This is a genomic window from Psychroserpens citreus (assembly GCF_055686305.1).
In genome coordinates this window covers 1161373-1219043 of sequence record NZ_CM145999.1, presented here as the reverse complement: position 1 = coordinate 1219043, position 57671 = coordinate 1161373, and the positions used below count along the sequence as shown (strand labels likewise).

39 protein-coding genes (2 of these 39 only partly in view) are annotated in these 57671 nt (G+C 34.2%); 24 read left to right on the top strand and 15 right to left on the bottom strand.

Annotated elements, in window-relative coordinates; all coding sequences use genetic code 11:
* From ACTU6T_RS05385 to ACTU6T_RS05370, 4 genes are all read left to right on the top strand, one after another.
* Positions 1 to 4395: the 3' portion of a T9SS type B sorting domain-containing protein gene (locus tag ACTU6T_RS05385; RefSeq protein ID WP_460220235.1), read on the top strand. 213 nt of this gene lie to the left of the window's left edge; the window shows 4395 of its 4608 coding nt (coding positions 214–4608); the start codon falls outside the window, past its left edge; its stop codon occupies positions 4393 to 4395.
* A gap of 68 nt (positions 4396 to 4463) precedes the next feature.
* On the top strand, positions 4464 to 5366 hold the full coding sequence (locus tag ACTU6T_RS05380; RefSeq protein WP_460220234.1) for a PorP/SprF family type IX secretion system membrane protein: 903 nt from the start codon (positions 4464 to 4466) through the stop codon (positions 5364 to 5366).
* A gap of 19 nt (positions 5367 to 5385) precedes the next feature.
* On the top strand, positions 5386 to 7299 hold the full coding sequence (locus ACTU6T_RS05375; RefSeq protein ID WP_460220233.1) for an OmpA family protein: 1914 nt from the start codon (positions 5386 to 5388) through the stop codon (positions 7297 to 7299).
* 124 nt (positions 7300 to 7423) lie between these two features.
* A complete protein-coding gene (locus tag ACTU6T_RS05370) occupies positions 7424 to 12664 on the top strand; it encodes a choice-of-anchor L domain-containing protein (protein ID WP_460220232.1) in 5241 nt (1746 codons plus the stop codon).
* Positions 12665 to 12742: 78 nt separating this feature from the next.
* Here the strand turns inward: ACTU6T_RS05370 and ACTU6T_RS05365 are convergent, their stop codons facing one another.
* The 3 genes from ACTU6T_RS05365 to ACTU6T_RS05355 all read right to left on the bottom strand — a co-directional run bounded on the left by ACTU6T_RS05365 (position 12743) and on the right by ACTU6T_RS05355 (position 17553).
* Positions 12743 to 13123, bottom strand: coding sequence for a hypothetical protein (locus tag ACTU6T_RS05365; protein ID WP_460220231.1), 381 nt, complete (start codon positions 13121 to 13123; stop codon positions 12743 to 12745).
* 70 nt (positions 13124 to 13193) lie between these two features.
* Positions 13194 to 14615: a DUF5689 domain-containing protein gene (locus tag ACTU6T_RS05360; protein ID WP_460220230.1), complete on the bottom strand. Its 1422-nt coding sequence runs from the start codon at positions 14613 to 14615 to the stop codon at positions 13194 to 13196.
* 34 nt (positions 14616 to 14649) lie between these two features.
* Complete coding sequence (locus tag ACTU6T_RS05355; RefSeq protein WP_460220229.1) at positions 14650 to 17553, bottom strand: carboxypeptidase regulatory-like domain-containing protein; 2904 nt, start codon at positions 17551 to 17553, stop codon at positions 14650 to 14652.
* A 136-nt stretch (positions 17554 to 17689) separates the two neighbouring features.
* On the opposite strand from ACTU6T_RS05355, the gene ACTU6T_RS05350 reads away from it, so the two are divergent.
* Positions 17690 to 18757, top strand: coding sequence for an endonuclease/exonuclease/phosphatase family protein (locus ACTU6T_RS05350; protein ID WP_460220228.1), 1068 nt, complete (start codon positions 17690 to 17692; stop codon positions 18755 to 18757).
* Between the two features lie 72 nt (positions 18758 to 18829).
* Here the strand turns inward: ACTU6T_RS05350 and ACTU6T_RS05345 are convergent, their stop codons facing one another.
* The 5 genes from ACTU6T_RS05345 to ACTU6T_RS05325 all read right to left on the bottom strand — a co-directional run bounded on the left by ACTU6T_RS05345 (position 18830) and on the right by ACTU6T_RS05325 (position 28883).
* Positions 18830 to 19264, bottom strand: coding sequence for a hypothetical protein (locus ACTU6T_RS05345; RefSeq protein ID WP_460220744.1), 435 nt, complete (start codon positions 19262 to 19264; stop codon positions 18830 to 18832).
* A 51-nt stretch (positions 19265 to 19315) separates the two neighbouring features.
* On the bottom strand, positions 19316 to 21664 hold the full coding sequence (gene pbpC, locus ACTU6T_RS05340) for a penicillin-binding protein 1C (protein ID WP_460220227.1): 2349 nt from the start codon (positions 21662 to 21664) through the stop codon (positions 19316 to 19318).
* Between the two features lie 32 nt (positions 21665 to 21696).
* Positions 21697 to 22014 (bottom strand): antibiotic biosynthesis monooxygenase family protein, encoded by a 318-nt coding sequence (locus ACTU6T_RS05335; protein ID WP_460220226.1) that lies wholly within the window; start codon positions 22012 to 22014, stop codon positions 21697 to 21699.
* Positions 22015 to 22066: 52 nt separating this feature from the next.
* Complete coding sequence (locus ACTU6T_RS05330) at positions 22067 to 27649, bottom strand: alpha-2-macroglobulin family protein (protein WP_460220225.1); 5583 nt, start codon at positions 27647 to 27649, stop codon at positions 22067 to 22069.
* Positions 27650 to 27809: 160 nt separating this feature from the next.
* Positions 27810 to 28883 (bottom strand): isoaspartyl peptidase/L-asparaginase family protein, encoded by a 1074-nt coding sequence (locus ACTU6T_RS05325; RefSeq protein ID WP_460220224.1) that lies wholly within the window; start codon positions 28881 to 28883, stop codon positions 27810 to 27812.
* A 121-nt stretch (positions 28884 to 29004) separates the two neighbouring features.
* On the opposite strand from ACTU6T_RS05325, the gene amaB reads away from it, so the two are divergent.
* The 3 genes from amaB to ACTU6T_RS05310 all read left to right on the top strand — a co-directional run bounded on the left by amaB (position 29005) and on the right by ACTU6T_RS05310 (position 32236).
* Entirely contained in the window at positions 29005 to 30558 is a 1554-nt protein-coding gene (amaB, locus tag ACTU6T_RS05320) for an L-piperidine-6-carboxylate dehydrogenase (RefSeq protein WP_460220223.1), read from the top strand.
* Positions 30559 to 30764: 206 nt separating this feature from the next.
* Positions 30765 to 31694: an OmpA family protein gene (locus ACTU6T_RS05315; protein ID WP_460220222.1), complete on the top strand. Its 930-nt coding sequence runs from the start codon at positions 30765 to 30767 to the stop codon at positions 31692 to 31694.
* Positions 31695 to 31717: 23 nt separating this feature from the next.
* Positions 31718 to 32236, top strand: coding sequence for a hypothetical protein (locus ACTU6T_RS05310; RefSeq protein ID WP_460220221.1), 519 nt, complete (start codon positions 31718 to 31720; stop codon positions 32234 to 32236).
* Between the two features lie 88 nt (positions 32237 to 32324).
* Here the strand turns inward: ACTU6T_RS05310 and ACTU6T_RS05305 are convergent, their stop codons facing one another.
* The 3 genes from ACTU6T_RS05305 to ACTU6T_RS05295 are packed head-to-tail and all read right to left on the bottom strand — an operon-like array spanning position 32325 to position 36835.
* Positions 32325 to 33092 carry a T9SS type A sorting domain-containing protein gene (locus tag ACTU6T_RS05305; protein ID WP_460220220.1) on the bottom strand — a complete coding sequence of 256 codons (768 nt, stop codon included), beginning with the start codon at positions 33090 to 33092 and terminating at the stop codon, positions 32325 to 32327.
* A gap of 12 nt (positions 33093 to 33104) precedes the next feature.
* The gene (locus ACTU6T_RS05300) at positions 33105 to 34142 is read right to left on the bottom strand and encodes a hemagglutinin protein (protein WP_460220219.1); all 1038 of its coding nucleotides are present in this window, start codon (positions 34140 to 34142) and stop codon (positions 33105 to 33107) included.
* Entirely contained in the window at positions 34139 to 36835 is a 2697-nt protein-coding gene (locus ACTU6T_RS05295; RefSeq protein WP_460220218.1) for a tail fiber domain-containing protein, read from the bottom strand. The genes ACTU6T_RS05300 and ACTU6T_RS05295 overlap by 4 nt, the downstream gene beginning before the upstream one ends.
* A 474-nt stretch (positions 36836 to 37309) precedes the next feature.
* On the opposite strand from ACTU6T_RS05295, the gene ACTU6T_RS05290 reads away from it, so the two are divergent.
* From ACTU6T_RS05290 to ACTU6T_RS05270, 5 genes are all read left to right on the top strand, one after another.
* A complete protein-coding gene (locus ACTU6T_RS05290; protein ID WP_460220217.1) occupies positions 37310 to 39208 on the top strand; it encodes a histidine kinase in 1899 nt (632 codons plus the stop codon).
* The gene (locus ACTU6T_RS05285; RefSeq protein ID WP_460220216.1) at positions 39205 to 39957 is read left to right on the top strand and encodes a LytR/AlgR family response regulator transcription factor; all 753 of its coding nucleotides are present in this window, start codon (positions 39205 to 39207) and stop codon (positions 39955 to 39957) included. Before ACTU6T_RS05290 ends, ACTU6T_RS05285 begins: the two co-directional genes overlap by 4 nt.
* An 83-nt stretch (positions 39958 to 40040) precedes the next feature.
* Positions 40041 to 41414, top strand: coding sequence for a DUF1800 domain-containing protein (locus ACTU6T_RS05280; protein WP_460220215.1), 1374 nt, complete (start codon positions 40041 to 40043; stop codon positions 41412 to 41414).
* A 2-nt stretch (positions 41415 to 41416) separates the two neighbouring features.
* Positions 41417 to 42607 carry a DUF1501 domain-containing protein gene (locus tag ACTU6T_RS05275; RefSeq protein ID WP_460220214.1) on the top strand — a complete coding sequence of 397 codons (1191 nt, stop codon included), beginning with the start codon at positions 41417 to 41419 and terminating at the stop codon, positions 42605 to 42607.
* Positions 42608 to 43188: 581 nt separating this feature from the next.
* Positions 43189 to 43761 (top strand): hypothetical protein, encoded by a 573-nt coding sequence (locus ACTU6T_RS05270; RefSeq protein WP_460220213.1) that lies wholly within the window; start codon positions 43189 to 43191, stop codon positions 43759 to 43761.
* Positions 43762 to 43813: 52 nt separating this feature from the next.
* On the opposite strand, the gene ACTU6T_RS05265 is transcribed toward ACTU6T_RS05270, so the two are convergent.
* Genes ACTU6T_RS05265 through ACTU6T_RS05250 form a run of 4 tightly spaced genes read right to left on the bottom strand, consistent with a single transcriptional unit; the run spans position 43814 to position 47371 of the window.
* The gene (locus tag ACTU6T_RS05265) at positions 43814 to 44947 is read right to left on the bottom strand and encodes an ATP-binding protein (RefSeq protein WP_460220212.1); all 1134 of its coding nucleotides are present in this window, start codon (positions 44945 to 44947) and stop codon (positions 43814 to 43816) included.
* A 29-nt stretch (positions 44948 to 44976) separates the two neighbouring features.
* On the bottom strand, positions 44977 to 45708 hold the full coding sequence (locus ACTU6T_RS05260; RefSeq protein ID WP_460220211.1) for a phosphodiester glycosidase family protein: 732 nt from the start codon (positions 45706 to 45708) through the stop codon (positions 44977 to 44979).
* 35 nt (positions 45709 to 45743) lie between these two features.
* Entirely contained in the window at positions 45744 to 46496 is a 753-nt protein-coding gene (locus ACTU6T_RS05255) for an SDR family NAD(P)-dependent oxidoreductase (protein WP_460220210.1), read from the bottom strand.
* Between the two features lie 11 nt (positions 46497 to 46507).
* Positions 46508 to 47371: an aldo/keto reductase gene (locus ACTU6T_RS05250; RefSeq protein WP_460220209.1), complete on the bottom strand. Its 864-nt coding sequence runs from the start codon at positions 47369 to 47371 to the stop codon at positions 46508 to 46510.
* A gap of 103 nt (positions 47372 to 47474) precedes the next feature.
* On the opposite strand from ACTU6T_RS05250, the gene ACTU6T_RS05245 reads away from it, so the two are divergent.
* The 11 genes from ACTU6T_RS05245 to ACTU6T_RS05195 form a co-directional block, all read left to right on the top strand.
* Positions 47475 to 48047, top strand: a complete 573-nt coding sequence (locus ACTU6T_RS05245) for a DUF4382 domain-containing protein (protein WP_460220208.1) — start codon at positions 47475 to 47477, stop codon at positions 48045 to 48047.
* A 64-nt stretch (positions 48048 to 48111) separates the two neighbouring features.
* Entirely contained in the window at positions 48112 to 48924 is an 813-nt protein-coding gene (locus ACTU6T_RS05240; RefSeq protein ID WP_460220207.1) for a DUF4382 domain-containing protein, read from the top strand.
* A gap of 148 nt (positions 48925 to 49072) precedes the next feature.
* The gene (locus ACTU6T_RS05235) at positions 49073 to 50074 is read left to right on the top strand and encodes an AAA family ATPase (protein WP_460220206.1); all 1002 of its coding nucleotides are present in this window, start codon (positions 49073 to 49075) and stop codon (positions 50072 to 50074) included.
* Positions 50075 to 50194: 120 nt separating this feature from the next.
* Positions 50195 to 51061 (top strand): DUF58 domain-containing protein, encoded by an 867-nt coding sequence (locus ACTU6T_RS05230; RefSeq protein WP_460220205.1) that lies wholly within the window; start codon positions 50195 to 50197, stop codon positions 51059 to 51061.
* 38 nt (positions 51062 to 51099) lie between these two features.
* On the top strand, positions 51100 to 52764 hold the full coding sequence (locus ACTU6T_RS05225) for a hypothetical protein (RefSeq protein ID WP_460220204.1): 1665 nt from the start codon (positions 51100 to 51102) through the stop codon (positions 52762 to 52764).
* On the top strand, positions 52764 to 53768 hold the full coding sequence (locus ACTU6T_RS05220) for a vWA domain-containing protein (protein WP_460220203.1): 1005 nt from the start codon (positions 52764 to 52766) through the stop codon (positions 53766 to 53768). The genes ACTU6T_RS05225 and ACTU6T_RS05220 overlap by 1 nt, the downstream gene beginning before the upstream one ends.
* A gap of 5 nt (positions 53769 to 53773) precedes the next feature.
* Positions 53774 to 54817, top strand: coding sequence for a vWA domain-containing protein (locus ACTU6T_RS05215; protein ID WP_460220202.1), 1044 nt, complete (start codon positions 53774 to 53776; stop codon positions 54815 to 54817).
* Between the two features lie 76 nt (positions 54818 to 54893).
* Entirely contained in the window at positions 54894 to 55400 is a 507-nt protein-coding gene (locus ACTU6T_RS05210) for a hypothetical protein (RefSeq protein WP_460220201.1), read from the top strand.
* A 1-nt stretch (position 55401) separates the two neighbouring features.
* Positions 55402 to 56241 carry a tetratricopeptide repeat protein gene (locus ACTU6T_RS05205; protein ID WP_460220200.1) on the top strand — a complete coding sequence of 280 codons (840 nt, stop codon included), beginning with the start codon at positions 55402 to 55404 and terminating at the stop codon, positions 56239 to 56241.
* A 1-nt stretch (position 56242) separates the two neighbouring features.
* Entirely contained in the window at positions 56243 to 56710 is a 468-nt protein-coding gene (locus ACTU6T_RS05200) for a hypothetical protein (RefSeq protein WP_460220199.1), read from the top strand.
* A gap of 16 nt (positions 56711 to 56726) precedes the next feature.
* On the top strand, positions 56727 to 57671 hold the 5' portion of the coding sequence (locus tag ACTU6T_RS05195; protein WP_460220198.1) for a BatD family protein. It continues 831 nt past the right edge of the window; the window shows 945 of its 1776 coding nt (coding positions 1–945); it begins with the start codon at positions 56727 to 56729; its stop codon lies off the right edge, out of view.

The window sequence follows — 57671 nt, the reverse complement described above, 5'->3', positions numbered from 1 at the left end:
AACCTTACAGGGAATTATGGAACTAATGAAAATGGGATTGTTGTAAGTCCCGTTTTTGATTTATCTTCACTTGTTTCACCATCGATCGAATTAAGCGTTTGGTGGAATTCAGAATTTAGTTGGGATGGGATGGTGTTACAATCTTCTATCGATGGAGGAACGTCATGGCAAAATGTAGGAGCTAATGGAGATCCTAATAATTGGTATAATGATGGAACCATTGCTGGTAATCCTGGTGGACAACAAGAAGGTTGGACTGGCCGAGGAACTTCGGGTTCTGGAGGATGGGTCATAGCTAGACATGCATTAAATGGTCTAGGTGGCCAAGCCAATGTGATTTTAAGAGTTGCATTTGGATCTGATGGATCTGTTCAAGATGAAGGGGTCGCTTTTGATACGGTTTCAATTTTTGAAGTGTCTTGTCCTGAGCCTTCAGGAATCAATATAGCCGCTGTAACAGAAAATTCTGCTGAAGTAAGTTGGATAGCTGGGGGCGCAGAGACCACATGGGAAATCGCAATACAAGATGCAGGAACTGGTTTGCCATCAGGACCTGGTGTATCTACAACGAATAATAATCCATATAATGCTACAGCATTAACACCAAGTACAGCTTATGAAGTATATGTGAGAAGTGATTGTGATGCAGATGGATTCAGCAATTGGGTTGGGCCTTTTAATTTTACAACATTAAATACACCGCCTCCACCACCAGTAGGAGTGACATGTGTTTCAGGATCGTCATCGTTTATATTTACAGAGAATTTTGATCAAGATCCACCATCTGGTTGGACTGGTACTGGGTTTGATGGAACAGATGGGAATTGGGATATCACAGCCGCAGGTGCTAATTCTTTTGGGACTGGACCAGCAAATGCATATGATGGAAGTTCAGGTACGCACTTAGAATATGAAGCCTCTGGTGATTCTTCAGATATTGCATCGGCTATTAGCCCAGGTATAGATTTGACGGCTGCTGTTGATGGTGCAGAATTATCATTCTTTTTTCATGCGTTTGGAGAAGATATGGGAACTTTAAATGTTGGGGTTGCTAATGATGCAGCAGGACCATTTACAAACCTGTTCACTTGGGTTGGAGATTTACAAATCTCAGATGATGAAGCATGGGTTCCAGTAGGAATAAACTTAGATGCTTATTTAGGTCAGATCATTTATTTAGAATTTAGTTATGGTGGAGCTGGAACTGGTTTTGAAGGTGATATGTCTATTGACTTTGTTAGAGTAGAATCTTGTGGGTCATTTTGTATCCCTCCAAGTGGAATAACGGTAGCAAATATTACAGGAACAAGTGCAGATATTAGTTGGACTCCTAATAATGGAGAAACATCTTGGGAATATGTGGTTGTACCAGCTGGAACTGGAGAGCCTTCAGGGCCTGGAACAACTACCAATACACCATCTGCAAGTATTTCAGGATTGGATTTTGAAACTGAATATGAAGTTTGGGTGCGAGCCGATTGCGGTACCGAATTTAGTATTTGGTCTGGACCAGTAACTTTTACAACAACAATACAAACGAATTTTGATGTCGATTGTGCTGTTGGCCCTGTGAATAGTTTCTTATGCTATGGGAATAATGATTCCGAGATATTTACATATACAAGTTCCGATGGATCGCTTCTTAACCTGACAATTAATGTTGGTGAAATAGAAGGAGCACCTTTTGATTTCTTATTAGTGACTGATGGTAATGGAACTGTATTATATAATGATGAAGGTAATGATGGTGTCTTAGATGGCTTATCATTTCAATCCTTAACCGACACCATTCAAATTCAAATCCTTTCAGATGGATCGGTAAGCTGTGAATCTGGAAGTTTCTGTTGTTCAGATGGTATAGATTATACAGTGTCTTGTGCTACTTGTATTAATCCTGTCGCAACATATCAAGTTGTCGATGATTGTGATAATGGCGATCAGTTTTTAATTGATGTTAATGTGACTAGTTTAGGTGATGCAACTTCTTTAACAATTTCAAATAATATTGATGCTACAACTGTTCCAGTAACTAGCACAGGAATATATCAAATAGGTCCATTCCCATTTTTAGTAGATGTTGTTGTTACAGTAAGTAACGATCAAGATGTAAATTGTGTTATCAATAGTAGTCCAATACAACTATTGGCTTGTCCACCAGAAAATGATAATCCATGTAATGCAACGGTTGCAGTAGTAAACGATGATCAATCTTGTGACTTAACAACACCAGGCACCCTAGTTGAAGCAACAGATTCTGGCGTTCCTGCTGGAAATTGTGCAGGAAACCCTGATGATGACGTTTGGTTTGAATTTGTAGCTTTAAATGAAGTGCAATTGATTTCATTGGTCAATATTGCTGGAGGTGGATTTAATACAGATATAGGGTTGTATGAAGGAGATTGTGATAACCTAGTAGAGCTAGAATGCGCTGGCGCTGATGCTATGGTGTCTCCACAACTCGTAGTTGGAAATACATATTATGTTAGAGTGTTCTCTGGAGGAAATAATGCTGAAACGACAACTTTTGACTTATGTATCAAGGAAGCACCAACTAATATTATTTGTGAGAATGCTGAAAACTTCTGTGCTGAAGCTGGAGGAGCATTAACTACGTCAAATATCATAGGTATACCTGATCCAACAGATATTGCGTGCTTATTTTCTGCACCAAATCCTACATGGAATATTATCCAAATTGGAGAACCTGGCTTAATTGAAATCGAAATTGCCCAAACTGATGAAGATGGAAATGGATTAGATGTTGATTTTGTACTTTGGGGTCCTTTTGCCTCACTTGAAGATGCTTGTGGTAATTTAGACTTAGGTTGCCCTAACCCAGGAGGGGATTGCCCAAATAATACTACTGATCCTAATTTTTATCCTTATGGTAATATTGTAGACTGTAGTTATTCGGCTGCTGCTGTGGAGAATTTAACGATTAATAATGCTCAAACTGGAGAAATTTATGTGTTATTAGTTACTAATTTCTCTGATGATGCTGGTAGTATTTCGATTAGTCAAACCAATTCTGGAGGAGAAGATGATGGAAATATTACTGCTGAAATTGAAGTTGAACTTGGAGAAGATCAAAACTTCTGTGGATTCCCAGATTTTGTGTTAAATGCAGATTCACCTTTTGCTGATACTTATGAGTGGTATAAAGATGGATTTATAATTGCAGGTGAAACAGGATCGACATTAACAGTAACAGAATCTGATACCTATACGGTTATTGCTTATGATGAACAATGTGATGCTCAAGCTCAAGATTCTATAACTGTAGTCTTTGGAGATGAGCCTGTAGCTAATGCTGTTCCAGATATGGTAACCTGTGATGATATCTCTGCTGATGGTGTAGAAGACTTTGACTTAGAGTCGCAAACTGTTGGAGTATTAGGAGCTCAAGATGCTACCGAGTTTAATGTAACGTATCATTTGACTCTTGCAGATGCTCAAGCAGATACAGGAGCATTAACATCTCCATATAACAACATATCAAATCCACAAACTATTTACGTAAGAATTGAAGATGCTGATGCTGAATTCTGTTTTGCAACTACAAGTTTTGATTTAATCATTTCGGGACCAACACCAGATGCAACTAGTGTTCCAATTGAAGCATGTGATGATGATATGGATGGCGTTACATTATTTGATTTAGCTGCTCATGATGGAAACGTATTAAATGGACAAGATGGAACTCAATTTACAGTGAGTTATTATGAGACTGAAGCAGATGCCGAAGCTGGTACAAATCCTATAGATACTACAGTATTATACAGTAGTGAGTCTCAAACTATTTATGCTAGGGTAGAAAGTAATATCGCTTTCGATTGTTATTCTACAACACCTTTCGACTTAATCGTTAAGCCGTTACCTAGTACATCATTTACAACCGATTTTGAATATGAGGTTTGTCCGAATGCTACAGTACCAATCCTTATAACTGCAACACCAAATAACTATTCAGCTTCTGATGTTAGTATAGTTTGGTACAGAGATGGAGCTGTTATTGCTGGAGAATCTGGTTTAACACTTCCAGTTCTTGAAGCTGGACTTTATGAAATTGAAGTGACATTTAACGATAATACAATGTGTTCAAGTGTAACTGAGCAAACCATAATCGAACTAGAAAGCTGTGTTATCCCACAAGGAATTTCTCCTAATGGTGATGGAATGAACGATATATTTGATTTGAGCAGCTATAATGTTAGCAAACTAGAAATTTTCAATCGTAATGGAACTTTAGTGTACTCTAAAACGAATTATACCGATGAATGGCATGGTCAAACTAATGATGGAGAAGAGTTACCAGTCGGTACTTATTTTTATACTATGGAGTATGAAGATGGTAAAAGAAGAACTGCTTGGGTTTACATCCAACGTCTCAATTAAAACCAATTAAAATCAATAATAAAGAATTAAGTAATTCAACCAAAAACTAAAAATCAAACAACTAACAAATGAAAAAATTTTATATCATTATTGTATTGCTTATAGCAACACAAGTGTATGGACAGCAAGATCCCCAGTATACACAGTACATGTATAATATGAATGTCATTAATCCAGCTTATGCAGGTTCTCGAGAAAACTTGTCTTTCGGATTATTATATCGTTCACAATGGGCAGGGATTGATGGTGCTCCTCAAACAGGAACCTTTTTTGGCCACTCACCAGTTGGAGAAAAAGTAGGTCTAGGATTGTCGGTTATTTCTGATGAAGTAGGTCCAATCAAGGAAACAAATGTTTATGCCGATTTCTCTTATACCTTACAGTTAGGAGGGCCTCATAGGTTAGCTTTCGGTCTTAAAGCAGGAGCAACATTTCATGATATTGGTCTTGCTGGAATTGATTTAATTGATCCTAACGATCCATTTTTTCAAAACATTAATACAACCACACCAAATATAGGTGCCGGATTCTTTTATTATACTGATAATTATTACTTGGCATTATCTGTTCCAAATATTCTAAACTCAGTTCATTTAGACGCCGATGGTAATAAATTAGGGTCAGAAGAAGCACATTACTTCCTTACAGGTGGATATGTGTTTCAATTGTCACCAAATACAAAGTTGAAGCCATCATTTATGGTAAAGTCTGCATTTAGTGCGCCAACATCTTTTGATGTCAACCTTAATGCTTTATTCTTTGAAAAATTTGAATTAGGTGCTTCATACAGATTAGACGATTCTTTTTCTGGATTAGTGAATTTTGCCATTACACCTTCGGTTAGAATTGGATATGCTTATGATAATGTGTCTTCAGATATTAGGAATTATGCTCCTGCATCTCACGAGTTCATGTTATTATTTGATTTAAACTTCCCAAGGAAAGTTTCACGTTCACCTAGATATTTCTAAACAGTTAAGCTAAAACATTATGAAAAAATTATTGACACTTTTTACAATAGCAGCATTAAGTAGTTTCAGCTTAATTGCTCAGAATAAAGACACCAAAAAAGCAGATAAACATTTTAATAGATTTGAATTTGTTGAAGCTGCCGAAGATTATGCCAAGTTAATTGAAAACGGCAAAGGTAGCCCTTACGTTTATGGCCAATTAGCTGAATCTTATTACAATGTATTTAATACTCAAGAAGCTGAACGCTGGTATGCAAAAGCTTTAGAAAGTAATACTGACCCTGAAATGTTGTTTAAGTATGCTCAAATGCTTAAAGCAAATGGTAAGTATGAAGAATCTAATACTCAAATGGCTAAATTTGCTCAAATGCGTCCTAGTGATGATAGAGCCATCGCCTTTAATAAAAACCCTGATTACTTACCTAAGATTCTAGAAAAGGGAAAGAAATTCAATATTCAAAACTTAGGGTTTAATACACAATATTCAGATTTTGGAGGAACACTTCAAGACGGAAAACTATATATTACTTCTGCAAGAAATACATCTCGTAGAACTTATGGATGGAACCAAGAACCATTTTTAGATATTTATGAAATGACTAAAAATGATGATGGTACTTACCAAGCAGGAGCTTTGTCTGGAGATAAAATTAATACAAAACACCACGAAGGATTGGTAGCATTCTCACCGGATGGGAATACCATGTATTTTTCAAGAGAAAGTTATTTTGAAAAAGAATATGAAACCGATTCTTTAACAAATTATAAAATTAGTCAAATACATCTATTTAAGGCTACTAAATCTGGTAGTACTTGGGATAATGTCGAAGGTTTTGCGATTAACAGTGATAATTACTCTGTAAAAAACCCATCGATAAGCTCAGATGGTAAAACACTTTATTTTGCATCAAATATGCCGGGAGGATATGGTTTATTTGATATTTACAAAGCGAGTATTAATGATGATGGTACTTTAGGAGAACCAGAAAACTTAGGCCAAAAAGTGAATACTCAAGGTCAGGAAATGTATCCTTTTATTAGCAGCAATAACACGCTTTACTTCTCTTCAAATGGTCATTTAGGATTAGGAAATCTAGATGTCTTTTATTCTAAAGTTGTTGATGGTAAAATGGGGCCAGTTCGAAATGTTGGTATTCCAATCAATAGTAATGCAGATGATTTTGCATTTAATTTAGATGAAGAAACCGAAGAAGGTTTTGTATCCTCTAATAGAGATGGTGGATTAGGAGGTGATGATATTTACGCAATTAAAAAATTGCAGCCATTATGTGATGTACTTATAACTGGTACAGTAACAGATTCTAAAACGGGTAACCCAATAAACGCTGCATCTGTATCATTATACGATGATCAAGGAAATTTAGTATTAAGCAAGGTTACTGATTCTGACGGAACAGTTGAGTTTATTGTTGAATGTGGTAAAGAATCTGAACTTGAAGTTGTGATGGATGGTTACGAAAGTCAAAAACTAACCATAGCAGCTTCTGAAGAAGAAGAGGAAAGTGTTAGCGTTATGCTAGACCCAATTGAAGTTATCGTTACTCCTGATGAAGTTGTTCTTAACCCTATTTTCTTCGATTACGATAAATCTAATATTACAGCACAAGCAGCTTTTGAATTGGATAAACTAGTTCAAATCATGAATAAATATCCAGAAATGGTAATTAATGCAACATCTCATACCGATAATAGAGGGTCTGCTTCTTACAATGAAAGATTATCAGATAGAAGAGCTAAAACAACTGTTCAATATGTAATCTCTAAAGGTATTGATAAAGCCAGAATCTCTGGAATGGGTAAAGGTGAAAATGAACCAAAAGTAGATTGTGGTTCTAACTGTACAGATGATGAACATCAGATGAATAGAAGATCAGAATTTATTATCGTAAGTGGAGGACCACAAGCACAATAATATTGATACATATGATTAACTAACTAATATAAGCCCTGACCTAATCAAGCAGGGCTTTTATGCCTTTTAATTAAAGATTGCTATAAATCATATAAAAGAAAAAGTTAAAAAACAACCGACACAAATGAAAAAAATAATTTTAATAATGGCGCTCATCTTCACCTTTAGCTGGGTAGATGCGCAAACGTATTTACAAGAGAATTTTGATACCGAAATTCCAGCCACTTGGACCATTGATGATGGAGGTGCTGCTACTGGAGATTCGTGGATTTCTGGACAACAAGGTGGAGCAAATAGTCTTGATGGAACTAACTGTGCAATTGTTGATAGTGATGCTAATGGTAATGGGACAGAACTTATTGAAACACTAACCTCTCCTGTTTTTGATACTACCGGAGCAGTAGCATTATTCCTTGATTTTGATCAATTTTACAATAATATTGGTGATGACACTGCAGTTGTTGAGGTTTTCGATGGTACGAATTGGATTGAAGTTCTAAACCAAACCGCAGATGCAGGAGGTTTTAATGCTCCAGATCAACAACACATTGATATTACAGCATATTCTAATGCTGCTATGCAGGTGAGATTTATTTATAATGATGGGAACGTATGGGCATGGTATTGGCTTGTTGATAATGTTCAAGTTTATAATTCAACATGTAATTTTCCATCAGATATCGCAGTGAATAATATCACTGCCACTACGGCTGATATTAGCTGGACTGCAGGAGGTACTGAAACCTCTTGGGAAGTTGCTGTACAACCTGCTGGTTCTGGTGAACCAAGTGGGCCAGGGATTGTGACTACAAACAATCCTTATGTTGTAACTAATTTATCTGCAATTACTGATTATGATGTTTATGTAAGATCAGATTGTGGAGCTGATGGATTAAGTGCATGGGCTGGACCATTTAGTTTTCAAACGGCTTGCGATGTATTTGTCCCTGAATATTTAGAAATTTTTGACACAATCATCCCTAATTGTTGGGACGAAGCTGATGGAGGAGATGCTACAACTGGACCAACTGGTTTAGGTGCGGGCTCTTGGGGAGCAGATGGATTTTTGAATAATGGCTTTGGTGGAGCATATAAGATTAACTTATGGCAAGCCAATAAAAGTGATTGGATACTATCACCTCAATTTGATTTAACAGGTGGCCCATTTCAGTTAGATTTTGATTTTGGAATCATGCAATTTGGAAGTAATACAAATGCTGGTACGTTAGGATCTGATGATACTGTTGAGGTATTAATTAGTACAGATAATGGAGCAACTTGGACGAGCTTACTTACTTTCGATAACACATCTGTAGTACCTGCTACAGGAACACAAGTTGTTATTGATTTAACAGCATATTCGGGTCAAGTTGTACAATTTGGAATATTAGGTTCTGAAGGAACTGTTGATGATACCGAAGATAATGATGTCTTTGTAGACAATTTTAGAGTACGACAAGTACCAACTTGCCAAGAACCAACAGGAATTACGGTTGCTAATATCACTGCATTTACAGCTGATGTTAGCTGGACACCTGGAGGTTCAGAAACAGCTTGGGAAGTCGCTGTACAGCCAGCTGGAACAGGTTTGCCTTCAGGTCCTGGAGTAGCAACAACGAATAATCCTTATACAGCAAATACCTTAACACCAATTACGCAATATGAAGTTTGGGTAAGAGCTGATTGTGGAGGTACTGATGGTTTAAGTAGTTGGACTGGTCCTGTGAATTTTGAAACAGGATGTGATGTATTTATACCAGATTATTTAGAGACTTTTGATACAATAATTCCTGATTGTTGGGATGAAGCTGCTGATGGAGATGCAACTACTGGACCTACTGGTTTAGGTGCTGGTGATTGGACGGCTGATGGATTTCTAAATAATGGTTTCAATGGAGCATACAAGATTAACTTATGGCAAGCCTTTAAGAGTGATTGGATATTATCTCCTCAGTTTGATTTAACTGGAGGGCCATTTCAAGTCGATTTTGACTTTGGGATCATGCAATTTGGAAGTAATTCTAATGCTGGTACTTTAGGTTCTGATGATACCGTAGAATTATTAATAAGTACAGATAATGGTGCAACTTGGACGAACTTATTAACTTGGGACAATACATCTGTGGTACCTGCAACGGGAACACAAGTTGTTTTTGATTTAACAGCGTATTCTGGTCAAATAGTTCAATTTGGTATCCTAGGATCTGAAGGAACTGTAGATGATACTGAAGACAACGATATTTTTGTAGACAACTTTAGAGTACGATTAATTCCTGATTGTCAAGAGCCTACTGGTTTAGGTGTTGCCAATGTTGGTGGTACAACTGCAGATATAAGTTGGACTGCCGGAGGAGCAGAAACTACATGGGAATATGTTGTTCAGCCTGCAGGTACTGGTCAACCATCAGGTTCTGGAACATCTGTAACGGCAACTACCGTAAATGAAACAGCGCTTGATTACGATACAGCTTATGAAGTATGGGTAAGATCTGATTGTGGAGTAGATGGATTTAGTACTTGGGTGGGTCCAGTTGAATTTACTACTACAATTCAGACTGATTTTGATGTCGACTGTTCTGCTGGTCCAATCTCTAGTTCATTATGTTATGGCAATAACGACTCATTAGTTATTACTTATACTAGTACAGATGGGACACCTCTTAATTTGACGTTTAACGCTGGTGAAATTGAAGGAGCACCTTTTGATTTCTTAGTGGTGTTTGATTCAGATGGAACAGAATTATATAATGATGAAGGAAACAATGGAGATATTTCAGGATTGACATTCCAATCTACAGGTGATACTATTTCTTTCCAAGTTCAATCTGATGGTTCAGTAAGTTGTGAATCTGGAAGTTTCTGTTGTTCAGATGGAATAGATTACACTGTGTCTTGTGCAACATGTATTAATCCAGCTGCTACATACCAAGTTGTAGATGATTGTGATAACGGACCACAATTCTTAGTAGATGTTAATGTAACAACCTTAGGTGATGCAACATCTTTAACGATTTCAAATAATATAGATGCCAATACAGTATCAGCTACTGCGACTGGTATTTACCAAGTTGGACCATTCCCTTTTGGTGTTGATGTGGTTATCACATTAAGTAATGATCAAGATGTTAACTGTGTGATTAATAGTTCTGCTATTCAATTGGCCGATTGCCCACCTGACAATGATAACCCTTGTGATGCTATTGTTGCAGGTGTGAATGCAGATGAAAGTTGTGATATTATAACGTCTGGAACATTATTAGAAGCTACAGAATCTGGCGTGCCTGGAGGTACTTGTGCTGGAAATCCTGATGATGATGTATGGTTCGAATTTACGGCTTTGAATGAATTGCAAATTATTCAGTTAATTAATATAGATAGTAGTGGATTCTTCGAAAATTTAGATCACGCACTATATGAAGGTAGTTGTGATGCGCTTACAGAACTTTATTGTTCTGATGATAATGCAAGTCTAACACCTCCATTAACAGTTGGTAATACTTATTATGTTAGAGTGTTTTCTGAAGGAGACGAAGGTGTAGATTATACGTTTGACTTATGTATTAGACCAGGTTCTGGTAATGTAACCGTAGATCAAGACACCTATTCTATTGAAGAATTAGTAGTTGATATATTAATAGATAGCCCTTGTGCACAAATAACTAATATTGAATTCACTACTGGTACAGATTTTGGAGATGTGAATGGAATTGGATATTTCTCAGCCGATGAAGATAGCTTCCCTTTTGAAGAAGGAATTATCTTAACATCTGGAGATGCTAGTAGAGCATCAGGGCCAAACTTTGATGCAATGAGTGATGGTGGGTTTGGTTGGCCAGGTGATGCCGAATTAGATGCAGCAGTAGGAATTAATTCTAATAATGCAAGTATTATAGAATTCGACTTTGTTCCTTTATCTGATGAAATTAGTTTTGATTTCTTAATGGCTTCCGAAGAATATAATGGAAGTACAGGTGGAACATTTGAATGTACCTTCTCTGATGCTTTTGCATTTTTATTGACTGATGAAAATGGGGTTACAACAAACCTTGCTGTATTGCCGGGAACAACAACGCCAATTTTAGTAACAAATATTCATCCAGAAAACCCAGGCTGTCCTGCGATAAACGAAGAATATTTTGGAGGTTATATTCCACAAAATTTACCGCCAATCTCTTTTGATGGTAGAACAACTGTATTTACAGCATTTTCTCCGGTTAATATTGGTGAAACCTATCATATTAAATTAGTTATGGCTGATGCCACAGATACAGCTTTAGATTCAGGAGTATTCCTTAAAGCGGGTAGTTTTGATATTGGAGAGGTTGAATTAGGAGCTGATATTACAATTGAAGCTGGAACTGCTGCTTGTTTAGGTGAGGAAGTGATATTACAAACACAAGCACCTTCTGTAGATCATGTTTGGTTTAAAGATGGGTTTGTTATTGAAGGCGAGACCTCTAATACTTTAGTGGTAACAGAAGCTGGAACTTATACTACTCAAATTATATTTTCACCATCATGTATTATCTCCGATGAAATTGTTGTTGAGTTTTTACCGTTACCGGACATTGCTGAAACACCACCAAATTTAATAGGATGTTCTATAGGTGCAAATGTTGCTGTTTTTGAGCTTACTGATAATGATGCTGAAATCTTAGCAGCAGTTGTTGATCCAACTAATTATACAGTGACTTATCATGAAACGCAAGCAGATGCTGATAATGGTGACAATCCATTAGTTAGCCCTTATACGAGTTTGTCAGACCCTCAAACCGTATATGCATTGGTTGTTGACAATACAACAGGTTGTCAAGATACAACAAGCTTTGATTTAGTATTAGGAATTGAACCAGAAACAACATTTACAACCGACTTTGATTATGAGGTATGCCCTAATGCAACAATACCAATTATAGTTGAAGCAACTCCAGTGAATTATACAACTGATCAAGTTACTATTAACTGGTATTTAGATGGTGTATTAATCGATGGAGAGAATGGTTTATCTATTCCTGTTTTAATTGCTGGCGATTATGAAATTGAAGTAATTTTCAACGATACAGGTTGCTCAAATATTACATCTCAAACAGTTATAGAATTAGAGAGTTGTGTTATACCTCAAGGGATTTCACCTAATGGAGATGGAATGAACGATATTTTTGATTTGAGTAGCTATCAGGTGACTAAATTAGAAATCTTCAATAGATTTGGTACTTTAGTATATTCTAAGAAGAACTATGTAGATGAATGGCATGGTCAAGATATGGATGGAGATGAGTTGCCAGTAGGTACATATTTCTATACTATGGAATATAGAGATGGTGAACGTAGAAGCGCTTGGGTTTATATTCAAAGAGAGAATTAATAAAAAAGATTACAAACTATAATAAAAAAGCTTCTAGCAATTTGTTAGAGGCTTTTTTTTAGCTCATTTATGATATGATTAAGATAGTTGTAGTAAAATAATAGATAAAGCTAAACTACCTATTAATAAAAACCATAGCATCCATATATTATAGTGTTGAGGTCTATGTTTTTTAAGTCGTTTAGCGTTCAAGATGCTTCTTTTTTTTCCAGTGTATTGTATCCAGTTTTTAAAGTAAATAAACACACAAGCCATTACAAAAAGGCTCCATGCTTTTCCAGAGGAAATAGTAGTTGTGTTCATTTCATCTAAGAATATTGAAATAATAATGCCAGATAATAAAATTAAGCTACACTGTAGTGCGGAAATATAAAATAAAGCTATAGTATTAGCTTTCTTTTTTTTGGTGGGTTTATAATGCTGAAAAACATTAAAAAAAAAGATATCAAATGTATTCATAGTCCTAGAATATAAAGATAAAAAAACCACATCTATAGATGTGGTTTTTTGTGTTGTATATATTGCGTTACTAGTTTCCGGTAACTTCTACATTATCTACGTGATATCTTGTCGTTGCCGTTGGATCTGACCCTTCATAAAAGAATCCAATATTTACCATACCGTCTAAACAAGATATGTTAACTGGTCCAACAGTTTCAAAATTACCAAATCCGCCAGATGGCCCAACAGGAATTGTAGCATCTAAAAGCTGCCATGTTGCTGTTGTTGGGTCACCTGCATAATCTGTAGATATCCAAACCGAAAGATTTGTACCATTATCAAAATTAGGTTGAACATCAAAAGATAATTCTTCACCTGTAGTACTGTCTAAATCAATTGCAGGAGTTACTAACCATACATCTGCTTCAGTATTTCCAGAGTTAAATGCCGAAATTCTTGAGTAGTTATTTCCTCCAAAACCATTGATAAACCAATCTGTACTTGTACCACTTATGTTGATGTTATCCCATCCTTCAGAAGCATAAGTTCCAAAACCTTCAAAATCTTCATCAAAGATAGCCGATCCTCCACCAGAACCATCAGGACATTCTAAAAAGTCAGGATCGCAACGTTCAGGGTTATCAAACACAATATCTTCAGGGGTGTTAATGACTACATTAAATACTTCACCGAAAAAATCTTTAGTTAATATAGCGTTTACACTTCCTCTACCTGCTGGTAAGCTTAAACCTTTAAAATCTGAAAACGTACTAGTACTAAAAATAACTGAAGCACTAGAAGCACAACTTTCTAAAGTTCTCTCACCATCAAATTCATCAGATTGCTCAGATGCATAAGTAAGTGAATTACTTACAACTTGATTTCTATTAAATTGAACATCAGATAACGCAATCATAAGATTGGTTTTATCATCAGCAAGGTCTGAAATAGTCATAGGAAGCGGTACAATAGTAGCAACTTCATTTGATCTTTGAATAAATTGGGTTTCAGATGATGATGCGATTTTATCAACTTCGTTACCATTTAAAGCTCCTATTGTAAGAACACCATTTGTAATTCCAACTGATAATCCATTAATTTTCACATACACTTTCCTACCTACTTCATATCTTGTAAATAAAGGATTGACATCAATAAGAAGCTTTATTCCAATTGTTGGATTTTCAGGTTTGTCTTGAATAATTAATTCTTCAAAATAGTTCCCAGCTTCATCTGAAGAAACGACATATCCAGTAATGTACTCATCATTTTCATTAAATGTGTACGATACTGTAGCGGATTCATCTGTATAGTCTAATGTTCCACCATTATCTTGTTCTTGAGCTAAATCTCCAGCTAAAGAGCTTAATGTTCTTAGCTGATTGGCAGGAATGTTTGGTTCGTCAAACGATAAGTTAGGCGTGTCAAAATCATCGTCTTGTACACAGCTAGTGATCACTACTAAGCCTAAAAATAGTAGTATTAATTTATTAATTTTTAAAGTTTTCATTTTTAATATTTTATTTTGTTCTAACATCACTTTTTTAAAATCTAACATATACATTAAGGTAATATGTTGTGCCATTACCGAAGAAATAACGATTCCCAAATACAGGACCATTGTCATTATTTTGCTCTTCGATCTGACTTCTATAATCTACTCTTCGAGATTGTTCAAAACCACCTGTTCTGTACTCTTGATTGAATACATTGTTAATTGTAGCAAAAAATCCAACAAAGTAGTCGTTTATTCGCCATGATTTTCCACCAATAATATTCACTAACATGTAGTCATCAAACTGTTCTTGCTTTAATAAACCTTTAGCAACATCATCATCATAATCATTAATAGTGTAACCACTTATGTTTCCTCCTTCAGGAATAACTAGGTTGCCATTAGAATCAACAGGTAACAAGTCAACATCCTGAGAAAAAGAAGCTGATCGTTTTAAAGCACTTGCATCTACATATGCGTTTGAAAAGAAATTACTTGTAACACCTATGTTCCAGAAATCAGGATCACGATATTCAAAACCTAACTGGAATGCACGTTCAGGACCGCCAGAAACATGTACATCTTTTAAAGCAGTAGTGCCATCACCATAAGTTAGAACTGTATTGTTTCCATTTTCATCTTTAAAATCTGCAGCAGTATAATATAAATTTGGATTATTTGTAAAAATGTATTGACCTACAGATGCTGCTGCTTTAAGTTTAATTGTAGGAGTTACTTGTGCCTCAATACCTAGCTCTCCTCCAACATGTCTTCTTTCTATATTAGTTTGAACTTCTTGTACAAAATTACTTGAATTTTCAGTAAAGAAAAATCCTATATCAGTACCATTTTGAAATCCTGAATAGAATCCAGTAAGCCTAGCTTTTATTATTGGAGATCTATAGATGTAACTCGCATCGAAAGATTGAATTTTTTCACTTTCTAAACCTAATACAGTTTGGTTACTTTGTCTAGCATTTCCAAATGAATTTCTAATACTCGGTGCTTTTGTAAAATAACTTCCATTAATATCAATTAAATGTTTTCCAGTGACTTTATAAGTAAGTCCTGCTTTAATACCGTAATTAGAAAACTTTAATTTTTCACTTTCTCCAAAAGAGCTAATATCACCAAAACCAGCTTGATTACCAGAACCAGGGAAAAAACCGTTTTCGTATTTTCCATCTCTTTGGTAAGTGGTTTGTGACACATTTGCACCGACATAAAAGTCTATTTTATTATACTTAAATTGCGCTTGAGCAAAACTACTTATAACATCAGAATTAATATCATAATTGTATTTATAACGATCTCCTTCTGTAACCACTCGGTTTGGGTTTCTTAAATCACTCTGTGCCTGCCCTTCAGTTTGTTGTCCAGATTGATCGTCAGCAAAAGCATCAATATCAAGGTAACCTGAACCTCCTAATAAATCTTCAATTCGAGCGAAGTTTTCACTGTTTAAAGTTCTGTAACTTACGTTTGCATTTAATCTAATATTATCTGCCAAATCCGCATCAAGTATAGAGTTAAAAGTCAGTTGCTTATCTTCTATCACATCAGATTGGAGTGCATAAACCGAATAATCATTAATCGCGTTTGCAGTATATAAATTATTCCAATTTAACTGACCATCATTTCTGAAATTTTGCTCTGCTAAATATGCCAATTGATAATCATAGGCAGTTGGATTAGCATCTTGCAGGAAAAAGCTTGGTAAGTTTTGGTAATATTCTGGTGTTGGATTACGTGCCCCACCATAGGTACCATCATTAATAGCGTCTAATCGAGAACCGTTATTGTCTATCCTAGAATTAGCAATTTCTCCAAACTGGTAAGCAATGTTTGTGTTTAATCTTACTTTAGGAGACATCTCCCAATAGTGATTTAACATCAAAATAGGCTCGTTAATTTCTCGTATTCTTGAGTTTCTAATTTCACCATTTTGTTCGCCCCAAAACGGATTGTACTCTCTTCCTTTTAGATTGAAAACCTCTTGAGTTATTGCAGTAGAACGACCACGCCTGTTTTGAGCATAGATTCCTGTAAAATTAAGGGAGTGTTTTTCATTGATTACCTTTTCAACTACAGCAACAAATGAATTAGAATCATATAAAGTTCCATCTACAAATCCTTCGTCACCAAAACGACGTGATGCTAGCACAGAATATGCCCATCCGCCTTCAAGTAAACCAGAATTGTAACTTCCCATAACACGTCCAGTATAACTTCTGTTTGCTGAAGCATAAGAAACACGGCCGCCTTTTCTATATTTAGAGGCACGCATTATGATATTGTTAGTTCCTGCAAGATCACCAAATGTGTAATCGTTTGCAGACATTCCCATAGTAAATTCTTGATTACGTTGTAAATCGTTAATACCTCCCCAGTTTCCCCATTGAGGTCTACCGTTGAATTGTTTATTCATTTCAACACCGTTGATAAGAACTTTTCCGTTCGCATTATCTAGACCTCTTGGTCTAAAGAATGTTGCGCTAAAATCAAATGCTGCTGCATTTAAAAATACATCTCTTGACGATTGTAGTAAACCAGAAACATTGTCTGTTAAACCATCATCTTCACTGTTTAAGTTATCATCTGAAATAGAGATAATAAACAAATCTTTCTTGTCACTAGAATCGTAATCTAAAGTCATCCCGCTAATATCAACGGTTTGGCCTTCATTTACAACAATAGGATAACGTTTTGTAACATAATCTGTTTTTTCAATTTTTAAAACTTGTTCTCCTAAAGGAACAATAGATTTAAATTGAAATTCACCGTTAGCATCAGTAGTCGCTGTGATCGAGGTACCTTCAATAGTGATTGTTACATCTGGAATTGCTTCGCCAGTAGTTCCGTCAAGAACACTACCTTTTACAATAGTGTCTTGTGCAAATGAACTTAGCACAGAAAATATTCCAAATAAGAAAATAAAAAAACTTTTTTTCATGCCTAATCTTTAGTTAATAATTGTTGCTCATTAAATAATAGTTATTTAAGGCGTGCAAATTTACATTATTTATAATAAATACATACTTTTGGCTCGACATTTGTAATCATCATAACGATAACATAATATATAGACTATGAAACCATTACATTTTTCTTTAGCCATTATATGTTTTTTATTAACATTTAATAGCTTTTCTCAAGAAGAAAAGAAAGAAAAACGCTTTAAAATCCATACTGTTGCATTCTACAATTTAGAAAACTTATTTGATACTATCAATGACGTTACTAAGTTAGATGAACGCAGCCCAATTATGGAGATGAATGCTAATCGCGAAGAAGTATACAAGAAGAAAGTCAACAATATGGCAAGAGTACTTGTTGATGTTGGCGCTGATGTTACTGGAAATGCACCTGCTGTGATTGGCGTTTGTGAAATTGAAAACAGACAAGTTTTAGTAGATGTTGTAAATCATCCTTTATTACTCTCTAAAAATTATGGCATCATTCATTATGAATCTCCTGATGCTAGAGGTATAGATGTTGCATTATTATATCAAAAAGACTTATTCAAGCCTACTAATCATAGTTCGCATGAGGTTAAAATTTACGATGATAAAACTAGAGAGCGTAAGCAAACTAGAGATCAATTGTTAGTTAGCGGTGAGTTAGATGGAGATCCAATACATGTTATTGTAAACCACTGGCCATCTCGAAGTGGTGGAGAAGCTAGAAGTAGGCCTAAACGAGTTGCAGCTGCTAAAGTGAGTAAATCTCTTTTGGATTCACTTCAATCTAAAGATCCTTATGCAAAGGTGTTCATTATGGGAGATTTAAATGATGACCCTACGAATAAGAGTGTTAAGGATGTATTGAAAGCAAAAGCAGAAAAAGACAGGTTGGATTTAAAAGACATCTACAATCCGTTTGAAAATATGTTTACTGATAAAGGTTATGGGACAACAGCATGGAGAGACGCATGGAGTTTATTTGACCAAATTATGTTTACAGAACCTCTTGTTGCAAAAGATGATTATTCATCATTTCGATTCTATAAAGCAGGAATTTATAACAAACTATACCTTACAAATAAAAGAGGACGATGGAAAGGGTATCCTTTAAGAAGTTTTGCTGATGGAGGATTCACTGGAGGATTTAGTGATCACTTTCCTGTTTATGTATACTTAATTAAACAAGTAGATTAATAATAACTTACTATTACAAACAAAAAATGCGCTATAAATTTATAGCGCATTTTTTGTTTAGTATATATATCTTTAAAACCAATTTGTCCAAGGAATTCTGGATAACACCAACACTAAACCTAATGTATAAAAAATAGCTAACATTTTAAACTTAGGCTTTGAGGTTAATTTTTTCTTATGTTTTGAGTAACCTATAGTAATCATGGCTACAGCAAGAATGCCAACAAAAGGATGTTCTACTGCTAATAAACGACTAAATGAATCTAAGCCTCCCATACCATTGTTTTTAATGTTTTGCAATCCAAAAGGAGACGTAAAATAGAGCACAAGTCCAATTAAAAGTTGAATATGGGTTACAATAAGCGTAAATAATGATATTCTAAAATCTACAGCATGAAATTCCTTATTACCAAAAAACTTTGCTAAAGCATTAAATGTGGCTATGACCAACATGATTACTACCAAATAAGCCCAATAAGAATGGATCATTTTAATTACATCGTACATCATTATAGTTTTAAGATTACGAGGGCAAAGGTAATAATTTAATGTATAGAATTATTCGGAAATAGAAATCTGTCGCTTGATCTCGTTTCCAAATGAATCAACAACGGTAATAAGGTGGTCACCAGGTTGAGGAAGAATGGCTAATTCATGAACATCTTTTGTTGTCCCAACATAAGTTTGATTTAGGTACCAATACACATTAGTTTCAGGTTTTGAATGAGCTATTTTTAAGATTAAATCATTGGTTTGCCCATCAAAATCTTTTGGAAGAAAAATTGAATTATTTTCCTTAGGATAAATAAAATCCATATTCATTTGAATATCTCCTGCACAATCCAATCGAAGTTTAGGTAGCGGTTTATAAAATGGATTTTTCGCTTTGTAGTAATAGGCTTTTAATGGTGATAATACAAACCAAGGTTTATGTTTTATCGTACTTAGATCTTCACAGGATGAATTAACTTGATAGGTTTCTGTTTGATCCACATGAGCCAAAATGTGATAGGGACAAGGTGTCGTTTTAAGCCCGCTATTTTGAATAAAGACTTGCGCAACGTTATCACAAATTGGAGAAGCACGATGTCCACTCTTAATACAAACATCTACTTCTTGCATCTCATCATAAGGTTTAGAAAACCACTCACTATTTGGTAACATATCAAAAACTTCAAATAAAATTGGAGCTGCAGTTTGTACACCAACCAAACCTGGACGACCTTCACCATCGGCATTACCAACCCAAACACCTACTACATAATCTCTTGTGGTGCCAATTGCCCATGCATCACGAAAACCAAAACTTGTTCCGGTTTTCCAAGCTATTTGTTTGGAGTCGTCAAAAAACTCCCAGTTTTCATTACCTTCAGGACGGTTAACTTTTTTTAAACTTTCATAAGTGAGATATATTGATGCGGCATCAAATAAGGTTTTGCTATTTGAAATGTTTCCAAAATCTACGGTTTCCGAAGCCATAAATGTAGGTTCAACAAACTCATTAGTATAATAGGCACTAGAAGTTTCAGAAAAATGATTTAATGTCGATGATAATGAGGCATAACTTTTACATAAATCCCAGAGATTACTTTCGGCACCACCAAGAATAAGTGATAAACCATAATGATTGGCATTATATTTTAAATCTTTTAACTGTAATTGTTTTAAGTATTGATAAAAACGATCGAGTCCAAAATCTTGGAGCATACGAACTGCTGGGACATTTAAAGAACGTGACAAGGCGTGGCTTGCTGGAACAACACCATCAAATTCTTTATTAAAATTTTCAGGATTATAGCTTCCAAACTGACTAGGAACATCAGTGACTAATGTGTTTGGAAGTAGGTCGCCAGCGTCTAGCATTGATGCGTATAAAAAAGGCTTTAATATACTACCAGTACTTCGAGGTTTATCAATAATATCCACATCTTTTTGATGAGCTTGATCTGTAGGAGTATTGCCAATATAAGCGAGCACTTCTCTAGTATGAACATCTAAAACCAAGACAGCTGCATTGTGAATTTCGTTTTGTTTCAATAAGTTGTATTGATTTTTAACAATGTGATTAACACGTTCTTGTAACTTAAAATCAATGGTAGTTTGAATGCGTTCACCTCGATTTAACTGAGATATTTTTTGCAAAAGATGAGGCGCAATTTGTGGCAACGGATAAGGTTTTTGTGGCAATCCTTCAGCTATGGATAAGTCATAAGTTAAAGAATCTATAATACTATTGTCTAATAATTTTTTTAGTAACCGATTTCGTTTTTGTAATAGCCGCTTTTGATTTTTTCCAGGATAAATTAAACTTGGTGCATTAGGTAAAACCGCTAGTGTAGCACTTTCTGCCCATGACAATTGATGAGGGTTTCTATTAAAATAACGCCAGGATGCAGCATCCAACCCGACAACATTACCTCCAAATGGAGCGTTACTTGCATAGTAAGCTAATATATTGGCTTTTGAATCCCTAAGTTCTAGACGGGTTGCTAAAATGATTTCTTTAATTTTTTCAAGATAAGTTCGGGATTGTCCTTTTCGAGATAAGCGAATAACTTGTTGTGTTAATGTGCTTCCTCCACGTTTTACTTCTCCAGAACTGATATTATCTCGTAATGCTTTAAAGATTGAAATAGGGTTAAATCCAGGATGGTTATAAAAATATTCATCTTCAAATTGAACAATACAAATTTTGAATTTTTCAGGAATACTATCATTGTGAGGAAATCGCCATTGACCATCAGATGCTATTTGAGCACCTAATAGTTCATTGTTTTTGCTTGTGATTACTGTAGCTGTTGGGTCTTTAAATAAATCATTCGGTAAACAAAACGTATACATAATCAGAAGTATCGCTAAAGCAATAGATTTCTTTTTGTGTTTTTTTATATAGTTTACTAATTTCATTTCTATGACCTTAAACTTATTTCAGGTTCTTTTTATTTGTTTTTCGTGAATTCATATTCACGCTCTACTTTACAGATTTTCACTTTATACCATGTGTACCAATCTTGTCGCCCTTTTTGTTGCGCTACCAAATGATCGGTATGCTGTTTCCAGTTTTTAATGGCGTCTAAACTCTCCCAATAGCTTATAGTAATCCCTAAATCGCTTCGAGCACTTTCTATTCCTATAAAACCAGTCTGTTGTTTTGCTAGAGCCTCCATTTGGTTTGCCATTTCAGCATAACCTTTTGTGTTTTCTGAATGAGTTGATGTGAAAATCACTGCATAATACGGTTTGAAATTGTCTTTCATTTTTTTATACTTTTCAATTTGTGTTGATAGCTTACTTGATTGCCAATTACACTTATTTAGTAACTTTTATCCATTGGCCTTTATTTCTCACAAAAAAGTCATTATCATACATGGCTTCTACTTGTGTTCCAGGTAAATAATAATTACCTAAGTAGGCTGCATTTAGCATAACCGTAAACACTTTAGTTCCATATTTTCCTTTTGAAGGCAGGTCAAAATAGAAGTTCACGCGATCATCTCGAATGTCAGTATATCTTGCAGAACTTGTTGTTGTATCTCCAAAAGCAGTAAAACGCGTATTCACAATCTCCCAACCTGAAGGGAATATTTGTGTTAAAGCAATATCTCTCACATTGTCTCGTTTTAAATTACTTACGCTAATTCTAGCAATAATATCTTGACCTTGTTGTAATTCGGAAATGTTAAGACGGTTACCTTTTAAGTCAGTATAAACCACATCAACGCTTAAGCCACGTTGTTCAGCTAATTCTTGACCTAAAGGTAATTTTCCAGAATTTAGAACTCTTACATAAACTAAGTTACCTGCAGCATTTTTCAAACTTAAGGTATTCGATCCATCAACAACAGGAAGTTCGCGTTGTGCAATTGTACTTTTAGTATTTATAGTTTCAGTTTTACCTCCAAAAGTGTAACTGAAATTCATGTTTTTGCCGCCATTTGCTTCAACCATTTTAGCCATTGCAAGCAGACTGTAAGCTGTGGTTTGAGTACTCATCCAGGAATCACTAGATAAATCTTTTGCAATTTGTTCGGAGAGTCCTCTTGCTTTTGAATCGTTAGTAATAATCATCGTCTCTAAAGCCATAGCTCTATTTCTATCTACCGATCCATAGGTATAATAATTATACTTTGGTGGCTTGAAATCAATATTGGCTGTTTGTGATAATTGTTTGCTGGCTTCTTTTTGACCAGACAATGCATAAGCTGCAGCCAATCGCCATTTGGCTTCATTAGAGATTTCAGTAAACTCTCGCAATCGATTCATGGAAGCCAAATCTGGACTTCCGGCTAAGGCTAAAGTATATAGACGATAGGCTTGCGCTAAATCTGAATTATAGTTTCTATAACTTGGTCTCCAATCTCTAGCAGCTTGTTTTTGGTAGCGTAACCAGTTATTCTTAAAGGATAGTGGTAATACAAACCCTTTCTTTTCGGCTTCGATTAAAAAATGCCCAGCATAACTAGTTCCCCAATCGTTGGCTGTATTTTCCCCAATCCAATAACTCATGCCTCCATTAGGGCGTTGGAAATTTCCTAGGCGCTTGATACCATTTTCAATATTAGATTTAATTTCTTGTTTCTTTTCATATTTTAAATCGAAAATATCGCTGAGATATAATTGTGGAAATACACCAGATGTGGTTTGTTCTACACAGCCATGAGGATATTTGATTAAGTATTGTAAGCGTTTTGAGAAATCCATTGGAGGCAATGTGGAGAATTCTACGGTTGCCGTATTAGTTCCAGGAACACCAAAAGTTTTAAACTCTAATGTTTCTGAAGCATTCGCCTCTAATTTTACGCTTTCATATAGTGAGGTTATAGGGTTAGGGTTTACGACATCTAATTCAACTTTATATGTAGATGTTTCCCCTTGACCAGTTGCAACCACTTCAATAGTATTAATGCCTTTGGCTTTACTCACATCAAGCTGAAAATATGCCATTTGTTCATCAGGTTTTGTAAACGATAATGTTTTAGAAGCGTTTCCTACAACTGAAATCCCATCACTTAATTTTAAATTCAATTTGACATTTTTGACCTTAGGTTCCATAGCAAAAACAGTCACTGGAAGCGTTACTTTTTCTCCTGGACTCAATTTTCTAGGTAAGGAAGCGAGTACCATTAAAGGTTTTTTGACCTCTACTGTTTTATCTGTACTTCCATAGGCTTCCGTGTCATTATTTCCAGCAATAACCATGGTTCGAACAGCTCCAATATAGTTTGGCATTTTGATGTTGTGGAATTTGGTTTTTCCAGCTTCCAAAGTAAAAGGCCCTAAATATCTCACAACAGGTTTAAAGCGATTTGCTTTTTTGTTTTTGCCTTTTGCAGCACTTCCATCACCTCCAATCGCAAATACCTGATCGATGCTTCCTGAATAGGCTCCTATAACATCATCAAAAATATCCCAAGTTTTTACACCAAGAGCTTCACGAGCATAGAAAGATTGCCATGCATTTGGAGTTTTAAAGCGTGTTAAGTCTAACAAACCTTCTTCAACCATTGCAATAGTGTAGGTCATTGTTTTGTTGTTTTTTTCTGAAACTTCTACTTCAAATTCTTGTTCAGGTCTCAGCACACTAGCCATTCGTAATTCGGGTTCGAGAATGGTTTTTGGGTCTTCAACTAAAATTGGAATTACACCAAATAAACGCAAAGGCAAGTCATTACTAGTTATGGAATGAGGTTGTAATAATGAAATATTAACAAAAACATTTGGTGCCATTTCTGAAGTAATTGGTATGTCGACTGTAGTTTCACCTTTGCTGGTTTTTACCCATTTATGTTCGATAACATCTGAACCATTTTCAATACTCACTAAAGCGCGACCGTCTTGACCTGAGGGAAATTTGATTTTAGCAGTTTCCCCAACAATATATTTATCCTTATCTGATGCAAATACTAACATTTTGGCTGCTTCTTTATCATTTCCTGTTGACATTCCTGACCAATTTTTATAGAAATAGGCTGTTCGTCCAGTGGCGTGACCACTTACTGGATCGTAGATTCTGATGAGGTAACGCCCTCTATCATTTTCAGGAATTTTTATTGTAAATGTTGTTCTTCCGTTTGCTCCCGTGGATGCTTTTTGGTTTAAAATGGGTCTGTGGTAACTACTTGATATATAATTTGAAAGATTATCATAGGAGGAATTCCACCACCAACGCCATTCAATTTTATAGACTTTAACTTCTAAGTCTTTCCGTTGCACAGGCTTACCATTTTTATCTACTACAGCGATATCAAAAGTTTGATTGGTATCTGTAAAATATGAGCCGTAGTAGTTGCCTTCAGGAGATTTTAAACCTACGTAAGATTCATAAGGTGAATAGGTTTTAGTAAAGGCATCTAATGAAAAATCACCTCCGTTTTCGAAAGCTCTAACCAAAAACTGAGCGTTCAACATTCCTGGAGCGTTTTTTCCAATATCTAATGTCGCATCTATGGTTGCTTTTCCGTTTTCATCTAAGGCATCTTCAAAAATATTAAGCTCTTCTGAATTAAATTGACGTGTAGGATCACTGAATGTATAGCCTTTAAAGCTTTTAAAACTAGTATAAGAACTTGTGAATTTAGCTTTGATTTCTGCTTTTATATGTTTTGCAGGAGCACCATGCAACCATTTCACGTCAAGTGTTCCGTTAACTAATTCATTACTAGATAAGATGTCTTGGTCGAAATCCACTTTAATTTTCAGTCGATTAGGTTTTACCGTTTCAATTTTTAAAGATTTGTAGAATTGAGCACCTCCTACTGAAACTTTAGCATTATAATTCCCTGTTTTTCCTTCGGAAGCTGTAGGAACGATAAACTTATAGAAGTTATTGACATTATCAGAAGTCACGTTTTTGTAGACTAACTTACCATTGGGATCTGTGACTTCTAATTTTACAGGATGACCCTTTGGAAGCTCATTAGCTTTATCATTAAGCATGAACGTTAAAAATAACGAATCTCCAGGTCGCCAAACCCCTCGTTCTCCATAGATGTAACCTTTAAGTCCGCGTTGCATACGGTTTCCAGAAACATCAAATTTGCTTAATGATAACGAATTTCCATCTGTTAATCTGAGGTAACTAGTTTGGTTACCTTTCGTGATAATGGCAAAAGCCGCATATTTATTAGATTCATAAACGGCTAAACCTTCACTATTGGTAGTTGTAGAACCAATTTCTTGTTGTTGAAAATTATATAACTTAATGGTTACACCAATTTCAGGTTTAGTATCTAATATATTAGTAACTGCGAAATAATAATTATTGTTGACACCTTGTTTTACGATGACACCAAGATTGGATGCTAAGAGGTTTTGAGATACAATTCGATTTTCATTGTAATATGCATCCTGACAAGGATTATCGCGTTGCCTCCAATTGTAGCTGTAGTTTCGATATCTGTAGGTACGGTTATCCCAATATTCTTGTTCTCTTAATTCATCATCTTCAGTGTTTGAATCGGCATATTCATCATAATAATAATCCTCTTCGTAATAGTAATCTTCATAGTCATCATTGTCGTTTAAATCGCCTTGCGGATTGGCGTTACAATCATATAGCGAATATTGACGTAAATAGCTTAATTCGACACGATAAATAGCACCAGGATCTGCTTTGAAAAATTTAGAAAGGTCTATACTGTAAGCTTTCCATTTTCCTGAATTTTCAGCTGCAGATTGTAACTGTATAGTTTGTTTTGCAATACGGCGCCCTACACGTTTAATTTCGTTTTGATTATTACTATTCATAGGGTTGTCTTGCAAAAATTGTAAGACGTTATCTTCAAATATTTTAATTATTCTAACGTCAACTGCACTTAAATTAACCGCTTCAAAATTGAATTTCAATTCATTAGAATTTGGTAGTATAGTTCCATTGCTAATCAACCGTACTTGCGGCTTTATTTCTTCAAACGAAATAGATTCAGAAAATGGCGTTTTAAGTTTATAACCGTCTGTGTTTTTAATACCTTGAAAGACATCTACTTGGATATTGCCAACCAGTTTAGTGTCTGGATACACTTTTAGCACATTTCCAACAACGACAAACTTTGGATGTTTTACATTTTGAATAGTCACCAATCCATCAAAATTTTGTTGGGTTTTAATTGGGTCTGAAAAATTTATGTATAAGAATTGCTCTGGAGTTTTGAAGGTTTCAACATTAACGATAGTAAAGTTGTTAATTCCAGGAATTTGAACGGTATTTTCGCCTTTGTTTTCAGCTTTTATAGCTTTGCCATCCCATGCAATGGTGATTTTAGAGTCTTCAACCAATCGATTGATACTATCCACTCTAAACTTAAAATAATTGGAATGGGTTTCAACTTCATCAAACACTAATTTTAATGATTTTCCATTTTGAGAAGCTTCAACTAATTGTTTTGCATCTTCAATTGAAATAATGTCTGCCGACTTGATTACTGCTTCTAAATATTGCCATTTTTTACTGTACGATTGAAGACTGTTTGTGATTATATTAAAATTGGGAGTTATGGTTTTAAACTGAAAAACATAATCTTCATAGTCTTTAGGCATATTTTGGTATATCTTATTCAGTTTTATTACAACGGTATATTCTGTTGCAGGATCTAAGTGTTCATCTGGTGTGAATAATAAGGTATGCTTATTAGTAGCTTTTAAAACACCTTCTACATGTGGAGAAATATGAACAATGTCATCGTCGATAATTTTATCAAACTCCCAACTGTCAACATCATTTGCGAGATTAATTTTAATTGGTGCTGTAACTGATTGCAAGCCTGAAGACGTGTAACTAATATAATCTCTAAACTTAAATAAGTTATCGGTCTCTTGAGCAATGGTATCTTTGTTTTTACAAGAAAATAGTATGGTAAAGCATAAAATAAGTACAGATAGATGTTTTAGTTTCATGGCAATGAATGTGTTTATTGGTTTGTAATATTAAATTCAAACCATCCTTTTTGATAGTTGAATACAATAAAACTAGCGTATTCGTGAGGCTTTTACAGGGCTGTTTTGTTATATGCAACAGATAAAATAGAATTCGTAGCTAATGAGATAGAATTCGTTTTTAGTTCTTGTAAATCCCTATTTCAATGTCTCCTTTGTCGTTCATTGAGGCTCGATACATACCAGCGGTATTAAATTCGGCAACCATATTTCCATCTTTATCTACAGCAACAATGCCACCATCACCACCAAGGTTTTGGACTTTTGTATGAATGACTTCACGAGCCGCTTCTTTTAAACTTAAACCTTTGTATTGCATTAAGGCAGAAATATCATAAGCGACCATACTTCTAATAAAATACTCACCCCAACCAGTACTTGATACGGCACAGGAGTTGTTATTTGCATAAGTTCCTGCACCAATAATTGGTGCATCTCCTACACGACCATAGCGTTTATTTGTCATACCTCCGGTTGAGGTTCCTGCGGCAAGATTTCCATACTTATCTAAAGCAGCACAACCTACAGTTCCAAATTTAAAGTTCTTAATTTCTGGATCATAAAAGGCTTGTTTATCATCATGATCTAATTCGATGCGTTCGGCTTCCATGGCACGTTTTAGAGCTTTAGATCTATGTTCAGTATAGAAGTATGAAGGATCAACAATTACTAAGCCCTGTTCTTTGGCATAAGTGTCGGCTCCAACACCAGCCATCATCACATGAGGAGATTCGTCCATAATGACTCGGGCTAAATTTATCGGATTTCTAACTGTTGTCGTGCCAGCTGAAGCTCCAGCATTTAATGTTTTTCCATCCATAATAGAAGCATCCAGTTCATTAGACTCAGTGTTCGTAAAAACTGCACCTTTTCCAGCATTAAACAAGGGAGAATCTTCCATGATATTGATCGTTTTTTGAACAGCATCTAAGCTAGTTCCACCATCTTTTAAAATATTATAGCCGGTTCTGATCGCTTTTTCTAATGTGGTCTTAAAAGCGGTTTCTTTTTCAGGTGTCATGTTTTTTTTTAGTATGGTTCCTGCACCACCATGGATAATAATTGCAAAATTTGCTTTGTTTTGATGACTTAGTTTTGTGGTGGATTCTTTGTCTTTACCCTCTGAAGATTTAGTATTATCAGCGCAATTCAAACAAATAGAAAACAGTAAAATAATAAGTAAAGAATGTCTCATGGTTATGTGTCATTAGTACGTGCTTTAAAGTTACATTATAATGTGAATCACATCAAAAGAAAATGACATTTTATTAGTAACTTCGCGTCAAAATTTAATAATTCATAAAAAACAAGCATATATGGAAGCAATTGCTACCGATTTCGGAATAAAAGACGCTTTAAAGCAATTAGGTGTTCACGATGTAAATAACGGAACATCTACAGGTTCTGATAATTTTTCAAATGGAGATATAATTGAATCGTATTCACCTGTTGATGGGCAACTAATTGGAAAAGTAAAAGCAACAACAAGAGCAGATTACGATAAAGTTATGGATGCTGCGACTAAAGCATTTTTAACTTGGAGAGATGTGCCGGCTCCACAACGAGGAGAAGTTGTACGTCAGTTTGGTAATAAATTAAGAGACTTAAAAGAATCTTTAGGAAAATTAGTCTCTTACGAAATGGGAAAATCTTTACAAGAAGGTTATGGCGAAGTACAAGAAATGATTGATATCTGTGATTTTGCTGTGGGCTTATCTCGACAGTTAAATGGGCAAACAATTCCATCTGAAAGACCAGGACACGTAATGAGAGAACAATGGCATCCTATTGGTGTTGTTGGAATCATTTCTGCATTTAACTTCCCAGTTGCAGTTTGGGCTTGGAATACAGCTTTAGCTTGGATATGTGGTGATGTATGTGTGTGGAAACCATCAGAAAAAGCACCTTTATGCTCTATTGCTTGTCAAAATATTATTGCAGATATTTTAAAAGATAATAACTTACCTGAAGGGATATCTTGTATCGTTAATGGCGATTATAAAGTTGGTGAAATGCTAACTACTGATTCAAGAATTCCTTTAATATCTGCTACTGGTTCTACAAGAATGGGACGAATAGTTGGAGCAACAGTTGCTGAACGTTTTGGAAAGTCTCTGTTAGAGCTTGGAGGTAATAATGCGATCATTATTACACCTTCTGCCGATTTAAAAGTTGTAGTTCCTGGTGCCGTATTTGGTGCTGTAGGAACTTGTGGACAACGTTGTACATCAACACGTCGATTAATTATTCATGAGTCTGTTTATGACAAGGTTCGTGATGCTATTGTTGGCGCTTATGGGCAATTAACCATTGGAAACCCATTAGACGAAACTAACCATATTGGGCCGTTAATTGACAAAGATGCTGTTAATACTTATTTAGCTGCTATAGAAAAAGCAAAAGCCGAAGGTGGAAATGTATTGGTTGAAGGCGGTATTTTAGAAGGTGAAGGTTATGAATCTGGATGTTATGTAAAGCCAGCTATTATTGAAGCAGAAAACAGTTTTGAAATTGTACAACACGAAACTTTTGCTCCTGTTTTGTATTTAATGAAATATTCTGGTGATGTAGAAAATGCTATTGCTAAACAAAATGGTGTTGCTCAAGGATTATCTTCAGCGATTATGACTAATGAAATGAAAGAAGCTGAAAAATTCTTGTCTTATGCTGGTTCAGACTGCGGAATTGCTAATGTAAATATTGGAACATCTGGTGCTGAAATTGGAGGCGCTTTTGGTGGTGAAAAAGAAACAGGTGGAGGCCGTGAGTCTGGATCTGATGCTTGGAAAGTTTATATGAGAAGACAAACAAATACGATTAACTATTCAGACGAGTTGCCGTTAGCGCAAGGTATAAAGTTTGACCTTTAATTTAATATCGTGTCGTGATTGACATGGAATTTTATTAGCATATAATAAACAAAAAAAGCCACATCTGCAGATGTGGCTTTTTTTGTTTATATAATTGAGTTTAGTTGGGTAAATGTGACTTTTTTAACACAACTGTATCTAATTATTGGCAAAAGATGTTAAATTTTTAATATCTTATTAATCTATAACTATAAAACACTAACTGTATGAGTAAAAAAATGTCCTATCTTCTAGGTATTTTATTTACTATTATTATTGGTACTTTATTGTATTGCTACTTGTGTGACGATTGTCACTGTTTTCCAAGTGGAGATACTAAAGAAACAGAAACCAATACTGTAGTAGATGTACCAGAAGTAAAGCCAGCAACTAGAAATGCATTTGCCATTTCTGATGTAAATGGTGACTTCAACATTAAAATTAATGACAATTTTAATTTTAAAACATCGAACTTCTCAATTTTAGAACCTATTTCTACAGGTGTAACTTCTGAAGTTGTAAAATTGAAAGACTATCTTTTAACAAACCCTTTAAAAGATATTGATATTACTGGGTATTACCGTAGTGATGAAACTAATAACTCTGCATATCCTAATTTAGGATTAGCGAGAGCCAATGCGGTAAAAAATTATTTGATATCTCAAGGGATTCCTTCAAGACAAATTGATACACATGGTCAATTGAACGATGACATTAATCCAGATGATGCTAGCACGCTATTTGGGCCGTTAAAATTTGGTATTGTAACATTTGAAGAAGGCTATAAAGATGAAGCTCTTGAAGCTGCTTGTGATTCTATTAGAAAAAATCCTTTAGTATTATATTTTAAAACTGGTCAAGCTCAAATAAATTTAACAAGAGAGCAACGTCAAAAGATTGCAGATATCTCTCGTTGTGTAGACAAACTTGGAGTAAAGGTTCAGGTTGTTGGTCATACAGATAATACGGGTGATGCTGATAATAATGTAATTCTTGGACAACAACGAGCAGATTTTGCAAAAAGCTATTTAGTTAGAAATGGAATTTTAGAAGGTAATGTTGAATCTACTTCAAAAGGACAAACTGAACCTATTGCAGACAATGCAACTGAGGAAGGCAAAGCTAAAAATAGAAGAACTGTAATAACAATAAACTAACAAATTTAAAACATTATAAAATTATGAACTGGTGTATATTAATCCCATTACTTGTCGGCCTAATTAGTGCATTATTAGGATATTTACTTGGACGCCTTTTAGGAGGAGGAAATGATGATAGTGATAGAATTGCAAGACTTGAAGCAGATTTAGAAGCGTGTAGAAGCTCTAGAACTTCATTAGAGGCCGATTTAAAATCAGCTAAAGCAAATATAGCTTCATCTTTTGCTGCAGCTTCCGCAATTGCTTTTGATGCAGATGCAGCCAAAGCTGTATTTGGTAAGAAAATAAAAGAAAATGATTTAACGGTTGTAGAAGGTATTGGACCCAAAATCCAAGAGTTATTTCACAATCATAATGTAATGACATGGAAAGGACTATCTGAATGTTCAGTAGATAAATGTCAAAGCGTTTTGGACAGTGGAGGAGAGCGATTTAAAATTCATAACCCAGGTTCTTGGCCAGAGCAAGCAAAAATGGCTTATGAAGGTCGTTGGAGTGAACTTCTAAAGTGGCAAGACGAATTAGATGGAGGTAAATAAATTACTGTTATAATAGTAATCACAAAAAACCGTTTCTAAGTAGAAGCGGTTTTTTTTAAATTATGATTTTGTAATATAAAACCTATAGTTATTCCTTAATAATCTTTTTAGTAGTATGCCCTTTAATACTGTAAATCATTAACAAATACATACCAGTATTTAAATCAGAAACATATACCTCATTGGTTTGTTTTAGAGTCTTTAATTTCTTTCCTAGTAAGTTGTAAACTTCAATTGTGTTTATTTCTGAATTGGATATAATACTTACCTTGTCAGAAGTTGGATTAGGATATATTGACAATTCCAGTAATTCATTTGTTTCTACATTCAGTACATTTTCTGAAAATTCATCATTTGAACCAGCAGTCGTAATCGTAAAAAATTCTGATCTAGCGTTTATGCCCATCATACCTGAATCTGTAGAATTTGGATCTGAATTATTTTCAAATAACCGAGCCTCAGAGTTACCATCGGATGCTGTAAATGTCATCCATAGTACTTCAATACCAGCATTTAGGACACCTATATAACTAGCACCTCCTGTAGAGTTAAATACATAATAATCATTGCTAGAAGATGCGTTAGGACTTCTAATTACACCGGCAGCATTATACGTGGAAACACTCTCACTTGTGTGGGAGACTGTTCTTGTTCCAGAAACACCGTCTGTAGGGAATACTATAGTTACAGTAGAAGTACCTCCCGTTGTAACAGGTGCTACTGCTGTTACATCTCTTGTTATGTAAAGTTCGTATAGTGAACTGTTAGAATTCCAACGTAAATCATAGGTCACATTCTGGGCAACCAAAGGAGCAGATACAATTAAGATTACAAAAAGAGTAATTATTTTTTTCATGGTTTTAAAGTTTTAATTATTTAGTAATTCTATTGCTTGTTTCAACCTCTGAATATCAAGATTTAGTTGTATTGTATTTCTCAATGCAGATGGTGAAGGCAGCTGCTCTTCAAATAAATTGTATTGTGAGCTAAAGCTAGTATTTAATGGATATAAGAGTATAGATAATAGTATTTGATTGTTTTCATTAGAAAAGGACACATTGCCGTCTAAAAAAACATCGGACTGAAAGTATCCATCTACAAAATCATAGCTTGTACTAAAACTTGTATTTGCAGGAAATAAAATGATGTCCGTTAATACACGATTAATATCACCTGAGAAATTAATAACACCATCGCCATTGACGTCACCAGCCCAAAGTGCCATAGTACCAGATGAAAGTAGCACTTGTGCTTGTGTGCCAAAAGTAGTAGTACTTACATCTGTAAAATCTATTATAGATGGGTTTGTTGATCTAGCAATAGTCACAGGTGTGTTAGTCATAATACCTAAGTGATTTTTGTGGTTAACCACTACATAATATTCATCAGCTAATACATTAAGATTTATAGAAGATACGCCATCAGTAGCGACTACATCACCATCGCGTTGTAATAGTGCTGATAGCGCTAAAATAATAGATGTATTATCACTTTTATCTCTTAATTCTACCCAAACCCAATCTACAATAGCATTATTGCCAGTTATACTAAAAATGGAAGCATCGCAAGTTGCTGCATCAGTATAAGGACTTGTGGTTGGGATATAACCAGCCAGGCGCAAGTGGTCATTCATTAATCCTGCAATTGTAGGATTAAGCATTGGACCTTGTAAAAATAATTTGGGATTAATTCTAATTTTTAGTTCAGGGTTTATAAAACCTTCGGAAACTGAAATGTCTCCTACATTTAATTCTTGTACGTTAACTTCTCCTATGGTATAAATAATTTCTATGCCTCCTTCTGAAGCCAAAGCTCCCCCAGAGTCTATACTATATTTTTCTATGGACTGCGCTACTATTAGTTTGGAATAGCCAAGAACTAACAGAATTGTAAATAATGTTCTCATTGCTCAGATGTTTTTAATAAGGCTTCAAGATGTTTAATCCTAGAATCGAAAGACTCTAGTGCAGTAATTTTTGCGTTTTGTTGAACTATAATTTTTTGTTGTTCCTTAATAGCATTAATAAGTACAGGTATTAGCTCTGAATAGCTTAAGCTTAATGTTTTATCGTCATCATTGTTTGTATGAACAATATTGGCAATAACCTTTTCCACGTCTTGTGCAATAAGACCCAAAGAGGCTTGCTTTTGCTCTGGTTTATCTTTCCAGAAATAGGCTTTAGGCTCTAATTGTAAAACTTCATTTAAACCATATGGTAAATCTTTGATGTCTTTTTTAAGACGTCTATCACTACTATGCGCCAAACTGCCATTTATATATACATTGCCATCACCACGCAGCGACATGACATTTTGGGTGAGCCCAGAGTAAAAAATATTGAACTGGCTATCTATGTCGGTATTATCTGCTCTGGCAAAGAGTGTCCAACGGTTGGTTGACTCTAGTGCATTTTTAAAGTTTATTCTTGAGCCACTATTGGCATTTTCTTCTGTAATTTCTAAATGAGGGCTGGTAGACGAGCCATTACCTTCTATATCCATTAATGCGTTAGGAGTGTCTGTACCAATACCTGTGTTCCCATTTTTTAAAATTGTAAACGCATTACTTCTGTAATTAATTTCTCCATTACCTACTACAAACAAGCGGTCAGATGGTTGCCAAGAAGAATTAGATACTGGTGTATAATCTGTATTGTATAATCCAATTGATGTCTCACTAAATGAAGGAGCTATCGTACTAGTTCCCATTGAGGTAGAATTATTTCCAGAAGCAGTTGTAACCCTTCCCATTGCTGTTGAAGCATCACCAGAAGCAGTAGTCGCCAAACCCATAGTGATGCTATTTGATCCCGTTGCTCCATAAATTGTTGAAACACCATAGTTATTACTTAAATCAATAGAATCAAAACCAATATCTCCAAAAGAACTAAGATTCCTCCCTTTCAATCGCCAACCAATACCGTTGCCTTCGTCTATTGCTTCGAGACCAGAACTTCCAAGATTAGCATCTGCATATTCTTTGGTAATAAGTGCTTTATCGTCTGTAATTTCAGAAACGTCAAAGCTTGGTGCTGTGATGGTGCCGTTTTTTAAGATAATCAGAGCATCGCTTTTAAAGGCCGGAACACCGCCATTACCTATTACAAATAGGCGATCATCCTCATTCCAACTAGTTTCACTATTTGCAGAATAATCTGTGCTATTATTACCTATAACGATTTCATTATATGATTTGGCAGCTACTTGGTATCCAATAGTAGTTGAAAAATTCCCATGAGCTGATGTACTTGCCCCCAAGGTAGTTGAGTAGGTGCCTAATGCATTTGTAAACCATCCCATGGCTGTAGAATATTCATTTGAAGCTGTTGTGTAATAACCCATTGCCGTTGAATAATCTCCAGAAGCAGTAGAAGCTATTCCCATTGCCATTGAATAATCTCCTGTTGCTCCATGAGTTGTTGAAGAGACTACATTAACACTTAAGTCTTTAGCATTTAAACCTATATTTCCGTAATTATCTGGATTACTCCCTTTTAACCGCCAACCAATACCATTGCCTTCGTCTAGGGCTTCGAGACCAGAAGGAGCAATAATATTTGGTGCGTTTGTTAAGTCGTTATAGTCGCCGCTAAAGGTATTGGCATCTGCATACTCTTTGGTAATTAGGGCTTTATCGTCTGTAATTTCAGATACATCAAAACTAGGTGCTGTTATAGTACCGTTTTTTAAGATGATTAAGGCATCAGAGGTATCAGAGAATTGTGTGCCATTGCCTATACCGAAAAGTCTATCGGTAGCTACCCAATTTTCGGTATCACTAGGGACATATTCAGTATTATAACATCCTAAAGTGGTCTCTCTATATGATCTTGAAATAGCGCCATTACCAAGAGCTATAGTTTGGTCACCTAATCCCTGCCCATAATAACCTAAACCCATGGCATACTCCCCATTCGCTTGGGCATACGAACCTAAAGCAAATGCATTGTCTCCAGAAGCTGTAGATGAAAAACCTATAGCTGTAGCATTACTACCAGAAGCTGTAGAATTAGAACCAGATGCCGTGCAATAAAGGCCAGAAGCTGTAGTGTTAAAACCCGTTGCCACAGCATATGCACCTGTTGCTCCTGCAGTAGTTGAAGTACTAGTATTGGTACTTAAATCTACTGCATTAAGGCCTACGCTTCCATAATTGTTAGGGTCTTTACCAATTAAACGCCACCCAATATTCAGTTTTTCTAAACCTTCTACATTATTGGCTTTTTCTGCCTGTAAGGCATAAGGTACGGCCTTAAATGTTGTGGTGCCCATATCTACAAATCCACTACCTGTATCTAGTTGCACATTTAGTGCATGAGAATCTAATGCCCAATCAATAAAAGTATAATTGCCATTTTGTGGTATGCCTTCTCCTATAGTAAGGATAATCAGTCCATTAGCATCAGTAGTTGGTGTATGCACTTCGGTATACACATTGGTTTCTGCAACGCCTTGTAGAATACTAAATTGAACAGTAATACTTTGGTTAGCTAAAGCATTACCCAAATCGTCTTTAATCAATGCTTTGTAATTAATGCCTTGTTGGGCAGTACTTGTATAAGCAACTAAAAAAGCTAAAAGTGTATAAAGTTTCCTCATAATAAATTGGTGTTTATAATGCTGATTATCTTATCTTTAAATAAAAGTATTTTAAAAGATCCGCGCTGAAAAGTGAGAATGTACAGGTGTGTTTCTTTCTGTCTAAAGCATTAAAAGTGAGTGTATAAGTGTTCTTGAGAAGTTATCGGGTTTTTTACAAATTTGATAAACACACTTTTTTAGTTGTTTATGCTTATGGTATTTAAAATTAACACAGTTATACAGTTTAAGTATCTAGTGCGATTTTTAATATGTATAATTACTGTTTAACAAAATATTTATGTCGTGAGATCCAATTTCTTGAAGCATGTCACCTTTTATATTTTCCTATGTTTTTGCACGAACTTGAGTTTTGGACAAAACAGAGATCTTATAGACTTGCAAAGGTTTATCAAAGATTATGATACCATATCCACTAATAAACAAAAAGACGAGCATCTTAGAAAGTTGGTTAAGTTGGCTGAATTCATACCAATGGATTCATTAGAATATTTAAAGAAAACACAAAAAAATAATTTCATTTTACGTTTGGCTATTGCAGACGATTTCAGATTTAATAGAGATTATATCAATGCCAAAAATGCCTATTTACAATTAGAGAACGATGTACTAGCAAAAAAGCCAATTGATTATACATTACTGGCTATTATTTCTTGGAAAAGCTGTCAAAATATATCTCCCAAAAATTTCAGCTTTGAAGAGAGTTTAAAGGACCTCTATAAAGGTTTAAGTTATGCTGAAAAAAGCCAGGTTTATAAAAGAATAACAGAATACCATTCAAATTTGGCTTTTTATAATAGCTCTTCTGCAAATTATGAGCAATCCGTATTTCATAATAAAAAACACTATGAATTTGCAAAAAAAGATCAGGATTCCATAGAGATGATTTTAGCGTTAAAAAAAGTAATGGAAGATTTTAATGTTACTAATAATAGTGAAAGTGCTATTAAAATATGGAATGAAATTAGACCAATGTTTAAAAAGAAGCTATCAGATTATCCTTATCCTGCTCATCTTTTAGATTTTGTGGTTAATGGTTTTATTAAAACTGGACAATTAGATTCTGCAGCTTATTATAACAAAAGATGCTTCTATTTTGATAGCATAGAAGGTAATACATTTAGAAGTCCTTACAATAAACTAAATAAAGGAAGAATATTAGTTGCACTTGAAGAATTTACAGAAGCCGAAAAGGTATTATTATCTAGTTATAATGAGTCTAAAGGAGGAAATAATAATAGGATTAGAGCAATATCAGCATCTGCTTTGGCGCAAATTTATCTTCAAAAAAATCAACCTTCAAAAGCATTAGATATACTAAAACCTACATATAATACTAAAGCCAAGATTAGAAATTATTATAAATCTGGTATGGAACGATTACTTTCTAACGCTTACGAAGCCACTAATGTTTTAGACTCTGCTTTATTTTATAGAAACAAGTCTGAGAAGACTATGGAATTAGAAAATAGAATAGTTGCAGAAAAACAGGTTGCGCTTGCTAAAGCGGAATTAGGTATAAATGAGCTTTTAAAAGAAAATGAAGATCTCACTTCAACAAAAATCAATTTAGATGAGCAAATAACTAAATCAACAAAAGCCAAGAACATTTTAACATATGCATTGTTAGCTGTTATAGCTTTAACAGGCTTTTTTCTATACCACAAAAACCAAAAAGAGAAGTTGCGAATTAGCCAGCATAGAGAGCAACTAACCAACAAAGAACGTATTGCTTTAGAGGCCGAGTTAAATACGATTCGCTCACAAATGAATCCGCATTTTATGTTTAATTCGCTCAATTCAATCAACGAATTTATACAAAATGATAGCAGTGAAGACGCGTCTAATTATTTGGTAAAATTTTCACGTTTAATGCGTTTTACTTTAAATTACTCTAAGCGCAAATTTGTAACTTTAGAAGAAGAATTAGAATTGCTTGAGCTTTATGTAGAACTAGAGAATTTACGATTTTATAATTCTATAGATTTTGATTTACTGATAAGTCTAGATATTAATATTAATAAAGTACTTATACCACCTATGATGATTCAGCCTTTTGTTGAGAATGCCATATGGCATGGTTTAATGGCAAAGGAAAACAATAGGAAGTTAAGTTTACGTTTTTCAGAAAATGAACAAAACATTATTTGTGATATAGAAGATAATGGTATTGGTAGAAGAGCAAGTGCTAAACAAAAAGCCCAAAGGAGTAACCATAAATCGCAAGGCATAGGGCTTACTCAACGTCGTTTAGAACTATTAAAAAGCATACATGGCAAAGAGGCCAAAGTAGAAGTGACAGATTTAGTTGTGGGTAATAAAGCTTCGGGCACGTTAGTTAAAGTAACTTTACCTAAACAACAAAAGGCATGAGCAGTTCAAAAATAACAGCGGTTTTAATAGACGATGAACCAATGGCCTTAAATTCTTTAAAGCGTATGTTATCAAAACATTGTCCAGAGCTAACAGTTATAGGCGAAACTATTAATCCAGAAGAAGCTATACTGCTTATTAATAATAAAAAACCAGACCTGTTGTTTTTAGATATTGCGATGCCAAGATTAGATGGTTTTGAACTGCTAAATAGGATAGATTATAAAAATGCCCAAGTTATATTTATTACAGCTTATGATGAATATGCGCTCCAGGCGTTTAAAACAGCAGCAGCAGACTACCTTTTAAAACCTGTTGATAAAGACGAATTAATAGCAGCTGTAACCAAGGTATCTAAAAGTTTAGAAAGTGATACCACTCAAAATTATTTAACCGAATTATTTGAACGCCTGCAAAATAATAATAAGAGAGTTTCTACAATTGGTTTGCCAACGATGGAAGGCTTAGATTTTATAAAAACCGAAAACATAATATATTGCCATAGTGATGGTAACTATACTGAAATTTATTTAGAGAATAAACATAAACTATTGGTAACCAGAAAGCTAAAGTTTATGGAAGAGAAATTGGATGCAACTCAATTTGTACGTGTGCATAACTCCTATGTCATCAACCTTAATTATGTAAAAAAGTACATTAAAGGACGTGGAGGCACACTAATTATGTCTAATGGCAGCAGTATACCAGTTTCGGTAAGAAAGAAGAATGATTTTTTGGATTCGTTTTAACAACTCAATTCTAAAATAATTTTAATGATATCAATAGTAGTTATGATGATTAAACCAACACTATAATATTCAGTCTAACTTGTATGAAACAAAAGCAAATACAACATTTATACTGGAGAGCTGGGTTTGGTGTGCAACCAAATCAATATGTGAAGTTATTGAAATTAGATAGACATGAAGTTGTAGATGCCTTATTTTCTGATTCTAAAACCATGTCACCTTTAAAGATTGACACATCAGAATTAAAACCATTCTGGTCACGGGAGTTACTTAAAGATAAAGCGAATCAAAAAGAATTTAGGAAGATAAGTACAAAGAAGCTTAAGTCTTTTAATAAATCATGGATTGAAAGATTAGCAATTTCTGAGGAAGTATTAAGAGAAAAAATGACCTTATTTTGGGCTAACCATTTTGTGTGTCGAGATCAGAATATTTTTCATGTACAACAGTATAATAATATACTTAGAACTCATGCTTTAGGACATTTTGGTGATTTTGTAAAAGCAATTTCTAAAGAACCTGCAATGCTTAAATATTTAAACAATAAGCAAAATAGAAAACAGAAACCCAATGAGAATTTTGCTAGAGAATTGATGGAGTTATTTACACTTGGAGAAGGCCATTATTCTGAGCAAGATGTTAAAGAAAGTGCTAGGGCTTTTACTGGTTATAACCATAATTTTGCAGGAGAGTTTGTACTTCGACGTTTGCAACATGATTATGAGTTTAAATCATTTTTAGGGCATAAGGGACGTTATGATGGAGATGATATTATAGATATTATTTTAGAACAAAAACAATGCGCACGCTTTATCTGCAAGAAGATTTATAAATATTTTGTTAATGATAACATAGATGAAAAAAGAATAGAAGAACTTACATCTATTTTCTTTAAAAATTATGATATAGAACAGCTCATGCGACATATATTTATGTCTGATTGGTTTTATGCTGGACAACATATTGGAGCAAAAATTAAATCTCCAATTGAGTTTTTAGTCGGAATGATAAGAACTGTACCTGTAACTTTTAAAGACACCAAAGATGTCTTAAAACTTCAGAAATTACTCGGACAAATATTACTAAATCCACCAAATGTTTCTGGATGGGAAGGAGGTAAAAGTTGGATTGATAGCAACACGATTATGTTGCGACTTAAACTTCCATCTATAATATTGGCAAATGCCAAGATATCAATTAGAGCAAAAGGAGAATTTGAAGATGCTTTTGAAACCTATTATTCAAGGCAAAAGAAAAATAAATTTGTAAAGGTAAATGTCCATTGGGAAACTTTTGACAAGCAGTATAAATTGCTTAAAATTGCTGACTTAAGAGCACAAATTATTGTTCCTGAAATAAGTAATGGCACTAAAGCATATATTGAAACATTAAGTCAATCGTCAAAACAAGACCTGTGTATCCAACTCATGTCTTTACCTGAATATCAAATGTGTTAAGTATGGATAGAAGACATTTTTTAAAGCAATCGTCATTAGCAAGTAGTCTATTTTTTGTGCCAAGTTTTATAAAGGCGTTTGAAAGCATGTCTACTAAAAGTTTAGGTTACAAGAGACTAGTAATGATTCAATTATCTGGAGGTAATGATGGATTAAATACCATTATTCCTTTTACTAATGATAGTTATTACCGTAATCGTCCTAAAATAGCTATTCAAAGATCTAAGGTTCTAAAAGTTACTGATGAACTTGGATTCCATGAAAATTTACGTCCATTAAAGAAATTGTACGATAATGGGCATCTTACAGTTATTAATAATGTTGGGTATCCTAATCCCAATCGATCACACTTTAGGGCTACAGATATCTGGCAAACAGCAAGTGATTCTAATCAATATTTTCAAACGGGTTGGATTGGTCGCTATTTAGATATCTACGGAAATAAACCTTACAATGCTATTGAGATAGACGATAGTTTATCTTTGGCTTTAAAGGGGCAAAACATTAATGGGATTGCAACTAAAAATCCAGTAGTACTTTTTAAAACGTCTCAAGATCCTTATTTCAAAAATGTACTTAAGTATTATCAGGATGAACATTTAAGTGAACACAATTTAGGTTATTTATATAAAACAATGATTGCAGCTGAATCATCTGCTAAATATATTTTTGAAAAACATAAAATTGCATCTTCTCAACAAACGTATCCAAATAATGCGTTTGCAAATCAATTGAAAACAACCTCGAAGTTGATTAATTCTGGGATTGAAACTAAAGTATTTTACTCTTCTCTTGGTGGGTTTGACACCCACGCCAATCAATTAAATAGCCAAGCGCGATTATTAAACATATATGGCGAAAGCATTGACGCCTTTGTAAATGATTTAAAACAGCAAGGAACTTTTAATGACACACTCATTGTGACCTTTTCAGAATTTGGTAGACGAGTTAAGCAAAATGCAGCAAATGGTACAGATCATGGAGCTGCAAGCAATATGTTTATTATCGGAAACAAATTAAAAACACCAGGATTTTATAATGATTTGGCAAGTTTGTCAAATTTAGATACTAATGGAGATCTAAAATTCACAGTAGATTTTAGATCGGTGTATGCTACTATTTTGAACAAGTGGTTAGCAGTAGATGATACGTCAATTCTAAATACTTCTTACTCTAAATTACAATTTATTTAAAGTATTATAAAACAAAAACCCTGTTTCACATTCGACTAGCGACATTGAAACAAGGTTATATGTAATTGATTAATAGCAACGCTAAAATCGTAAAAAATAAGCTTGCTTTCTAAAAAAAACTATAAGTGGTAAAAAAAACTGTATGAATGGTAATTCTGACATTCATCTTGGTAAAAAAACGAACCTTTTTTTGATATTTCAGAAGGAAATAGAAACCTTTAAAAAACAAAAACCTTATTTCGCCTGCGAATAGTCGCTTTTGAAATAAGGTTATATGTAATTGATTAATAGCAAGCCAAAAATCGTAAAATTCGAAGTTCAAGTAGAATTAATACTACAAATAGCAAAAAAAATGGTATGAACGGTAATCTGTGCGATATTTCTTCGATTAACTGTATGTATGATCTTAAAAGTGCTTAATATACTAAAGAAACTCTGTAGGGCTTTTCTTGAAAAATTAATTAATGTGTTCAAATATTTATAAAATAATGAGACTTTTGTGTTTTTAAAAACCTGATAACTAATTAGTTGAATATTTTTTTATTAACTTTAAGCTGCTATTAATCAATACATATATTATTATGAAAACACTTTTTAAGTTAATTGTTTTTTGTTTTTTCATTTCATTTTCATCTTGTGAACAAGAGGAAGTGATTGTTGAAGACTCACTTGAAAGAAGTACCAAAGATGAAGATGGATGTGAAACTGCTTTTGCTTATGGTAAGGAGGATGAGGCAACTTGTTTTTTAGATGACGATGATCTCAACTCTAATAGATGGGGTTGGACGATTGGCCCAATTACTCCTAATTATGACGGATCTTATGAAATATATCAAGCTGCAGGAGGCTGCAATCTTGATAATGGAGAACTAATAGGTACTTTGTATGTTACCTACGAGTCAGATTATGTTTTAGTGAATTTTGTTGCAAATGAAGGTTTTGGTTTTTTTGAAACACATTTATATGTAGGAAATGAAAAGTATCCAACCAAAAGAAATGGCCAATTTACTGTCGCACCTGGTCAGTACCCTTATAACGGAAGTTTTCCAGAAGGAACATTATTTGATGATTACAAAATAGACGATGTAGAAGGTGAAATCTATATTATTGCGCATGCAGTAGTATGTCCTTTTAAAAAGGAAGATAAAGATTAATCCAATTCAATACCTTAAAAATACAGTTGATTAGAAGTATTTGTGCTGCTAATTAACTGTATTTTACTTTCCGTAAAATTCGAGTTGCTTCCTGATAAGAGTTATAAACTGATTGGCTATATTTTTTTAAATAGGGCTTAGCTTCATTCAGTCTATCAATAGCTTCATGAAATTGATTAAAATAACAAATTAAGTAGGTGGCAGGAAGGTTTTTAAGATCATGAGCTTCATGTTTATTCAGTACTAATCCTTTCTTTAATTTTTCTAGAAGTGCATTATTGGCATTGTAAATATGGTGTAGTACTTTTTTATCAAATTGAGGTGGTTCAAATATAAGATTGGTTTCAATAGTATAATGAGCATTATCTTCAAAATGAATGATGGTTTCCTCTAGCTTATAATACTTAAAGGAGTTTTGAAGCCCTAAACTCACATATTCTAAAATTTTAAAAGTATTATCGTCGTAATAAATAGAGACCTCGTCTAATGTTGAAAAGAACAAGCGGACTTGCTCATTAATTAATTCGATATCTACTCTTGAAAAAAAGGTTTCATTTTTTACTATCTTTTTCTGGCCAGACCAACATACCACGAAATATTCTTTAAAGACTTTGTATTGTGGATTAAAATCCTTTCGTTTATTCATAAAATCGAAAACACCATCAAGTGTATATTCAATATTATTTTGTGCATGAGATTCAATAGCATTAACGATTTCAGAATTTATATCTTTAATTTCAATATCAAATACCTTAGGCATACTCATGCTACCATCTCTAAAAAACACCGAACCTCCATAGTACTTCCAAATGTTTTTTCGAAGCGAGGTAATTTTATCTATAGCTCTTATCGTTACTAAGCCAACCACTTTGTCATCTGGCAAATGTGGAAAAGAAATGTTTTCATATTGCACAATTGGAGGGTTTACCAGATAAGCATTTATGAGGTTTTGAATTTTGCTGTCATCAAAAAAATTCACACCAATAATCTTGTTTTCTTCATCTTCAACACCAATAACGATATAAGAATTGTTTTTCGGATTACTATTAGATAGTGCACAGATGTGCTTTAAAAATTTGGCTTTGCCTTCTTTGTGTGTAATATCAACTTTTCGTTTTTTATCATAAAAACTATTCTCATCATTATGAGCAAGTAAGTTTTTGATAAGAAGACGTTTGTTAATCATTTAATTTCTCTTGTAAACTGAGATTTTATTTAGTTTGTCCCACTTTCTATTTCAGCAATTATTACTCCAAAATTACCATCTACTTGCTCCCATTTTTTCTTTGGAAGGTAGGTTCGAGATACAAAACCGTCAAGGTATAACGCATTTTTGCAGCCAATACCTTTAAAAAAATCTGCAAAATCATATAAGTTAACCCGATCTTTGGACATAGCAAAAACGATAGAACCATTAGGTAAAACACCTACACCATTTCTTATGTGTAAGTTTTTTGACCCTTTTACAAATTTTGGATGTATAGTATTTTCAATTACAAGCATTGGTCCAGATTGGGTGGCATATAAAATATTGGGACTTGATTTAAAAAGGCTTGTTTTACAAACCGAAGCTTCTTGATTTTTGGTGATATAGAAAATGCCATTAGGCTGTAAGTAAAAGTTACCATAGGCATTAGTAATGGTGTCTATTTTGGTTTTTGCGACACCATCTTCAATATATAAACCTTGGGGCGATCCGTCTTTAAGATACATACCTCCATTCATGGCAAAAGTGAGCTTTTGATGATTATGCTCTAGATCTTTTTTTAATTTTTGAAAATTACCAAAATTAGTTCCAGTACTGTCCTTTAGATAAAACTTAAGTGTTTGGCTTTTTAAATTGACAACGTGAATAATAAAACGATCATCTTCTATCTCTTGAGCAGATGACATACATGAAGTGTTCATGAGCAATAAGATCAAGACAAAAGTTAGTCGCTGTTTCATATTAGTGTAAACTAATTTTTTTTTCAACCAGTCAATCATATATCCTTTTTAACAATAGTTGAACTGGCTTGTGCCGTACAAAACATAAGTACATCAGCAATGTTAACATGTGCCGGACGGGAAATTGCAAATTGTATGACCTCCGCAATGTCTTCGGCTTGTAATGCTTTATAGCCTTTGTATACATTGTTTGCTATTGGGTCTCCTTTAAAACGCACTTGGGAAAATTCGGTTTCAACCAAACCAGGATTTATGGCTGTCACCTTAATTCCAAAGGGATTTAAATCAATACGCATCCCTTCTGTTATGGCTAAAACAGCATGTTTACTTCCGCAGTACACATTGCCTTTAGGATACACCTCTTTCCCTGCCGAAGAACCAATATTAATAATGTGCCCGCTTTTACGTTCGGTCATTTGAGGAATAATAGCCTTGCTTACATAGAGAAGCCCTTTTACATTGATGTCCATCATGGCATCCCAATCCTCCAAATTACCAGTTTGTATAGGGTCTAAACCATGAGCGTTTCCTGCATTATTGATTAATATGTCTATGGTTTTGAAATTTTCAGGAAGGGATGCTATGGCTCCAAAAGTTGCTTTTTTATCACGCACGTCAAAGTTGAGTGTATGAACATCCGTTTGTTTGCTTAATGCTTTTTTTATGGTGTCCAGGCGCTCTTGACGTCTCCCACAGAGCACCAAATTAATGCCATGTTTAGCAAACTCATGAGCTGTTGCTCTTCCAATGCCACTAGTAGCTCCAGTGATTAATGCTGTTTTTTTCATATCCTTTTTATTTATGGGACTTTATGACCTTGGCAAGCCACTAATATTTTAAACCAATCCTCTAATTCTAATGTAATGTTAGCAGTATTTGCTGCATCTGAAATGCGTTGTTTCGTAGTAGTGCCAATAACTGGATGAATCTGTGATGGATGTTTTAAAATCCAAGCGAGCAACAGTTGATCCTCGGTGGCATTGTACTTATCTAATAAATCGCCTAATTGCCTATGAATACGACGGGTTTGCTCTGTGTCTTCTCTAAATACTAATCCTAACGGTGACCAAGCCATTGGAGATATATGTTGCGCTGTCATATAATCTAATGTACCATCATGCATGGCTGTATGTTGAGTTAGGGAAAATTCGATTTGATTTGCTGAAATATCTATGGTATTAGATAATAATGTCATTTGAGATGGTGTAAAGTTTGAAACCCCAAAATCTTTAATTAACCCTCTGTCTTTTAAATTGGTTATGGCCTCTGCAATTTCATTAGGTTCCATTAATGGACTAGGTCTATGCAGTAAGAGTAAATCTAAGTAGTCTGTGTTAAGATGCTTTAATGAAGTTTCTGCAGACCATATGATATATTCTTTACTGTAATCATAATGTTTCACAGTATTATTTCTGTTCTCACTAATATATTGAATGCCACACTTACTAATGAGTTGAATAGTATCCCTTTTAATACCACTTTTAGCAAAAGCTTTTCCGAAATCTGCTTCTGTAGTATAACCTCCATAAATATCAGCATGATCAAATGTAGTGATGTTTTGATCAATACAATACTGCATTAATTCAATAATTTCGTTGGTCTTGAGTTGTTTTCCCCAAACGCCCCAGGTCATAGTACCTGCAATTAATCGAGAATATTTCACTTTTTTTTCTGTTTATGCTGATTTTTTTGCAATTCATGTATAAAAATAGTCAAATAATGAAGAACAAGGTATTATTGTATTGCTATTATTCAATGTCCCAATCATGAAAAATATAAATACCTATAAAACTACTTTGTTTGCATTAATTTGTTTGTTTTTAGTATCTAGTTGTTCTCAAGAATTAGATACAGAAACCTATGAAAACAGTAGCTTAGTTACTATAAAACTTCAAGGTACACATAGTGCATTTAGTCAAGTTAATATTGAAGTGCTCGATGTGCAATTTAGAATCTTAGAAGATGAAAATGATTCTAATGCATGGATAAGTTTAAATACCATTAATACAGGAATTCACGATTTAACAAATAGTACTAATAATAAAGTTATCACATTAGTAGATTTTGAAGAAGTTCCAGCTGAATATATTTACAATATTAAATTAATACTAGGAGATCAACACACTGCAATTAAAAATGGTATTGTATACGAATTAGATCTGTTGCCAGAATACGAAAATGCTTCAGTAAACATTGTTGAAAAGCAATTGGTTGCTAACAAATTATATGATTTTGTAATAGAATTAAATCTCGATGATTCTATAAGAATGTCTTCAGATGGAGATGCTAATTTCGCACCCAAAATGAATACCTTAATGCGTCTTTTTAATATTTTCTAGAGTGTTAAAAACATCTGCAAATTTAAATTGAACGTATATAATTTAGATCAAATCAAATAATATTATGAACTCAATTAAAATTAAAAGTCTTTTAGTTTCAACTTTATTTTTACTAACTATTTTTGCTTGTGGAGACGATGATTCTCCTTCAAACATTGAAGGGACATCTAAACTAACTGTGAAATTAGTTGATAACCCTGGGGATTATGAGCATGTATATGTTGATGTAGTAGATGTGATGGTTAAAGTCAATGATGACAGTGAAGATGATGATAGTGGTTGGCAAAGTGTAGGCGCTATCAATACAGGAATATATGATTTATTAGAACTTACAGGAGGTGTCAATGTGTTGTTAGCTGATGATTACGAAATTCCTTCAGGAATGTTAAATCAAATAAGGTTAGTTCTTGGCGATGATAATAGCATCGTTATTGATGGAGAAACATTTCCATTAATGACACCAAGTGCGCAACAATCTGGACTTAAAATTCAAATCAATGAAACGTTAGAGCCTAATTTTGAATATACCTTTTGGTTAGATTTTGATGTATGTCAGTCAATAGTTGAAGCAGGAAATTCTGGTAATATTATCTTAAAACCAGTCATTAGAGCAGTAGCAGATATATCGACAGGGATTATTAGCGGAAGTATTACACCAATAAATGTACAAACTCAAGTTAGCGTTTTAGTTGGATCTGAAGAGGTGTCTACTTATACTGATGAAAACGGAAACTTTATGCTAGTTGGTTTGCTGTCAGGAGCTTATGATGTTGTTGTGACACCAGATCCTGAATCTGGATTATCAGAAACAATTGTTGAATCTGTTAACGTTGTTGCGGGTGAAACTACAGTACTAGAGACTATAGAATTACAATAAAATAATTTTTATAAGCAAATAAGGGTAATGCCATTGGTATTACCCTTATTTTTTTAACCAATTATTAACAGCATTACATCAAAAATTTTAACAATTTGCGTAACTAAATTAAATAGAGCTATACATAGCGTTTAAAACCTATTAGATAATGGAAGATACAGGTACAATTGACATTAAAAGCATTAATGAGAAAATAGAAAAAGAAAGTGCTTTTGTTGATTTGTTAATGATGGAAATGAATAAAGTCATTGTTGGACAAAAACACATGGTAGAACGATTGCTTATTGGGCTATTAGGACGAGGGCATATTTTACTCGAAGGTGTTCCTGGGTTAGCAAAAACCTTAGCTATTAATACCCTGTCTCAAGCAGTTGCTGGTAGTTTTAGTAGAATTCAGTTTACTCCAGATTTATTGCCTGCAGATGTTGTTGGAACATTAATCTACAACATGAAGGAGAATGATTTCTCAATTAAAAAGGGACCAATTTTTGCTAATTTCGTGCTTGCAGATGAAATTAATAGAGCGCCAGCTAAAGTGCAATCAGCGTTATTAGAAGCTATGCAAGAGAAACAAGTCACAATTGGAGATGAAACGTTTATTTTAGACAAGCCATTTTTAGTTATGGCAACACAAAACCCTGTAGAGCAAGAAGGAACTTACCCATTGCCGGAAGCTCAAGTGGATCGTTTTATGCTGAAAACAGTTATCGATTATCCAAAACAAGCTGAAGAACAACTCATCATGAGAGCTAACCTCAAAGGAAATTGGGACAAGGTTAACCCTGTGGTTTCAGTAGCTCAAATTATAAAAGCTCAAGATGTTGTTAGAGAGGTCTACATGGATGAGAAAATTGAAAAATATATTCTCGATATTATTTTTGCAACACGTTACCCAGAACAATATCGTTTAGCCGATTTAAAACCACTAATTTCTTTTGGAGCTTCTCCTCGTGGTAGTATCAACTTAGCTACTGCTGCTAAATGTTACGCGTTTATTAAGCGACGTGGTTATGTGATTCCTGAAGATGTTCGCGCTGTTGTTCATGATGTTTTACGTCATAGAATTGGAATCACTTATGAAGCTGAAGCTGAAAACGTCACTTCTGAGGATATCATCAATAAAATTGTAAACGAAATCGAAGTACCATAAAAATGTCATTCCTGTAAAGTCATTGGGCGTAATCAAAATCAAGACAGGAATCTCAATAGAAGCAATCAAAACCTAAATTTGATAGATTCTGCATTAGGTGCAGAATGACAAATAGAAATAATGGATACTAAGGAATTACTAAAAAAAGTACGAAAAATTGAGATTAAGACACGTCGATTGTCTGATCATATATTTGGAGGCGAATACCATTCAACATTCAAAGGACGTGGTATGACTTTTTCTGAAGTAAGACAGTATCAATATGGTGATGATGTTCGAAACATAGATTGGAATGTTACAGCACGTTATAATGAACCCTATATTAAGGTTTTTGAAGAAGAACGTGAATTAACTATGATGTTAATGGTGGATATTTCTGGTTCAGAATTATTTGGAACTGATGAACAATTTAAAAATGAAATCGTCACAGAGATTGCTGCAACATTAGCATTTTCAGCAACTCAAAACAATGATAAAATAGGATTGATTCTGTTTTCTGATGACATAGAGCTTTACATTCCTCCAAAAAAAGGACGCTCTCATGTATTGCGAATTATTCGTGAATTAATCGAGTTTAAACCTAAAAGTAAGCTTACCAATATTGCTGAAGCTTTAAAGTTCTTATCGAATGTTATGAAGAAAAAGGCAATTGTGTTTATACTTAGTGATTTTATTGCAGATGATTATAAACAAAATTTAAAAATTGCTGCTGGGCGTCATGATATAACTGGAATTAGAATCTACGATAAACACGAAGAGTCTATTCCTAATCTTGGGATGGTTCAAATGGAAGATGAAGAGTCAGGTGAATTGGTGCTGGTTAATACTGCATCAAAATCTGTTAGACAAAATTATAGTAAATACTACAATGATAAGGTAAACTATTATAAGGATACGTTTACGAAATCGGGCTCAGGTACAATTGATTGTCGTGTTGATGAAAGTTATGTGAAAAAATTATTAGGGTATTTTAAAAGAAGAGGATAAAAAATGTCAGGTTGAGCGCAGTCAAAACCTAATTTAAAATGAAAAATAGGCACTTAAACATACGAGTTAAATTTCAAAAGCTTAAAGTTATATCATTATATACTTTGATGTTCTGTTTGTTGCCTTTTGTCATGTATTCCCAAGTCGGCTCTTCTGTTGATACGACTAAAATTAGAATTGGCGAGCAAATCACGTATAAAATTCAAGTTGAAGCTGATACTACAGATCTAGTGGTGTTTCCAGAAGGTCAAACCTTCACACCTTTAGAGATGATAGAGTCTTATGAAGTAGATACTACAAAAACTAATGCCAAGTTTCGACTCATTAAAACATATGGGCTCACCCAGTTTGATTCTGGAGCATATCTAATTCCGAAACAAAAAGTAATTATTGGTACAAAAACCTTTTACACCGATTCTTTAAAAGTAAATGTAGAAACGGTTGCTGTTGATACGACTAAGCAAAATCTCTATGATATTAAACCAATGATTGAAGTTGAAAAATCGTCTAGTGATTGGTGGAAATATTTATTGATTGGTTTATTGATTACTGCTATAGCGGGATTTATATTGTACTGGTTGATTTGGAGAAAAAAACCATTAACTGAAGAAGAGGAAATTGCATTACTTCCACCTTATGATAGAGCAAAACTAGCGCTTCAAAAGTTAGATGAAAGCGATTACCTTCAGAGAGAAGAATTAAAAGACTATTACTCAGAGTTGACTTTTATCATCAGAAAATACTTAGATGAAAAAGTATATGATCGTGCCCTAGAAAGTACAACAGACGAATTAATAAGTCGTTTAAATTTACTCCGCGATGCTAATCAAATTGAATTAAGCATTGAAGATATTGATAACATTGAAAATATTTTAAAGCGAGCCGATTTGGTGAAATTTGCAAAGTCAGCTCCAGATATAGAACTCGCTAAGATTGATCGAAATACCATTGATATTGAAATTGATCAAGTTAGAGATGCTTTGCCAGAGCTTACCGAAGAGCAAAAACTACGCAATAAGGCTTATGAAGAAGAACAAGCGCGTAAGAAAAAACAAGAAAAAATATGGCTCACAATAGCTGCAAGTATCCTAATTCTTGCAGCAACTTATGTTGGTTTTGGGCTTAAGTATGGCTTTAAATATGTAGCCGATAGTATAGTTGGTCATGATACTAAAGAGTTGTTAGAAGGAGATTGGGTGCAAAGTGAATACGGAATTCCTCCAATAACAATATCGACACCAATAGTGTTAGAACGACTTCAAATACAAGCTATAGATACTGTTCAAAAGGTAAAGCGAACAGCATTTTCATACGGAAGTGTCGATAGTCCTTTTGATATTGGAGTTGGAACTACACAATATTTAGATGAAGGTGCTCAAGATATTGAAATTCAATCGGCTATTGAAGAAACTATCCAGTTGTTTGAGAATAATGGAGCAAAAAACCTCATTGTAAAACAAGAACAATTTATTACACCAAATGCTGCTGCAGGTGTTAAGGTGTATGGAACAGGTGAATTTCCTACTAAAGTCAAAGATGAGTATAGATCTGGAGAATATGCCATTATCTTGTTTGTGTCAGATAATAAAAAAATAATGCATAAGATTGCTTTAGCTTGGAATAATCAAGATGAATATGCCAATCAAATTATTGAACGCGTGATAAATTCTGTTGAACTTAAAACTATAGAAGACGACGAGTAATGTTAGAAGGAGTAGAGTTTTTAAATAAAGAGTTTTTCTGGCTGTTTTTACTACTGCCACTGGCAATCGTTTGGTATTTTTTTAAGCGAAAGTACCAAACGGCTGAACTTAAAATGTCGAGCGTTAAAGGATTTAAAGTTGGAAATTCTTTATGGCCTAAATTACGTCCACTGTTATTTTTATGTCGTTTATTGGCCTTAGCATTTTTAATTACGGCTTTGGCTAGGCCTAGAACTTCTGACGAAACCACAAAAACAAAAACGACTAAAGGGATAGACATCGTTATGGCGATTGATGTTTCGGCAAGTATGTTAGCTAAGGATTTATTGCCTAACCGACTTGAAGCACTCAAGAAAGTAGCATCTGAGTTTATACAAGGACGACCAAACGATAGAATTGGTCTAGTAGAATATGCAGGAGAGAGTTATACAAAAACACCAATTACAAGCGATAAAGCTATTGTATTGAGATCACTTAGAGATATTAAGTATAATACAATAATTGAAGGCGGAACTGCCATCGGAATGGGGCTTGCCACAGCTGTCAATCGTATTAAAGATAGCAAGGCAAAAAGCAAAGTTATTATTTTGCTTACTGATGGGGTTAATAATTCTGGTTTTATAGATCCTAAAATAGCAAGTGAACTTGCTGTAGAATATGGTATTAAAGTATATACTATCGGTATTGGAACAAATGGAATGGCATTATCGCCTTATACTATGTTGAGCAATGGATCATTTCAATACAGAAGAGTGCAAGTTGAAATTGATGAAGACCTTCTCAACGAAATTGCCGATGTTACTGGAGGAAAGTACTTTAGAGCAACCAATAACAAGAAATTAAAAGAAATTTATAACGAAATAAACAAATTAGAAAAAACCGAAATCGAAGAAATTAAGTATACCACTTACGATGAAAAATATCGTCCGTTGGTACTAATTGCATTAGGCTTACTGCTATTAGAAGCCTTACTAAGATTAACTGTTTTTAGAAGTTTTGTATAAGCATTATGTTTGATTTTCAATTAGAAGAAAAAATTTGGTTTTGGGTTTTACTGGTAATTCCGGTACTTGTCCTGCTATTTATTATTCTTCAAATTTGGAAACACCGTACTCAAAAACGATTTGCAAGTCATAAATTACTGAAACGATTAAGCCCTAATCAATCGATATTTAAATCCATTTTAAAAATCATATTGCTATGCTTGGCATTTGGTTGTTTGACAATTGCATTAGTAAACCCTAAAATTGGAACCAAATTGGAAACAGTTAAGCGACAGGGTGTAGACATCGTCTTCGCTGTTGATGTTTCTAAAAGTATGTTGGCCGAAGATATTGCCCCAAACCGATTGGACAAGTCTAAACAATTGGTTACTCAAATCATTAATAATCTGGCAAGCGATCGTGTTGGAATTATTGCCTATGCTGGAAAAGCTTTTCCGCAGTTGCCAATTACTACAGACTATGCTTCAGCAAAGATGTTCTTGCAAAATATGAATACTGATATGCTCTCTTCTCAAGGTACAGCTATTAGTGAAGCTATTGAGTTGGCAAAAACTTATTTTGATGATGAGCAGCAAACTAATCGCGTCTTATTTATTATTTCAGATGGTGAAGATCATACAGATCTTGCTAGTAATGTGGCAGAGGAAGCAAGTGAAGAAGGTATTCGTATTTTTACAATTGGTGTAGGAGATGTTAAAGGAGGGCCTATTCCAATTAAACGAAATGGTGTGTTGCTAAACTATAAAAAAGATAGTCAAGGCGAAACTGTTGTGACAAAACTTAATGAAGATACACTTAAAGAAATAGCAGAAGAAGCTAATGGAGCATATATCAATGGCAGTAACACTTCTGATGTAATCGCAGAGATAAAAGATATTTTAAATCGTATGGATAAAACCGAATTTGAAGCTAAAGAGTTTGCCGATTTTAAAGACCAATTTCAATGGTTCCTTGGCTTTGGAATTTTCTTCTTGTTTATTGATATTTTCTTCCTAGAACGAAAAACAGCCTGGTTAAAGCGATTGAATCTTTTTAATGAAAATATATAGCATATTTAGGCTCAATAATTTATAAATTCTTTAACTATATCAAGCCATTCAGTTTTTTATCTTGCTAGTTACAAATATGAGAATACTACATATAAACATACTCATCTTTTTTTGTTTAGTTCCAATGGCTTTGATTGGTCAAACTAATAAGTTATCTATATTTGACAATTTGGTAAATAAGACTTGGATAGCAGAAGGGCAATGGGAAAATAATGGGCCAAAATTTAAACAAGAGGTTTCTTTTCAGTTTGATTTAGAACATAGCATTATTGTTGCTAATTCTAAAGGATTTATCGATGAAGCTCAAACTAAATTTGGACATAGAAATCATGGTGTTCGTCAATATGATAAAGCTAGTGATACAGTAAAATTTTGGGAGTTTGATGTCTTCGGAAATGTAACCAAAGGAACAGTGGTATCTGAAGGGAAAAACATTGTGTATCAGTATCAATATGGAGACACGGTCATTACAGATATGTGGGAATATGTAGATGAGTCTACCTATAATTTTAAAGTAGGCTCCTATAGTAATGGATTATGGAAACAGGTGTATCTTAATACCGTTTTTAAAGAAAAAAAATAAAATGAAACAACTACTTTGTATTTGTATAATGCTTATTGCTGTCGTGTCCTTTGCTCAAGATAAAGACAAAGAGAAAGAAAAACAGTTATTACTTGAAACTGCTAAAGATTATGTTTATGAAGGGAACGAATTGGTAGATGCTGATAATTATATCTATGCTGAAATGGAATATAGAAAAGCAATCTCTAAAGCACCTTCGGTTGTAGCTGGAACCTATAACTTAGGAAATAGTTACTATGAGAAAGGTAATTATGAAGAAGCTTTATATAGGCATAGTCAGGCTGCAGAAACAGCGACTTCAAAGACTGAAAAGCATAAGGCTTACCATAATATTGGTAATATTTTAATGAAAAAAGAATTATGTCAAGAGGCTGTTGAAGCTTATAAAAATGCTTTGAGGAATGATCCAACAGATGAAGAAACACGTTATAATTTTGCTGTAGCTAAAGAATGTGCTGAACAACAAAAAAAGCAAGATCAGGATAAAGAAGAAGATAAGAAAGACGAAGACAAAGACGACGATAATAAGGAAGAGGATAAAAAGGAAGATGACCAACAAAAGGAGGATCCTAAAGACGAAGGTGATCAAGATAAGAAAGAAGGAGATGATCAAAAGGATGATGAAGGGAAACCTAAAGATGAAAAAGATAAGGGTGAAGAAGGTGATCAAAAAGATGATCAAAAGCAAAAAGGAAAGCCCAAACCTAAACCTGGTCAATTATCACCGCAACAAATCAAAAACCTATTAGAAGCGATGAATAATCAAGAGCAAAAAGTTCAAGAAAAAATGAATGCTGAAAAGCGAAAAGGAGTTAAAGTTAAACCTGAGAAAGACTGGTAAGATGTTTAAATATCTAAAACGATTGTCACGTGTGTTGTTACTAGTGTTTTCTACTGTAGCATGTGCTCAAAACGAAGGTGTTTATCTGGTGGCAGAAGTGTCAAATGAAACTGTTTCTGTTGGCCAAACAACAGAAGTTACATATAAATTATATGTCTCCCAAAGTACTGGTGTTTCTAATTGGAAAGAGCTTCAGAAGCCAGAATATAAGGGTTTTGAATCTAGTGAAATAGTAGTTGAGCCCATGCAAGTTAAAACCGAAAAATTTAAAGGAGAAACTCATAGATATGTCATACTTAACAAAACAAAACTAACCTCTAAAGAAAAAGGCACGTTTCTGTTTGATCCCTTAAAACTAAATGTTACTATAGAAATATTTTCAGATGATCGTTCTACTAATGAAGGTTTAAAGAAGGAAACTTTAAATAAAGATTTAATAAGCGAGCCCATTAAAATAATCGTAAAATAGAAACTATATCATTGAGATGAAAATCTTTAAACACATAGCATTACTCGTTATTATACTTACGTCTAGTATGACCTTTGCTCAAATAAAATTTGAAGCCAAAGTTAGTAAGACGAAGTTAGGTGTTAATGAACGCTTGCGCATTGACTTTGTGATGAATAAAGATGGCGATAATTTTAACCCGCCAAGTTTTGAAAACTTTAATGTTGTTGGAGGACCTAATACGTCTGTAAGTAATTCTTGGCTTAATGGAAAACACTCGTATACTAAAACATATAGCTATTTTTTAGCACCTAAAAAGCAAGGAACCTTTACTATTAAAGAAGGAAGTATTGAAATTGATGGCGATGTATATAAATCTAAGACTGTTGCCGTACAAGTTACAAAAGCAGTAAAGCGCCCAAATGACCCATACAATGTAGAAGGCATTGCTTCAGAAAACATTCACCTTGTCGCAGAGGTTTCAAATACAGATCCTTATATCAACGAGGCTATAACTGTGGTTTATAAATTATATGTGTCTCCAAATACAGGTGTTAGTAATTGGAGAGAGATTGAAAACCCAAGATATAACGATTTTTGGAGTCAGAAAATTGATGTTAAAGGACTCAAAATCCAAAATGGGAAATACAAAGGTGAAGACTATCGTTATGTTGTACTTCGTAAAACGGTATTATATCCCCAAAAAACGGGCAAGCTTGATATAGAGCCATTAGCATTAGATATTACGGTTGAGGTGCCTACCAATAGACGCGATATTTTTGGAGGACGACATATGGCACAAATCAATAGAACGGTATCTGCAGGGAGTAGAACGATTAATGTAAAGGCTCTTCCAGAAGAAGGAAAGCCTGATGATTTTACTGGAGCGGTTGGTGATTTTGAGTTTAATGTCATTACATCTAAAACAGAGTTGAATGCATCAGAATCCTTACAAGCCAGAGTAGAAGTTACCGGAACAGGG

Coding starts and splice junctions, on each gene's coding strand:
- ACTU6T_RS05260 (WP_460220211.1), bottom strand. CDS start 45,708: ATGAAACAGCGACTAACTTTTGTCTTGATCTTATTGCTCATGAACACT.
- ACTU6T_RS05355 (WP_460220229.1), bottom strand. CDS start 17,553: ATGAAAAAAAGTTTTTTTATTTTCTTATTTGGAATATTTTCTGTGCTA.
- ACTU6T_RS05280 (WP_460220215.1), top strand. CDS start 40,041: ATGAAACAAAAGCAAATACAACATTTATACTGGAGAGCTGGGTTTGGT.
- ACTU6T_RS05205 (WP_460220200.1), top strand. CDS start 55,402: ATGAAACAACTACTTTGTATTTGTATAATGCTTATTGCTGTCGTGTCC.
- ACTU6T_RS05365 (WP_460220231.1), bottom strand. CDS start 13,123: ATGAATACATTTGATATCTTTTTTTTTAATGTTTTTCAGCATTATAAA.
- ACTU6T_RS05290 (WP_460220217.1), top strand. CDS start 37,310: ATGGATTCATTAGAATATTTAAAGAAAACACAAAAAAATAATTTCATT.
- ACTU6T_RS05215 (WP_460220202.1), top strand. CDS start 53,774: ATGTTTGATTTTCAATTAGAAGAAAAAATTTGGTTTTGGGTTTTACTG.
- ACTU6T_RS05285 (WP_460220216.1), top strand. CDS start 39,205: ATGAGCAGTTCAAAAATAACAGCGGTTTTAATAGACGATGAACCAATG.
- ACTU6T_RS05360 (WP_460220230.1), bottom strand. CDS start 14,615: ATGAAAACTTTAAAAATTAATAAATTAATACTACTATTTTTAGGCTTA.
- ACTU6T_RS05375 (WP_460220233.1), top strand. CDS start 5,386: ATGAAAAAATTATTGACACTTTTTACAATAGCAGCATTAAGTAGTTTC.
- ACTU6T_RS05325 (WP_460220224.1), bottom strand. CDS start 28,883: ATGAGACATTCTTTACTTATTATTTTACTGTTTTCTATTTGTTTGAAT.
- ACTU6T_RS05295 (WP_460220218.1), bottom strand. CDS start 36,835: ATGAGGAAACTTTATACACTTTTAGCTTTTTTAGTTGCTTATACAAGT.
- ACTU6T_RS05310 (WP_460220221.1), top strand. CDS start 31,718: ATGAACTGGTGTATATTAATCCCATTACTTGTCGGCCTAATTAGTGCA.
- ACTU6T_RS05300 (WP_460220219.1), bottom strand. CDS start 34,142: ATGAGAACATTATTTACAATTCTGTTAGTTCTTGGCTATTCCAAACTA.
- ACTU6T_RS05225 (WP_460220204.1), top strand. CDS start 51,100: ATGAAAAATAGGCACTTAAACATACGAGTTAAATTTCAAAAGCTTAAA.
- amaB (WP_460220223.1), top strand. CDS start 29,005: ATGGAAGCAATTGCTACCGATTTCGGAATAAAAGACGCTTTAAAGCAA.
- ACTU6T_RS05265 (WP_460220212.1), bottom strand. CDS start 44,947: ATGATTAACAAACGTCTTCTTATCAAAAACTTACTTGCTCATAATGAT.
- ACTU6T_RS05220 (WP_460220203.1), top strand. CDS start 52,764: ATGTTAGAAGGAGTAGAGTTTTTAAATAAAGAGTTTTTCTGGCTGTTT.
- ACTU6T_RS05230 (WP_460220205.1), top strand. CDS start 50,195: ATGGATACTAAGGAATTACTAAAAAAAGTACGAAAAATTGAGATTAAG.
- ACTU6T_RS05200 (WP_460220199.1), top strand. CDS start 56,243: ATGTTTAAATATCTAAAACGATTGTCACGTGTGTTGTTACTAGTGTTT.
- ACTU6T_RS05275 (WP_460220214.1), top strand. CDS start 41,417: ATGGATAGAAGACATTTTTTAAAGCAATCGTCATTAGCAAGTAGTCTA.
- ACTU6T_RS05305 (WP_460220220.1), bottom strand. CDS start 33,092: ATGAAAAAAATAATTACTCTTTTTGTAATCTTAATTGTATCTGCTCCT.
- ACTU6T_RS05335 (WP_460220226.1), bottom strand. CDS start 22,014: ATGAAAGACAATTTCAAACCGTATTATGCAGTGATTTTCACATCAACT.
- ACTU6T_RS05235 (WP_460220206.1), top strand. CDS start 49,073: ATGGAAGATACAGGTACAATTGACATTAAAAGCATTAATGAGAAAATA.
- ACTU6T_RS05315 (WP_460220222.1), top strand. CDS start 30,765: ATGAGTAAAAAAATGTCCTATCTTCTAGGTATTTTATTTACTATTATT.
- ACTU6T_RS05240 (WP_460220207.1), top strand. CDS start 48,112: ATGAACTCAATTAAAATTAAAAGTCTTTTAGTTTCAACTTTATTTTTA.
- ACTU6T_RS05380 (WP_460220234.1), top strand. CDS start 4,464: ATGAAAAAATTTTATATCATTATTGTATTGCTTATAGCAACACAAGTG.
- ACTU6T_RS05330 (WP_460220225.1), bottom strand. CDS start 27,649: ATGAAACTAAAACATCTATCTGTACTTATTTTATGCTTTACCATACTA.
- ACTU6T_RS05350 (WP_460220228.1), top strand. CDS start 17,690: ATGAAACCATTACATTTTTCTTTAGCCATTATATGTTTTTTATTAACA.
- ACTU6T_RS05370 (WP_460220232.1), top strand. CDS start 7,424: ATGAAAAAAATAATTTTAATAATGGCGCTCATCTTCACCTTTAGCTGG.
- ACTU6T_RS05270 (WP_460220213.1), top strand. CDS start 43,189: ATGAAAACACTTTTTAAGTTAATTGTTTTTTGTTTTTTCATTTCATTT.
- ACTU6T_RS05255 (WP_460220210.1), bottom strand. CDS start 46,496: ATGAAAAAAACAGCATTAATCACTGGAGCTACTAGTGGCATTGGAAGA.
- pbpC (WP_460220227.1), bottom strand. CDS start 21,664: ATGAAATTAGTAAACTATATAAAAAAACACAAAAAGAAATCTATTGCT.
- ACTU6T_RS05210 (WP_460220201.1), top strand. CDS start 54,894: ATGAGAATACTACATATAAACATACTCATCTTTTTTTGTTTAGTTCCA.
- ACTU6T_RS05245 (WP_460220208.1), top strand. CDS start 47,475: ATGAAAAATATAAATACCTATAAAACTACTTTGTTTGCATTAATTTGT.
- ACTU6T_RS05345 (WP_460220744.1), bottom strand. CDS start 19,264: ATGTACGATGTAATTAAAATGATCCATTCTTATTGGGCTTATTTGGTA.